The organism is Stenotrophomonas sp. 93052_Sma, assembly GCF_056481145.1.
The window spans coordinates 3,702,430-3,757,974 of record NZ_CM151134.1 but is presented as its reverse complement, the minus strand read 5'-3'; the positions used below and the strand labels follow the sequence as shown (position 1 = coordinate 3,757,974).

The following is a 55,545-nucleotide window of genomic DNA, read 5'->3' as shown; positions in this document are numbered from 1 at the left end:
ATGCCGAGGATTCCCCTATGAGCCACGACACCACGAACCGTCCGCGCATGGCCGCGACCTATGCCCCCGGCACGGTACGCGCCCGCCGCTGGCATGGCGATAGCGACGTGCGGGGCTACCGTCCGCCTCGCGGCTGGACAGCCCGTGCCGACCTGACCGACCTACACCCCATCACGGGCCGCGCCTTGCCGCGTGCCGTGTGGTGGATCATCGAAACCAAAGAATAGGGAGCAGCTCCGCGCCCAAGCCGTTCCGTCTTGGGCGCGGGGAATGCCAAAAATCCGGGCGCGGCGGTGGCCGCGCCCGGTTTCAAGGCTCAAAGCCAAAACGCCCCTTTACCGCCTTCGGTCAGGCGGCAAAGGGGCCGCGCACAAGTCGCTTTTTGCGCAAAAACCATTGAAGCCATGCAAGTGCAGCGGCGCACGCGCCGCCGACATTCCGACAGCACCTCGCCGCAATGGGCGGCGCTTGTGGGGCTACGCCCCGGCTTGCTGCGGCAGGTTGCACGAAAGCGTGCCGTGCTCGACGCTGGCGGTTCGTTGCCTGTACGTCACGAAGGACGGTTCACCGACACACCACCTGGCCTCGATGTGGAGCTTCCACGCCACGCATCAAGCATGTGGCCGCAAGTTGTGGCAGGAGCGCTCGTACCTTGTTGCTGGGGCATTGACCTGGCCGCGTCAGGGAACAAGCCGGTGAGGTTGTCATACGGGGATGCCGAGTCGGTCATGTCTCCATTCGGGAGAGGCGACCCGTGCGTCCTTGGCTTGTCGTGAATCCTGGCGGTGGCGCGGCTGCGCATTGGGCTTTATGACCGCAACATTGCGGCGAAAACAATTTCCCCTACGCTGCGCGCATTCCTCGCGGGACAAATTCTTTTCGCCTCCAGGTTCTCCACGTTGTTGCGACCGCTCCGCGGTGCGGCCAGCCCATCCCCCGCCGGGCGGATCACAACAAGGACGCACTGGCGCGACCTTGTTCAACCCGAAAGGAGAAATCATCATGGCTAACATTGGCACCTTCACCGCAGAGAAAGACGGCTTCACCGGCACGCTTCGCACCCTGACGCTCAACGTCAAGGTCAAGCTGGTTCCCAACGACAAGGGTGACAACGAAAGCGCACCCGACTACCGCCTGCAAGCGGCTGGCCACGACATCGGCGCAGCGTGGAAAAAGACCAGCGAGGCCGGACGCCCTTATGTGTCCGTGACCCTTGACGATCCATCGTTCCCTGCAACGGTCTATGCCCGCCTGATCGAAGGCGAGGACGGCACGCACGACCTGATCTGGTCGCGCAGCAAGCCCAAGGCCGCCTGATAGTCGCTCACCGCGCCCCGCCCATTACGGCGGGGCACAACTCTATGCACGCATGACCTTATTCCAGTCGATGCTATGACCGGCAGCTTCAAGCTCACGCGCGAGTGCCTGTTTCCAGCCCCCGCCGCTATCCATCGTCTCCCAAACAACACCGGCGAAATCGCTTGGAATTTCCACCGCCCCGCGTTTGAGAGCACATACCTTGTCTCTGCCTAGGCGACCAATGAAGTACCCCAACTCCAAAAGCACATTCTGACGGGCTCTGGGCTCAGGTGTTCCTCCTTTTACGCAGCCCTCATCGTCTGGAGTAAGCAGAACTACTGCGAAACCAACATCACTGTGAGCAACCACTTTTTCGATAATTGTTCGTCCTTGGTTAGCCTGTTCGTGCAAGATGACGGCTTCAAGCCCGATTCGCTCAAGAAATCGTGCCACTGTTTCACGAGCACCATCGTCGTGACCATGAACGATAAAGACTTTGCGCGAAAATTGAGCTTTTAACATGGTATCCGTGCTCCCCTTGGTCTGGATATAACTCTTGTAATCCCGCACAAAGGGAATGATTAGCTGGCCAGTAAGTGCGTGAATTCCAGCAATGACCTTTTTTCCGGAATAGAAAAAATGGTGTCCGAAATTGGTAGCGTAGCCGGGATCTGCCGCCAGCTTCTCGATTAAAAGCAACGTCAACCCCAGCGCCTGCTTGGGGTCGTCTGGCCAAGCAAGCTGGGCGCTTCCAATCATGCTGCCCCCAGACTTTTCACTTTCAGCGATGAACGCCTCAACGTCGAGACCTTCCGTGAGCTCGGCGTTGTATGGCTCAAGGTCGGGATGTCGTAGCAGTTGAGCCAATTTTTTGAGAGGTCTTTCGTAAGTTTGAAGCTGTGAGGACTGCAAATCTAGAACTGCATTGTTTATTTCCGAGAATAAGTCTTTAGCCATCAATCATCCCCATCCGACTTCAATCTAGCTTCTGCCGCTTTTTCAAGAATACTCTCCCGATACTTTTCCTTCATTTGTTCTGCGAGAGGGCCAACGATAGGGTTCGAAGAATATTCTCCTAAGCGGTCGTCGATCATTCGATTGACCGATTGAATTGCGCCCTCAATGCTGGCGGGATCATTTGGATCAAAGTTTACGACCCCCAGTTCGCCGTCTAACTCACTCAAGGCGCGCTGCGCATCTTTCAGGTTTTTCTGAAGCTTATCCAGTCCGGTAATTTTGAACACGACTCACCTCCTTTTATTTATTCAGATGCTCGGAAAATGATGAAACTTCCCGAGCAATGTGATCCATCAGTTCGTGGGCGTTTTTGGGATCACTGCCTGCATACGCAAGGACCAGCAGCGTGAGTGGGTGAACATCCAGCACGGCACAAACATCTTCAATTTTATTCAATGTTGGGCTTTTCAGCCCTCGCTCCAAAGAGCTGAGGTAAGTTCGGCTGGACACATCCGAGAACGCCTCCTGGCTCAGGCCACGCGCCTTTCTGATCCGCCGTAGTGCATCGGGCAACGATGGCTTGAATGCTGTCATTCTGAACTTTCCCCAAAATCCAGAATGACAACCTGTTGCGCCCTATAGGGCTACAATCTATAGTGTTCATTTTTCCGTTTGTGCCTTTACTGAAATCCGCATTGGCGGCTTTCAGCAAAAGCGGAGAGCCTGATCCGTGTCTTTCCTGACTTCCGTGCATGTGCCTTCGTGCTTCTACGCTTTTGCGGATGCGTGGGCTTGCGCATCTGCGCTTTCGAGGGAATGCGGTAAAGCGTCCCTGATGTTTCGTGCATGCGTGGGAGTGCAGCCATGACCCCGCTCATCACCGCCGACGAGCGCACGCGCCTGCTGGCCAACGGCCAGGCCCGCGCTGCCGGGCAGGACACCGACCCGCAGCCCGTGGTGCGCCTGTTCACCCCGGATGCGCATGCCACCTGGCTGCTGGCTTCGCTCGACCCAGCCGATGGCGATACTGCCCACGGCCTGATCGGCTTGGGGATTGGCATGCCTGCACTGGGAACGGTGAAGCTGTCCGACCTGGCCGCCATCGTCGGGCCGCGGCAGCAGTCCGTGATGCGGGATCGCTATTTCCAGCCGGTGCGGCGGCTGTCGGAATACCTGCGGCTGGCCGAAGACAACGGCTCGATCACCGATTGAGGGCCACCGCGAAGCGGTGGCGCACTGTGTCTATTTCGGTCTGGTCTGTGACCCGTTCGGTCTGAATTGGCAGTGTTGCACCGAAGCGGTGCGTGCCAGATCGAAACGGTCATGATGCCTGGCGCGGGCTGCGGCAAGCTGACCGACGCGGCATGCCATTGGAGTGCGTTGCCGCCGTCGCACTCGGACGATTTCAGCAACGTATCGGAGTTCATCGGTCTTGACACTGCCAGTTTACGCTTCACCCATGACGTTTTGACGATGGCCTCGTAGCACGCCGTTTCGCCGTGGCGACGCATCCCCAGCACAGGGAGGTTGCCGTATGGCTGATCGCAGTGCCGAGCCGTGGTATGCCACGGCGGCCTATCTCTACGTTCTGCACTTGGATGGCCCGGCGCTGGCCTGGGAGTACCTGCGCCGTCATCCAGACTACCAGCGCGACTGGCTGCGCCGTCGTCGCCAACCGGATGCCGCCGGGCATTGGGGGCTGCGCCTGCTGGAAGATCCCGCCCTGGATGCGCGGGATGCACACCCGGCCTGGTTCCCCGATCACGATGCCGTGGTGCAGCTCTACCCGGATGCCGATCCGCCGCCCGATGCCTTGTGCTTTGCGTTCTGGAAGCTGCCGGGCCACAAACACCTGATCCATGACGGCAAGCGCCTGGTGCTGGTGGCACGCTGGCCCGGCTGCTGCCTGCGTTTCGTGCTCGCGCCAGGCTTGGCCGACGGCATGGCTTACGCCTATGCCATCCGGGCCTGCGTCGCACCTTGCGAACGCTATGCAGCCCTGGTGAGCGAATTGAACAAGATCGCCGTAGCCGCAGGTGCCGTACCTGCGGCGACCGTCCGGCCACGTCCGCCGCTGTCCGCATTGTTGGAACTGCACACGCTTCAGGCGCTGGACGCGACCCTGGCGGGTGCGTCCTTGCGGGAGGTGGCCGAAGGGCTGTTTGGTGTGGATGCCGTTGCCGCCGACTGGCACGCCGACAGCGCTTTGCGCGCCCGCGTGCGGCGGCTGGTGCGCCGGGCCAATGGGCTGATGCGCGGTGGCTATCGCCGTCTGGCGCAACTTCCCCCCGTTCCGCCGCATGAGGGGGGACGTTTCGCATCCCCTGCAGAACGTCCCTGAGCAAGAACCCCAAGTTTCTTGAGACTGCCTCCATCCGGTCGCGCTGTGTGGCCGGGCTTTACCTACCGATGGAGGTACATCCCATGCGACCCGCTCCCTTGCGGCCTGCCGCCGTTCCCGCTGCCACACCCGCACACCCCCAACGCTATCTCACCAACGATGAAGCTGCCGATTACCTGCGCCTGTCACCGCGCACGCTGGAGAAACAGCGCGTGATCGGCGGCGGCCCGAAGTTCCGCAAGTTCGGCCGCCGTGTGATGTACGCCGTGGCCGACCTTGATGCCTGGGCGGAAACGCGCAGCTTCGAGACCACTTCCGACCCCGAATATGCCGAGCACCACTCGGCTGACAGCCGTGCGCGCTGATCGGCGCATCGTCGGTGGCCATCGCCATGTTCCGCCCACCAGGGCACGCCTTGCCGCAGCGCGAACAGCTCGACCTGTTCCGCGCGCTGCCGGGCGACATGGCGCCGCGCGACAGCCAGGACTTGATGGCCTTTCCGTTCTTCTCGCTGGCGAAGTCGCGGCGCACCGCGCCGATCGATTTCCGCAGCGGGAGCATCACCATCCGCGTGGAAGGCACACAGGAACATGGCATCGCCACGATATGGGATGCCGACATCCTGATCTGGGCCGCCAGCCAGATCGTGGAAGCCCGCGACGCGGGCATCCCGACCTCGCGGCTGATGCAGGTGCGTCCCTACGAGATCCTGCGCTTCATCGGGCGCGGTACGTCGCTGCGCGACTACCAGCGCCTCAAGGCCGCGCTCGACCGGCTGCAATCGACCACGGTGGCCACGTCCATTCGAGAAACCACGGGAAGGCGATTGCATCGCTTCTCGTGGATCAACGAGTGGAAGGAGCTGGCCGACGCCAGCGGCACGCCGCTGGGCATCGAGCTGATCCTGCCGGACTGGTTCTATGCGGGCGTGGTGGACGCGGCCCTGGTGCTAACCATCCACCCGACGTATTTCCGGCTCACGGGCGGCATCGAGCGGTGGCTGTATCGCCTGGTGCGCAAGCATGGCGGCCGGCAGGAACATGGCTGGCAATTCGATTTCCAGCACCTGTACCGCAAGTCGGGCAGCGTGGCGCGCTTCTACGACTTCGCCGCCGACCTGCGCGCGCTGGTGGCGCGGCAATCGCTGCCCGGCTACGTCCTGGGCATCGAGCGGATGCCTGGCGAGAAAACCGAACTGCTGACATTCCGGCCCGTGCCGCCCACGGCACGGGGATAACTGCGGGAAAACCTGTTAATTCACTCGTGCTATCAGGCAACAGAGGACTCGTGCTATCAGGCAACAAATCGTCGTGCTATCAGGCAAAAAAATCGGCTGCAAACCCGCGCCGTTGCTGGGTTTTCTCGCCCCTTAACTTCCCTAACAGTAAATACATAACTTTTAGTAGAAGCGCGCCGTTTCGGTGGACAACCGCCAAACGGCACGGCGAACCCCGTTTCGCAGGACAGGCAAAGCCCGGCTTTCCAGCAGGGAGGGCCGCGCCATGATCTTCGCGTTTCTCAACCAGAAAGGCGGTGTCGGCAAGACCACGCTCGCCACGCACATCGCCGGCGAGCTGGCGATGCGCGGCCTACACGTCATCCTGCTGGATGCCGACCCGCAGGGTTCCTCACTGGACTGGACACAGCGCAGAAGCCAGCAGGGCTTGCCACGGTTGTTCAGCGCCGTGGGCCTCGCCTGTGAAACACTGCACCAGGAAGCGCCAGAACTCGCCAGGCGGGCCGATCACGTCATTATCGACGGGCCACCCAGGATCGCCGCCTTGGCGCGCTCCGCGCTGCTGGCGGCCGAGCGCGTGCTAATCCCGGTGCAGCCCAGCCCCTACGACCTGTGGGCCAGCTCAGAAATGGTTTCGCTGATCCGCGAGGCACAGGTGTTCCGGCCGCAGCTAGCAGCGGCCTTCGTCATCAATCGGCGCGTCAGCACCACCATCATCGGCAGGGAAGCACGGCAATCGCTGGCCGAACAGCCGCTGCCCGCGCTGCGCTCGGAGATCCACCAACGCATCGTCTTCGCCGACAGCGTGGCCGCTGGCCGGCTCGCCCGCGAAACAGCGCCCGACAGCGCCGCCGCCCGCGAAATCACCGCCCTGGTGGACGAACTGCTGCAGTGGCCGTCATGAGCGACAACAGCAACCCACCCAACGGCAAACGCCCAGCCAAGCGGGTCGGCATCGGTGCGCGTCCGCCCGCCAATCCGCACGCCGAGGCGTGGATTCGCCAGGGTGACGCGGATGCGCTCAACAAGGGCGACCTTTACACCGCTCGCCTGACCCTCGACATCACGCCTGCCATGCGGGCACGCATCAAGGTGTCGGCCTTCACGCGGGGCGTGACCGTGGCCGACCTGCTGCGCGGCCTGCTGGAGCGCGAGTTTCCAGAACACCGCAGGGAGAACACACCATGACCGCATCCGCTTTGCCTGCCGCGAACGCGGCACCGGTTACGCCGTTGCCTGCGCTTTCGACACTCGCCGGACAGGCCGGCAACGTGCCGCTGACGCGCGTTTCGCTGGCCTACATCGAGGCCCGTTTTAAGCTCTACCTGCGCTTCGGAGAACCGGCGCGCACACTCCAGCTCGACCGTTGGCGGCGCTGCGCAGTGTTCCTGCCGGGCACGATGCTATGCCGCATCCGCTGGGAGGCAAACGACTACGGCACGATCCGCTGGCAGCTCATGATGATGCAAGCCGCCACGCCGCTCGATGCCGTACAGCGCATCCCAGGTGTGCAGCCAGGCGCGCGCCTGCTGCTGCACGCAGAAGGCGATGCCAACGTGCGCGCCGTGCTGGAACGCATCGACGCTATCGAAGCGCTGGGCATCGCCGCCATCGACGTGTCGCCCGCGTACTGGCGTACGCTGGGCAACCGTCTGGCGGCTCGCCTTGCGCTGCCCGAATACACTGCCGAGCGGCACGCCGCTTGGTTGGCCGGGAAGGTGCTGCCATGACGGCCCCGACCAACACGGGCAGCACGTCGGCCGTTGCGCCGCGTCCCCGCTTGCACCCACGTTCACGTATGCGCGCTCGCGTCGTCGTGGCGACACTGGCCGCCATCGGCCTCGCGGCGCTGGCCTGGGCGGCTTTCGTATCGCCGCTGCCGCGCCTGGCCTACAACCCGTCCGACAGTGTGGCGGTTGGCTGGTATCGCATCGAACCGTTCGACCCGCGCACCGCCTCGCTGCCACGTCCGCTGTCAGTGGACAGCATCGTGCTGGTGCCGCTGCCCAACAGGGCCGCCATGCTGGCCGCGCAGCGCGGCTATCTGCCAACGCGCGTGCCGCTGCTCAAACGTGTGGGCGCGGTCGCGCCACAACACGTTTGCATCGTCGCCGGCCAGGTTCGCATCGACGGCGTGCCTGCGGCCGCCGCGCTGCCTGCCGACCGGCTGGGCCGACCGCTGCCATCCTTGCAGCTTTGCCGCCGTCTCGAACCGGGCGAACTGTTCCTGTTGAGCGTGACCAATCCGGCATCGTTCGACAGCCGGTATTTCGGCCCGGTCAGCGCATCCACCGTGATCGGCGTTGCGCATCCGGTGTGGCTGGAGTCCCGCCCATGATGGCCGCCGACTCGCTGCACGTTGCCGTGCATCTTGTCGTGCCATCGGGCATGTCGTTCTCGCTGCTGTTGCCGTGTCGTCGCGCCTGCCGTACCGGTGCATCCGCACCGCACGTCGCGCTGCCTTCGACGCAGCCTTCCAACGTGCAGGCGTCTTGCTTCGAACGCGCCCGGCCTGCTGTCTTCATGGCGTCAGTCCGCGCGTTCGCCGGCGCGCTGGCTGCTCCCGCAGCAGCGCCGCCGGGCCGACGATGCCCGGAGCGACAGCGAAGGGCAAAGGCGGAAGGCAAGACAAAAGGACGCGGCACCAGGCCGCGTAGAAAGCCTGTCTGCACATGGGGGTGGCGCGGCACGGAGCGGCTTCGCCACCGTGCCGCTTGGGGCGCGAGGCCCGCGCCAATGCAGGCATGTCCCCGTGCTTCGCACGACAGGACACGCCAGAGCTTGCAGGGAGCGCAGCCATGACCGCCCGCCGCGACGACGATTTCCGGGTGCGTCCGAGCGCCCCGAAGAACCGGGGCAAAGGCCAGGGCCAGAGCTTCGTTTCCAAGGTACTCAAGCAGGCGGGCAAGGCCAGCGGCGGCAAGTCCTCGATGCGCCATTCCGCAGCCGGCGGCAGCGGCGCACGCGCCGGCCAGCGGCCCGGCTCGCGCCTGGGGCGCGGCCATACGGCGGCGCGCTTCGCCGGGGCGAAGCTGACGTCCATGTCGCGGCGCGTGACCATCAAGACCCTACTGGTCAATCAACGCAACGCCAGCCCGCAGTCGCTCGCCAAGCACCTGCGCTACATCGAGCGCGACGGCGCCGGCCGCGATGGCGAACCGGGCCGGGCCTACGGGCCGCAGATTGACGATGCCGACCTCGATGCCTTCAAGGAGCGGGCCAACGACGACCGGCACCATTTCCGCTTCATCGTCTCGCCCGAGGACGGGGCCGAGCTGGACGACCTGCGCACCTACACCCGGCATCTTGTGAACCGCATGGAAGCCGATCTGGGGACGCGGCTGGATTGGGTGGCAGTCGATCACTGGAACACCGACAACCCGCACACCCACCTGATCGTGCGCGGGCGCGACGACACCGGCAAAGACCTCATCATCGCGGGCGACTACATCGCCCACGGCTTCCGCCATCGCGCCGCCGAACTGGCGACGGAATGGCTGGGGCCGCGCACCGAACTGGAGATCCAGCAGACCTTGCAGCGCGAGGTGGAACAGGAGCGGTGGACGAGCCTCGACCGCACATTGCAGCGTGAGGCCGGCGAGGATGGCCGGGTGCAGATCGAGCGCTTCAATGAGCCCCGCCTGCAACGCCAGCGGCTGCTGCTGATCGGCCGACTCCAACGCTTGCAGCGCCTGGGCCTGGCTGACGAGACGCAGCCCGGCACCTGGGCCGTGCATGCCGACGCGGAGAAGACCTTGCGCGCCTTGGGCGAGCGTGGTGACATCATCCGCACCATGCAGCGCGCCATGAGCGGCCAGCCGCGCGAGCAGGCGGTGTTTGAGCCCGGCGACGACGGCCGCACCATCGTCGGCCGCGTGGCCGGCAAGGGGCTGGCCGACGAGCTGCACGACCGCGGCTATCTGGTCATCGACGGCGTGGACGGCAAGGCCCACTACGTCGCTTTGAACGCCCGCGACGAGCTGGCGAACTATCCCACCGGAGCCGTGGTGGAGGTACGCGGTTCCAACGAGGTGCGGGCGGCCGACAAGAACATCGCCGCGCTGGCGAGCGATGGCCTGTACCGCGCCGATCATCACCTGGCGATCGAGCAAGGCCGAGCCAAGCCCGGCCGCGACCCGCAGGAGGTCGTCGCGGCCCATGTCCGCCGACTGGAAGCCCTGCGCCGGGCCGGCATCGTGGAACGTGTGGCTGATGGACTATGGAAGGTGCCGGACGACCTGGCCGAACGTGGCCGCCAGAACGACGCACAGCGCCTGGGCGGCGTGGCGGTGGAGCTGAAATCGCACTTGCCCATCGAGCGGCAGGCCCGCGTGATCGGCGCGACCTGGCTGGACCAGCAGTTGATCGGTGGCGGCAAGGGGCTGGGCGATCTGGGCTTTGGCGGCGAGACGAAGGAAGCCTTGCAGCAGCGCGCCGACTTCCTTGAAGAACAGGGGCTGGCCCAGCGGCGTGGGCAGCGGGTGATCCTCGCCCGGAACTTGCTGGGGACGCTGCGGAATCGGGAACTGGCAAAGGCCGCCAAGGATATTGCCGCCGAAATCGGCCTAGCGCATCGGCCCGTCACCGACGGGCAGCGCGTGGCTGGCATCTACCGGCGCAGCCTCATGCTCGCCAGCGGGCGCTACGCGATGCTAGACGACGGCATGGGGTTCAGTCTGGTGCCGTGGAAGCCGGTGATTGAACAGCGACTGGGGCAGCAACTTGCCGCGACGGTGAGCGGTGGCGGCGTGGCGTGGGAAATCGGACGGCAGCGGGGAATGGGCATTGGCTAATGCTCGAAGAGTCTCAGCCACATAACCCGGCAGGCTGTCTAGAGATATGCCGAGGCAGTTGTGAAATTCTTCGCTGCATATCTTCAACGGGTTGGATCTATGGCCCGGAAGCGGCCATCCAGATAGACGAGTGGATCGGCATATGCAGATGTGAGCACACGCTCGACACTGGCCAGCATTACCGAGTGGGTGCCGACTGCATGGTGTTCAATCAGCTCACAGAACAGCGAAGCCTGCGCCCCTTGCAGATAGGGCAACCCATTGACTTCATCAAATCGCCAGGCTTCATGATCGAAACGGTCGGTCCCCGTGGCGCTACGGCAGTGCACCGCAAGTACCTCCTGTTCTGCGCGGAGTACATTGATGCAGAATCGTCGAGCAGCCAGCAGCGGCCCATGGATACGGGTTTGCTGACCAATGCACACTAGAACCGTGGGCGGCTCCAGTGAGACTGATGTGAATGAACTGGCGATCATTACGTGTCCGTGGCCATCGGGAGCGATCGACGTGATTAGCGTCACCGTGGAGGCCACGCCGCGCATCGCCTGCCTCAATTGGGCAGCAATCAAAGGGTGTTGGGACATGTAGGTGTGCTCAATCATAGGTTACGGGTGCGTTTCACGCTTGGCCCAACCAGGGTGCTTTGTCAGCAAACCCAACATCTCGTCCATCGCGTCATAGGAGCGTTTGAGCGTGCTGTATGGATTCCCCCCGACCAATGTGCCGTCATAGCCGACGGGGCCGGTATAACCGAACGACTTGGCAAGTCCAAGAAGTGCGAAGTTGTCGAGTTCTCCTGCATCGAGCGCCTCGAAAGTGGCAATACGACTCCAGCCAAGTGGGCTGCGGGTTGCGCCGCTGAGAGTCAATTCCCGCATGAAGGGTGTTGACGCCATTAACGCTGGCGTCGGGTCTACTGCCTGATAGCCCTCCGTCGGGCTGCCTGCATTGGTTTCGTAGCCATACCAGTGATAGCTTGGAAACACGATGCCGAGATTCGGATGGTTCACGACCGAGCAGATCTGTGCCGCAATGGAGTAATGATCCATCCAGAAGCCCAGATGAAAATACAGCAGGATGTCAATTCCGCGCCGTGCGCAAATCTCAAGTGCCCGACCAAGGAAGTCCTGCAATACCTTGTCGTCCGGTGCCTTTCGATGATTTGAACCGTGGCCTGCCGTCCTGATTCCAAGATTGACAGCCTTCACGCCTTCCATCTCCTCAAGCATCCGCAAGAGTCCTGCGTTGATGGGATGCTGTGGGCCCTGATCCAGGTCGATCACCACATACACGCTAAAGACCTCCAAACCGAAACGATCTTTCACGGTGGATAGACGCTTTGCGGTTTCCCATCGGCTCCCTGACCAGACGGCATAGGTCAGGCCGTCATAACCGATGTCAGCCAGCATTTCGCATTGGACATCGAAGGCATAGGTACCAGCCGAAGAAGTAAAAGCGAGATCCCAGGCAAAAATTTTATGACCGTGCAGCATCCTGCGCCTCCTCCAAATGGGCAGTAGCGTGCGCCGGAAAGTGCGGTACGACATGCTCGCCAAGTTCCTGAACAATCTCATGCGCCGGACGTGTCGCGTATTTCAGGTTGAGGCCAATATGATTAACCCCAATATCGCGCAAGCGGCTGAAGTAGTCAGTAAAGAATCGGTGACCAGCCCGAAACCCGAGGAAGATGGGCGACGGGGGTTCATCGGGATTCTCCGACAGGTCAATATAGAAGGATTGCGTGAAGGGTTTGAATCTTGGTGTCAGCGACCGCCAATTCTTGATTGTCATGGCTTGCTGCGCGATATTTTGGGGATAGTAAAGCCAGCCATCCCCATGCTCGGCAATCCATTCGACCGACTGGCGTGAATGACCAGTCACCATCACGGGAATGTCTCTCAACGCCGGTTTCGGCAGCGTATCTGCACCCGACAAGTTCACTCGGGGCGTGGAGATTTCCGGGAAGTCCTCACGCCAGGCTTGACGCAACACAGTCAATGCTTCTTGGAACAACGTGGCTCGCGCATCCATTGTCTGACCGAAGGCCGGGAACTCTGTTGGCCGATCACCCGTGGCGATACCTAGCACCAGGCGCTGATTTGACAAGCGGTCGATCGAGGCTGCTGCTTTGGCCACAAGCAAGGGATGACGCAGAGTGGTGATGACGCTGCCAGTTGCGAGCGCGATGCGCGACGTCTGTGCCGTGACGTAGCCCATGAATGGCCACAGGTCATGGATGTGACCCACGTCGCCAAAAAACGGGACATTGAGAAATACGGGTATACGGATTTAATGGTTGGGGTATACGGATTTAATGGTTGATGGGGCACCTTCACCCCATCAATCTGATACCACCCTCAGATGGTTGATAGATCGACTCCGTAGTTGAGTTCCTCTGCGAAGTCCGGCAGTCCGTAACCGATGGTTTTCTTGTAGAAAGGAGAGACCTTCGCAGTCGGTGCCTTCTTCTTGTGCTTCGTGGTGTAGAGCATTCGTGCCCGCATCACCTCGAAGGAGTAACCGCGCCCTTCACGGTTCTTGTCCTTGGCCAGTCGGTTGATGGACTCCGTGTAAGCGTTGGTGACGGGCATGTCCGTCTCGAAGTAGGTCATGGTCTCTTCGCGCCAGTTTCCCACTGCCCTGACCAGATCGCTCCAGACTTCCTTTTGGCCCTTCGGGATGGTGGCTATCCACTCGTCCAGGGCGGCTTCTGCCTGGAGCCGTGTGGTGGCGTCCCAGATGCCGTAGAAGCGCTCCTTGTGCTCGTAGGCGGCCAGCAGTTGCGGGAACGCGCCTGTCCAGGTCTCCATGATGAGGCGCTCCCGGTCTGAGACTTCGTGAGCGCGTTTCAGCAGGATTTTCCGGTCTCCCTTGAGAGTCCGGCTCTGGGACGGTTTCGGCTCCTTTCTGAGGCCCTTGCGCACTCTCTCTAGGGCATCGTTGGCCATGCGCACCACATGGAACTTATCGACCACGATACGGGCCTGGGGCAGCACAGCCTTGACCGCTGCCCGGTAGGGGTTCCACATGTCCATGCTGACGATCTCGACCTTCTGCCGGTCTTTCAGCTTCATCAGGTAGTTGGTCACCACGTCCTGGCGGCGGGTGGCCAGCAGGTCGAGCAGGGTTCGCTCCTCAATGTTGGTCAGAATGCAGCGGTAGCGCTTGTTCAGGTATAGCTCGTCAATGCCCAGGATGCGGGGCGTCTCGAAGCGGTGCCAGCGCCCCAGGAACTCGGCGCGGGCGTTGAAGATGTCGCGCACCGTCTTCTCGTCCAGGCCGGTCTGTGCCGCCACAAAGGTGTAGGGGTGGTTGAAGGATTCCTTCTCCACGTACTCATGCAGCCGCAGTGTCATACGGAATCCGTCCACCATCTCCGGTAGCTGGGGCCTGAATGTTGTCTTGCAGGCCCGGCAGGTGTATCGGCGGCGGACCACCCAGAGAGTGACCCGCTTGCCGTGGATGGGCAGATCACGATAGGGAACGTCACGCTTGCCGAACCGCACGAACTCACCCTGCACGCCGCACCCCTCGCAGGCTACTGGTGTAGGTGCTTCAAGCCGAAAATGTATGTCTTCATTCTGCTCATCAGAATCCACCAACTGGTACCCAGGAAGGCTTAACGAATTAATCATCTCCCGCCTTGATCAGAAAAACAGGTAGGTGGCGTAACCGGCAATCATCGCCATAGCAAAAATGACTGCTAAAAACGCCGCTAAAAGCTTCAGCGTGAACAAAGAGCGCAACAGAATGAGCTCAGTCAGGCTGGCTCCGGCACTGCCGATGATAAACGCTAGCACCGTCCCGGCACCCACGCCTTTGGCCATCAGAGCCGCTGCCAGAGGTATGACGGCTTCAGCGCGAATATACAACGGCACGCCGATGACAGCGGCAACTGGAATGGCAAAGGGATTATCTGGGCCTGCATACTGCTCCAATAAGTCAGTGGGCATGAAACCATAGATCACGCTGCCAATCGCAATACCGATGAGCAGGTAAGGCAACACATCGATAAAGTCCGACCAAGCTTCCCGCCACACACCACTGTACTTCCCTTCTTTCTTAACCGTGACAGTGGGTTGACTGTCACAGCATTCGCTAGACGTAGAGACTGTTGTCTTCCTATCAGCCCCGCAAGAAGCCGTCTTCGGAGTGGTGTCGCAGCTGTTGGTGCCGCAACTCGATGCGGTCGATGTAGCACTGCACGGGCTTGCTGATGAACTACATCCACTGCTCTCTTGTGTCGCCGTCCGGCGCACATAACGCTCGAAGCCAAGCGTGTGAAGCAGCCATCCGGCACCTACCGCGACCACCAAAGCGGCGAGCACATAGATAGCAGTAAGTGTCCATCCAAACGTGGCAACCAGCAGGCCGACGACGATAGGATTCAGCAACGGAGATGAGAAAAGAAACACCATCATCGGCCCAAAACCGGCCCGTGCCCGAATCAACCCTTTCAACATGGGGATAGTCGAGCAACTACAGAAGGGCGTTATAGCTCCTAAACCAGCAGCAAGAAAATAGCCTCGCTTCCCACTGGAAGTCAGTAACGCTTCCACCTTGGATGGTGGGATGTGACGTTGAAGAACTCCGACCAGCAAGCTAATGCCAATGAATAAAACCGATAGCTCGATAGCGAGAAAGGCGAACATGCCTAGAGCGTCTTGGAGTTGAGATGACATTCAATATTACTCCTATATTTCTGGGTCAAAGAGTCCGGCCTGCCGGTCGGCACCTTTGGGTTGTTACGGCTGCGCGGGAGAGGTGTCCCGCCGCAAGCCCGCCACCAGTACAAGAAATCCCTGCACGGCTTTTTCGGAAGCGGCGCGTGGGTCGTCTGCGCTGGCGATCCACAGCGATGCGCCCAGCAGCGCCCCGTTTATCAGGCGGGCCGTCGCCAGGGGATCGACGGGGCGTATGACTGCCTCCTCGATCAACTTCTGGAGGCTGCGGCGCGTGTTCACGATGCACACGTTCTGGCAGAGCCACTGGGAGGGATCGCCCAGAACCGCTGGCCCGTCCAGCAGGACGATCCGCTGGACTTCGGGCTCGACGGCCATCTTGATGTAGCCAATGCACTCCTGAACGAAGCCGTCCCAGGTGGACTCCGCCTCCTCGACGATGACGGCCAGTCGGCCAGATATCTCTGCATCAATCTGGGCGATGACCGCCTCCAGCAGCCCTTTCTTTCCACCGAAGTGGTGATAGAGCGCTCCGCGCGTCAGTCCGGCTTGGGCCGTCAGCTCATCCATTGAACTGTCCGCATATCCCACGGTTGCGAACGCAGCGCGGGCGGCACTGATGAGCTTGGCCCGCGTTTCCTCAATCATCTCTGCACGCTTTTGTGCCATTAGGTCGTCCTCCGATTTTTCACATAAGAAGTGTATGTAAATGATTGACATACGTTGCGTATGAGTGGATGATAAATGGCATACGTCACGTATGTCAAATTTTATCAACCGGGTTTCGCCATCCCTTCGAGACTGAAAACAATGAGCACATTGCCTTACCTTGCGGTCCTGCCTTCCTGGCGCCGCGCCTTGCCGTTAGCTGCGGCGAGCTTGCTGGCGCTGTCCCTAGCTGGCTGCAATAGCGACGCCGCCGACGCGGTCGCCGCCCCTCCACCCACGGTCAGCGTGGCACCTGTGTCGGTGCGCAAGATCGTCCTATGGGATGAGTTCAATGGCCGCGTCGAGGCGGTGGAAAGCGTTGCGCTGCGGCCACGTGTGAGTGGCTACATCGACAGGGTCAATTACGAAGAGGGCCAGATCGTCAAACGTGGCGACGTGCTGTTCGAGATTGACGCTCGCAGTTACCGTGCTGCTCTGGCTCGCGCGGAAGCAGACTTGGCCCGCGCCCGCACGCAGGCCGCACTGGCACGTAGCGAAGCGGCCCGTGCTCAAAAGCTGGCTTCGTTGCAAGCAGCCTCCACCGAGGAGTTGGAGCAGCGCCACGCCGCCGCCGATCAGGCCCAAGCCAACGTGCAGTTCGCCCAAGCCGCAGTCGAGACCGCCAAGTTGGATCTGTCGTTCACCCAGGTACGTTCGCCCATCACAGGCCGCGCCGGACGTGCACTGGTCACGGCAGGCAACTTGGTGAGTGCTGACGGCCAGGCCAGCATCCTGACCACCGTAGTCTCGCTGAACCCGGTGCACGTGCATTTTGATAGCGACGAGCGTACCTATCTGCGCTACGCCCACATGGCTCGCAACGGAGAGCGCCCCGACCAGCGCAGCGAAAGTATCCCGGTGCAGGTGGGCCTGGTCGGCGAGAACGGCTATCCACACGCCGGAAACGTGGACTTCGTGGACAACCGTGTCGATGCGGCCACCGGCACCATCCGCGCACGCGCCACCCTGGTCAATCCCGACGGCCTGCTTACGCCGGGCCTCTATGCCCGAGTGCGCCTGCCGGGTAGCGGCAGTTTCGAGGCCATGCTGATCGACGACAAGGCCATCCTGACCGACCAGAGCCGCAAGTACGTGTATGTGATCGATGAGAACAACACCGCCCAGCGCCGCGACATCACGCTGGGACGCAAGGCCGAAGGCCTGCGCATCGTCGAGGAAGGTCTAAATCCCGGCGACCGCGTGATCGTCAACGGCATCCAGAAGGTTTCTGTCGGCATGCCAGTGACGGCCCAGGACATTGAAATGGCGCCTGCAGGCCGACAAATCGCCCAGGCGAGCGAATGAGCGCGGAGAGCCAGCCATCATGAACTTTGCCCGCTTTTTCGTGGACAGGCCGATTTTTGCGGCCGTGCTGTCCATCATCATTTTCGTGGTTGGGTTGATCGCGATCCCGCTCTTGCCCGTCAGCGAGTACCCGGAAGTCGTGCCACCCAGCGTACAGGTTCGCGCCACGTATCCTGGCGCAAATCCGCGCGAAATCGCCGACACGGTAGCCGCACCACTGGAGGCATCCATCACCGGCGTGGAAAACATGCTCTACATGAAGTCCGTGGCCGGTAGTGATGGCGTGTTGGTGCTGACCGTCACCTTCCGTCCTGGCACCGATCCCGACGACGCCCAGGTCAAGGTACAGAACCGTGTCGCCCAGGCAGAGCCGCGTCTTCCCGAAGCGGTGCGCCAGCAAGGTGTGGTGACCGTCAAACAGTCCCACAACGAAACGCTGGTCGTGCAGTTGCGCTCGCCGGGCGATCGCTATGACGCGCTGTACCTGCGCAACTATGCCGTGCTCCATGTACGCGACGAGTTGGCACGCATCCAGGGGGTGGGCGATGCCAAGATCTACGGCTCTGGCGACTACGCCATGCGCTTATGGCTGGACCCCGACAAAATTGCGGCGCTGGGTATGACCGCCGGCGATGTGGTCGAAGCCGTGCGCGAACAGAACGTCCAGGTCTCGGCCGGTCAACCTAGGTGCGCCGCCCAACCCCTCGGGAAGCGACTTCCTCCTGTCCATCAATGCGCAGGGCCGGCTGGTGACGGAAGAAGAGTTCGGCGACGTCATCGTCAAGACCGGATCGCAGGGTCAGGTCACCCGGCTGCGAGATGTGGCGCGCGTGGAAATGGACGCATCCAGCTACTCGCTGATGTCGTTGCTCAACAACAAGCCTGCTGTCGCGATCTCTGTCCTTGAAGCCCCGGGCGCCAATGCCATCGAAATCTCGGATCAAGTCCGCGCGAAGATGGACGAGTTGGCCAAGCGCTTTCCCGAGGGAGTGGAATGGTCGGTGGAGTATGACTCAACTGTCTTCGTGCGTCAGTCGATCAAGGCGGTCGTCAACACTCTGCTGGAAGCCATCGGACTGGTGGTGCTGGTGGTGATCTTGTTCCTTCAGACTTGGCGTGCCTCCATCATCCCACTGCTAGCCGTGCCGGTGTCGGTGGTAGGCACCTTCGCCGTGCTGCTGATGCTGGGCTTTTCCATCAATACGCTCACGCTTTTTGGACTCGTGCTTGCCATCGGGATCGTGGTGGACGACGCGATCGTGGTGGTGGAAAACGTCGAGCGCAACATCGCCGAAGGGCTGGCGCCGCTGGCTGCGGCCCATCAGGCCATGCGCGAAGTCAGTGGCCCCATCGTCGCCATCTCGCTGGTGCTGTGCTCGGTATTCGTGCCTATGGCATTCCTGTCCGGCGTGACAGGGCAGTTCTACAAACAGTTCGCCGTCACCATTGCGATCTCCACGGTAATTTCGGCCATCAACTCGCTGACGCTGTCGCCTGCGCTGGCCGCGCGCCTGCTTCGCCCGCATGGTGCCGCGCCAGACCTGCCCACGCGGGTGCTGGATCGCAGTCTGGGCTGGATATTCCGGCCGTTCAACCGTTTCTTCCTGCGCAGCGCGGATGGCTATGGAAACAGCGTGTCGCGCATCCTCGGGCGGCGTGGTGCGGTGTTTCTCGTCTACATCGCGCTACTGGTGGCGACGGGAGCTGTGTTCAAGGCCGTCCCTGGCGGATTCATCCCCATGCAGGACAAGCTGTATCTCATCGGTGTCATCCAGCTACCCGAGGGTGCATCCCTGGAGCGCACGGAAGCGCTGGTCCGCCGTGTGAGCGACATCGCGCTCAAGACCGATGGCGTCTACAACGCCGTGCAGTTCCCGGGCATGAACGGCTTGCAGTCGACCAACACGTCCAATAGCGGCCTAGTGTATTTCGTACTCAAGCCCATCAATGAGCGCAAGCACACTGCAACCGAGATTGCGGAACAGTTGAACGAGCGCTTCGCTCAGGAGCAGGACGGTCTGGCCTTTGCCATCATGCCGCCCCCTGTCATGGGGCTGGGCGCGGGTTCCGGGTTCTCTCTTTACGTGCAGGATCGCAACCGTGAGGGCTATGCCGCATTGCAGACGGCGACCACCGAGCTGGCGACGGCCATCTCGCAAGAACCGGGATTCCAATATCCGATCAGTTCCTATCAGGCCAATGTGCCGCAGCTTGACGCCGTAGTGGACCGCACCAAGGCGAAGGCACAGGGCGTGGCCGTGACCGATCTTTTCGATACGCTGCAAGTGTACCTGGGTTCGGCGTATGTCAACGACTTCACGCGCTTTGGCCGCACCTTCCGGGTGATGGCTCAGGCGGACGCACCGTTCCGCAGTTCTGTCGAGGACGTGGTCAAACTGCGCACCCGCAACGCCAATGGCGACATGGTGCCCATCGGCAGCATGGTGGACGTGCGCAAGACATTCGGCCCCGATCCCGTCATCCGCTTCAACGGCTATCCATCTGCCGACCTGATTGGTGAGTCAGATCCGCGTCTGGTGTCGTCATCGCAGGCATTGCAGCAAGTGCAATCCATTGCAGACAAGGTGCTGCCGCCAGGCATGCAACTGGAGTGGACCGACCTCAGCTACCAGCAGGTCACGCAAAGCAATACCGCGCTGGTGGTGTTCCCGCTGGCGGTACTGTTGGTCTTCCTGGTGCTGGCGGCACTGTACGAAAGCTGGACGTTGCCGCTGGCCGTCATCCTGATCGTGCCCATGAGCCTGTTGTCGGCCATGACGGGCGTGTGGCTCGCGGGTGGTGACAGCAACATTTTCGTGCAGATTGGCTTGATAGTGCTGATTGGTCTGGCCTCCAAGAATGCCATTCTGATCGTGGAGTTCGCCCGTGAACTTGAGCGCAAGGGGCACAGCATCCTCGATGCCGCGCTGGAGGCATCACGCCTTCGTCTGCGCCCGATCATCATGACTTCCATCGCCTTCATCGCTGGCGTGGTGCCGCTGATGGTCGGTTCCGGCGCAGGCGCGGAGATTCGCCAGGTTATGGGAGTGACTGTGTTCGCCGGCATGCTCGGCGTGACCTTGTTCGGTTTATTCCTGACTCCTGTTTTCTACGTCGCGTTACGCAGGCTCGCGACGCGCAAGCCACGTCGCCAGGCAAATGTCGCCATGGAGGCCACCCATGTCTGACTCCACAAGGACTGATTCCGTCATGCTTCAAACGCCATCCCGCATCCGACCATGCCTACGTCGGATGCCACATCTGGTACTGCTCCCTTTGGTGGCGTTGACGCTGGCAGCTTGCGCAGTAGGGCCGAATTACAAGGCACCTGCCGCGCCCCAGGCAGTGACGTATGCCCGCCAAGACCCCGTTGCCGTGTCCCAGCTTGTACCGGAGGCCGATGCGCAATTCTGGCGGGAACTGGATGACCCGGTGCTGCACTCTTTGGTGGAGAATGCTCTTCACGCCAATCACGACATCCGCATAGCACTGTCGCGCTACGAGCAAGCCAGCGCACTGTCGCGCGAACGTCGCCAAGACTACTATCCGACGCTGGGCGCGTCCGGTGAAATCAGTACCCAGCGCGCCAGTGCTGCACAAGCACCGGATGCGTCCCGCTCCGACCGGGATAACGATCTGCATTCGGCTGGCCTATCCGTGATCTGGGAATTGGACTTCTTTGGCCGAGTGCGGCGCAGCGTGGAATCGCAGCGCGCCGAGACCGAGGCCAGCGCAGCCGACCTGGCGGGCGTACAAGTGGCTATGGTGGCCGAGTTGACCGACGCCTATTTCCGCTTGCGCGGCTTGCAAGTGCAATTACAGGTCGCGCGGGACAACGAAATCAACCAAGCCGATACGCTGCGGCTGATCGAGGTCTTGTTCGAGAACGGCCGGGGCACGTCGTTCGATGCCGACCGCGCCCGCACGCAATTGGCGCTGACACGCTCGCGCATTCCGCCGCTTGAAGCTGAGGCTGCTGTGGCCGCCCACCGCATTGCCGTGCTCACTGGCCGCACGCCTGCGGCGATGGCCGAAGTGCTGGATCACCCCGCAGCCTTGCCTGAGCTGCCCGCCCAGATCAACGCCGGTGCACCGGGCGATCTACTGCGTCGCCGTCCCGATGTGGCTGCGGCAGAACGTAGGCTGGCTGCGGCCACTGCGCGTATCGGCGTAGCCATGGCAGACCTGTTCCCTCGCTTTACGTTGGGAGGGCTGATCGGCACGCAGGCGTTGGGCTTTGGTTCGTTGTTCGAGCGTGATAGTGAAACGCGAATGATCTCGCTCGGTGTGGGTGGTTCCTTCCTAGACGTGGGCCGGGTGCGGTCGCGCATCGCGGCGGCCAATTCAGCCACTGCCGAAAACTTGGCGGTATACGAGCGCACGGTGCTGCGCGCCATGGAAGAAACCGAGAACGCGCTGGTACGCCTATCGCGCGCGCAGACCGAGTACGCCATGCTGGTACAGGCGACCGAGGCCAGCCGCCGGGCAGCCAAGACGGCTCGCCTGCAATTTGAGGGCGGCGCCATCCATGTTTTGGATGTGCTGGAGGCCGAACGTTCACGCTTGGAGTCCGAAGACTTGCTGGCACAAAGCGCCACCCGCAGGGCGACGGCGTTGGTGGCGGTCTACAAGACGCTGGCCGGCGGCTGGTCACACGCCTTGCCCGGACCGCAGGGCGAGGCAGTCGCGCAGCGCCACAAAAGCGGCGACAGGCCTGAACTGGATGAACTCGGTGAGATGAGCGGCTACAACGCTGCGACTCTCAAACGGCCTTTGTACTGACAACAGGAGGCGAAATGGAGATTCGACACTTACGCTGCTTTCTCGCTGTCGCCGAAGAACTACATTTCGCCCGCGCGGCGGAGAGGCTGCACATCGAGCAGTCACCGCTGTCGCGCACTATCAAGGAGCTGGAGGAGAGCCTGGGCGAACAGTTGTTCATTCGTACCAGCCGCAGCACGCGGCTGACACGGGCGGGCAAGCTGTTTCTGGAGCATGTGCCGCGCATCTTCACCGCCTTGCAGCAGGCGCGCGATAGCGTGAATGCAGCCACCAACGGCTTCCACGGTCAGTTGCGTATCGCACTGTCCGACGGCATCACGCCCTCGCGCCTGCCGTCCTTGCTGGCGCTGTGTCGGCAGGAAGAACCCGAAGTCGAGATTCGCCTGTTCGAGGTACCCTTGTCGCAGCAGATCAAGGGACTGCATGACGACCTTTACGACGTGGGCTTTGCCCAGTCCGATGAAGTTGGAGAAGGCATCACTGCCGAAGCCGTTTGGAGCGATGCGCTGATGGTGGCGGTTCCTGCACGTCATCCGCTTTTGAAGCACAAGCGCATCCCGCTGGAAGAAGTGCTGCGCTATCCGCTGGTGTTGTGCGATCCGCACGTATGCGAAGGCCATGCTCGCCAAGTCGAGCGCGTACTGCGCCGGATAGATATGGAGCCGCTGATTGCCGAACGTGTGGCTTCGTGCGATTTGATGATGGCGTTAGTGTCGGCGGGCTTTGCGCTGGGCCTAGCCGGAGCGCCGCATATCGCAGGCAGCCGTGAGCCTGGGATTGTGGCTCGGCCGCTGGCGGGTCGCTCACCCATGCTGACCACTTATGTGCTGCACCGGGAAGGTGGATCCTCGGACGTGCTGTCACGCTTTATCGAGCGTGTGCAGGCCATCGAATCGCCGGACGGCATCAGAGCCACGCCCCCCCTTGAACCCGATTCCCAAGAGGAAGTCGAGTCATGACCATGAAGCAGATCGCCCCATTCCTGTTGGTCGCCGCGCTGTCCGCTTGCGGCCAGTCCGAAACACCGAAACAGGCAACCAATGTACCGACCGTGGAAGAGCTGGTCGCAGATCCTGCGCGCCTGAGGGAGCTGCGCCGCCAGTGCAAGACCGAACGCCCGACGATGGGAGACGTGCTGTGCAACCGGGTGGCCGAGGCGACGAACAAGCGCTTCTTTGGCTATGGAAACACGCCCTACACGCCGCCGAAGTTCTGATTGTTGGCTTTCTGCCGCGAATCTTGATTTTTCTTTCTCGACACGCCGCCGCGCGCTCACGCCTGCGGCGTTTTTACTGGTTTCGCCTCTGCATGACACCATGCTTTTTGCATCACCTTGCTGCCGATAACGGTCTTTGACCGGCACTGAACCGGCACCGATCCTGACGCCTGCGGCACGCCTTTGTGCCGCGTTTTCCACGGGGAATCAGCGCAGGAGAAATCGGAGGCCAGGGTATGCAAGCTCAGGGCGTGTTGTTCGGGCAGATCGCCGCCGTCTTCGGCATCGTGATCGCCGGTGTGTGGGGTGCCACGCAATGGACCGCCGCCGCCTTGGGCTACCAGCTACGCCTGGGCGCGCCCTGGTTCGACTTCCACGGCACGCCGGTCTATTACCCGTGGAAGCTGTTCGAGTGGTGGTTCTTCTTCGACGCCTACGCGCCGCAGGTGTTCGACACCGGCGGCATGATCGCGGCGAGCAGCGGCCTGCTGGCCGTGGTGGTCGCCATCGCCATGTCGGTGTGGCGCTCGCGCCAGGCGCGCAAAGTGACGACCTATGGCTCGGCCCGCTGGGCCGATGTCGCCGACATTCGCAAGGCCGGGCTGACGCAGCCCGCCGGCGTCTTTCTCGGCCAGCATGACGGCCACTACCTGCGGCACGAAGGGCCGGAACACGTCCTGACCTTTGCGCCCACGCGCTCGGGCAAGGGTGTGGGCCTGGTGGTGCCGACGCTGCTGTCCTGGCCGGCATCCGCCGTCATCCACGACATCAAGGGCGAGAACTGGCAGATCACCGCTGGCTGGCGCAGTCGATTTAGCCACTGCCTGCTGTTCAACCCGACCGATGCCAGTTCGGCGGCCTACAACCCGTTGCTGGAAGTGAGGCGCGGCGCGCACGAGGTGCGCGACGTGCAGAACATCGCCGATATCCTGGTCGATCCCGAAGGGGCGCTGGAGAAGCGCAACCACTGGGAGAAGACCAGTCATGCGCTGCTGGTCGGCGCGATCCTGCATGTGCTCTACGCGGGAGAGGACAAGACGCTGCGCGGCGTGGCGAACTTCCTCAGTGACCCGGCTTGCCCGTTCGAGCTGACGCTGCATCGGATGATGACCACGCGGCATCTTGGAGATGTACCGCATCCCGTTGTCGCGTCCGCCGCCCGCGAAGTGCTCAACAAGTCGGACAACGAGCGTTCCGGCGTGTTGAGCACCGCCATGTCGTTCCTCGGCCTGTACCGTGATCCGACCGTGGCCGCAGTCACGTCGCGCTGCGACTGGCGCATCGCCGATCTGATCGCGTCTGCATCCCCTGTGTCGTTGTATCTGGTGGTGCCGCCTTCGGACATCAGCCGCACCAAGCCGCTGATCCGGTTGATCCTCAACCAGATCGGGCGACGGCTCACCGAGTCGCTCGATGGCAGCGACGGCATTGAGCGCCGCCACAAGCTGTTGCTGATGCTCGACGAGTTCTCGGCTCTGGGGCGCCTGGACTTCTTCGAGACGGCGCTGGCCTTCATGGCCGGCTACGGCATCCGCAGTTTCCTGATCGCGCAGTCGCTCAACCAGATCGACAAGGCGTATGGGCAGAACCATTCGATTCTGGACAACTGCCATGTGCGCGTGACCTTCGCCACGAATGACGAACGCACGGCGAAACGGATCTCCGAAACGCTGGGCACGGCTACCGAACTGCGTGCGCAGCGGAACTACGCAGGCCATCGACTTGCGCCGTGGCTCGGCCACCTGATGGTGTCCCGCCAAGAGACGGCGCGGCCGCTACTGACGCCCGGCGAAGTCATGCAGCTTGCGCCAGACGAATCAGTGGTGATGGTGTCCAGCGTCGCGCCGATCAAGGCCAAGAAGTTGCGCTACTACGCTGATGCCAATTTCAAGCAGCGGGTACTGCCGCCGCCTGCGCTAACGGCAGGCCGCTATGCCGATGTGCCGCCTGCACGTCCCGATGACTGGAGCGGTTTGGCGATCCCGGCCGTGCCTGCGGCACAGGCCACGGCATCTGCCGATGACCTGGGTGGCTCCGACGACGGCGGCCCCCGCCGTCAGCCCGAGCTGTCCGAAACCGTCGCCTACGACCCCGAACCCGATTACACGCCCAGCGACTTGGCGCTGCTCGATGACGACGACATGCCCCCGCTGCTTCCCGACCAGTTCGACCCCGCCCTGCAACGCACGGCGCGGCTGGCATCTCTCGACCCCAACGACGGAATCGACATATGAGCCAATACCGATTGAACCTGTTCATCCAGCACGAGCACGCCAAGCGTCTGGACGAGCTGGCCGCGAAGAAAGGCGTGTCAAAGTCCAGCATCGTCGCCGCTGCCTTGGCGTCCTGGCTGTCACCCGATGCCGGCGACCAGCGTGAGGCCGCCATCGCCAAACGACTGGATCGCCTGTCGCGGCAGGCCGAGCGCCTGGAGCGTGACCAGAACATCCAGATCGAGACGCTGGCGCTATTCGTCCGCTACTACCTGACCGTCAGCACGCCGGTGCCGGAGGCCCATCAGGATGCGGCTCGCGCGCAGGGCAAGGCGCGCTTCGAGCAGTTCGTCGAACAGTTAGGCCGCCACCTGCTGCGTGGCCGCAGCCTGGTACGGGACGTGGTGGAAGAACTGCATCCCCAGGATCGTGAGTTCGAGATGCGCATGGATGACGCGGCCGCGATGGCCGCCGCCCATGAACGCACTGCGGAGCGTGCGTCATGAGTGCCGTTCCTCAAATCCCGCCCGAACCGCGCTCATCCGCTGCAGCATCCCAGGATCGCCGCATCCAGATGCTGCGCACGGCGATGGGGCCGGTGATCGCCGCTGCGCTGGAAGACCCGGACGTGGTGGAAGTGATGCTCAACCCCGACCGGACATTGTGGGTGGATCGGCTGTCGTCTGGCCGTGCGCCGCTCGGCGTCGAACTGCCCGAAGCCGATGGCGAACGCATCATCCGCCTGGTCGCCGCCCATGTCGGTGCGGAGGTGCATCGCGGCCAACCGCTCTTGACCGCCGAACTGCCTGAAACCGGCGAACGCTTCGAGGGCATCCTGCCGCCCGCCGCACCCGGCCCGGCCTTTGCGCTGCGCAAGCGTGCCGTGAGCATCATCGGTCTGGATCGCTATGTGGCTGATGGCATCCTGACCACTGGGCAGGCCGAGTTTCTGCGTCATGCCGTGCGCGAGCGGCACAACATCCTGATCGCCGGAGGCACCAGCACCGGCAAGACCACGCTGGCCAATGCCTTGCTGGCCGAGATCGCCGCCACCGGCGACCGCGTGCTGGTGCTCGAAGACACCATCGAACTGCAATGCGCGGCCCGCGACCATGTGCCGCTGCGCACCCGCGCCGGCGTCGTGTCCATGACCGAGCTGGTGCGGGCCACGATGCGCCTGCGGCCCGACCGCGTGATCGTCGGCGAAGTGCGCGGCGGCGAAGCGCTGGATCTGGTGAAGGTCTGGGGCACCGGCCACCCCGGCGGCATCGCCACCATTCATGCCGGCTCCGCGTTGGGCGCGCTGCTGCGCCTGGAGCAACTGATCCTCGAAGTGGCGGTGAATCCGCCCCGCGCCCTGATCGCCGAGGCGGTCAATGTCGTGATCCACATCGCAGGCCGCGGCCGCAAGCGCCACGTCGAAACCATTTCCCGCGTCGTCGGTTTCGACGGCGCGGGCTACCGCCTGGCGGATGCGCTGGAAGCGACGCTTCCCGAGCTGCCGCCGGTTCCTCTTACAGCCGCTGCCGCTACGCCTTCCTCGATCCCTGAACAACCTGGAGAACTGCCATGACGCACGTTGATGCTTTCCGTCTTTCTGTAAACCCGCTTTCCCCGCTGCCCATGCTGGCGCGTTTGCATCGCCTGGCCCGACCCGCAGGACAAGGGTTGCTGCTCGCGGTGTTGATGCTGTTGCTGGCGGGCACGGCGCAGGCCGCCGGTTCCTCAATGCCGTGGGAAGGCCCGCTGCAATCCATTCTCGAATCCATCCAGGGGCCGGTAGCCCGCATCGTCGCGGTGATCATCATCATCGCCACCGGCCTGGCGTTGGCCTTCGGCGATACCAGTGGCGGCTTTCGCAAGCTGATCCAGATCGTCTTCGGCCTGTCCATCGCCTTCGCGGCTTCGAGCTTCTTCCTGTCGTTCTTCAGCTTCTCCGGCGGGGCCGTCGTATGAGCACGGCCACCGATCTTCCGGGCTTTGAAGTGCCGCTGCATCGCTCGCTGACCGAGCCGATCCTGCTGGGCGGTGCGCCGCGCACCGTGGCGATTGCCAACGGCACGCTGGCCGCCGCCGTCGGGCTGGGCCTGCAACTGTGGATTCCCGGCGTGGTGCTCTGGATCGCCGGCCATTCGCTGGCGGTCTGGGGCGCGCGTCGATCCGCAGTTCATGCAGGTCTTCGCCCGGCACATCAAGCACAAGCCGCTGCTGGACGCATAGGGGAGTGCCGACATGCTGAACCTTGCCGAATACCGCCAGCGGCCCGCACTGCTGGCCGACTGGCTGCCCTGGGCCGGGCTGATCGGGCCGGGCGTCGTCTTGAACAAGGATGGCTCGTTCCAGCGCACGGCACATTTTCGCGGGCCGGATCTGAACAGCGCCACGCAAGGCGAGCTGATCGCCACGTCGGCACGCTTGAACAACGCACTGCGCCGCCTGGGGTCGGGCTGGGCCTTGTTCATCGAAGCCGAGCGCTGCGCAGCGGCGGGCTATCCACGTTCCGATTTCCCCGAGCCGTTGTCCTGGCTGGTGGAGGAAGAACGCCGTGCAGCCTTCGAGGAATCCGGCCACCACTACGAGAGCGCCTATCACCTGACGCTGGCCTACCTGCCACCAGAAGAATCCCGCGCCCGTGCCGCCAAGATGCTCTATGAGAATGCGCCGGGCGATGGCGTGGACTGGCAGGGTCGGCTGGAAGCCTTCGTGGCGGAAACGGATCGCGTGTTCGACCTGCTCGACGGCGTGATGCCGGAGATTGCCTGGCTCGATGACAGCCAGACACTGACTTACCTGCACGCCACGGTGTCCACGCGGCGCTACCGCGTCGGCGTACCCGAGGTGCCATTCCACATCGACGCATTGCTGGCCGACTCCGCGCTGGTCGGTGGTCTGGCACCCATGCTGGGCGATCAGCACCTGCGCGTGGTGTCGGTGCGAGGCTTTCCGACCTCGACTTGGCCGGGGATTTTGGACGACCTCAACCGCTTGGGCTTCGGCTATCGTTGGGCAACCCGGTTCCTTTGCCTCGACAAAGCCGAAGCGGAAAAAGAGCTTGGACGCCTGCGTCGCCAGTGGTTCGCCAAGCGCAAGAATGTCGTCGCGCTGTTGCGTGAAACGATCTTCCAGCAGGAAAGCCCGCTGGTCGATACCGACGCCAACAACAAGGCCGCCGATGCAGACGCCGCCTTGCAAGAACTGGGCAGCGATCAGGTGGCCTTCGGCTACCTGACGGCTACCGTGACAGTGCTCGACACCGACCCTGCCGTGGCCGACGAGAAGCTGCGCATGGTAGAGCGCGTCATTCAGGGGCGCGGCTTCGTCACCATCCCCGAAACCTTGAACGCGGTGGATGCCTGGCTGTCGTCCATTCCCGGTAACGCCTACGCGAATGTGCGCCAGCCCATCGTCTCGACGCTGAACCTGACGCACATGATGCCGCTGTCCGCCGTGTGGGCCGGGCCGGAGAAGAACGCGCATCTGGATGGCCCGCCGCTGATCGTCACCCGCACCGATGGCGCGACGCCGTTCCGGCTGGTGACGCACATCGGCGATGTGGGCCACACGCTGGTCGCCGGGCCAACCGGCATGGGCAAGTCGGTGCTGCTCGCCACGCTGGCAATGCAGTTTCGCCGCTATCCCGGCTCGCGCATCTTCGCCTTCGACATGGGCCGCTCGATGCGCGCCACCATCCTCGGGCTGGGCGGCGAGCATTACGACCTCGGCAATGACGGGGCGATTGCTTTTCAGCCATTGGCCCGCATCGACCAGGAGGGCTACCGCACCTGGGCCGCCGAATGGGTGGAAGGCCGCCTGTTGCATGAAGGTGTCGTCATTGGCCCGGACGAGAAGGCTGCGATCTGGTCGGCACTAGGCAGCTTGGCCGGTGCGCCAGCGGAGCAACGCACGCTGACGGGCCTGTCGGTACTGCTGCAATCGAACGCACTGCGCCAGGCGCTTGCGCCCTATGTGCTGGGCGGTGCCCACGGCAAGCTGCTGGATGCCGATGCCGACCGCCTGGGTTCCGGCGGCGTGCAGTGCTTCGAGATGGAAGAACTGATGCACAGCAAGGCGGCGGTGCTGGCCGTGCTGGGCTACCTGTTCGCCCGCTTCGATGAACGCTTCGACGGCGCGCCCACGCTGCTGATCCTCGATGAAGCCTGGCTGTTCCTCGATGACCCTGTGTTCGCCGCCCGCATTCGCCAGTGGCTCAAGACGCTGCGCAAGAAGAATGTCAGCGTCATGTTCGCCACGCAGTCGCTGGCCGACATCAAGGATTCGAGCATTGCACCGGCGGTGATTGAAAGCTGCGCCAGTCGGATCTTTCTCCCTAATCCGCAGGCCACCGAGCCGCAGATTCGCACGATCTACGAAGGCTTTGGGCTGAACTCTCGCCAGATCGAGATCGTGGCGACCGCGCAGCCCAAGCGGGACTACTACTACCAATCGCGTCTGGGCAATCGCCTGTTCGACCTCGACCTGGGGCCAACCACGCTGGCCTTCGCCGGGGCATCCACCCCACAAGACCAACGCGACATGGATCGCATGCTGCTGGACGCAGGCACACCTGGCTTTGCCGGTGCCTGGCTACGTCATCGCGGCCTCGATTGGGCGGCCGACCTGTTGCCGTCCGCACCGGCGGCCACTTCCTTTCTTTCCCAACCACAGGAGAACTTGCCATGAAGACCAAGCCCCGTCTGCTGTCTGTCTCGCTTGCCGCCGTGCTGTCGGTGTCGCTGCTAATCGTTCAGCCCGCATCCGCGCTGACGGTGTTCGACCCGTCCAACTTCGTGCAGAACACGCTGACCGCCGTGCGCACGTTGGAGCAGATCAACAACCAGATCAACCAACTCCAGAACGAAGCACAGATGCTGATGAACCAGGCGCGCAATCTGGCGAATCTGGACTTCAACATCGTCAATCGCCTGCGCTCGACGCTCGCCACGACCGAACGCCTGATCGCCGAGGCACGCGGCCTGGCCTACGACGTGCAGAGCATGGATGCGACCTTCGCCCGGCTGTACCCGGAGCAGTACGCCGCGACTGTCAGCGGCGACCAGATGGTGCGCGACGCGCAGGAGCGCTGGAAGAACACCTTGAATGGCCTGCATACCGCGATGCGGATGCAGGCGCAGGTGTCGCAGAACCTGGCAAAAGACGAAAGCGCACTGTCCGATCTGGTCAGCCAAAGTCAGTCCGCCACCGGCGCGCTGCAAGCCATGCAGGCGACCAACCAGCTTCTGGCCTTGCAGGCCAAGCAGTCCATCCAGGCGCAGCAACTCCAGATCACGCAGGAACGCGCCGCCGCGCTGGAACTGGCACGCCAAGCAGCGGCTGTCGAGCGTGGCCGTGAAGTGACGCGCCGCTTCCTGGGTGATGGCACGCCGTACACGCCGCAGCGCGTGGATTTCTACGGCAACTGACGGGAGACGGCCATGCGATGCGTTTCCTTGCTGCTTCCCGTGCTGCTGGTCGCTTGCAGCCAGCAGCCGACCGAAGACCTGGTCGCTGATCCCGTGCGGCTCAAGGCTTTGCGTGTGCAGTGTGCCGCCGACAGGACGGCCGCAGGCGAAGACGCCTGCCTGCCCGCGGCCGACGCTTTCCGGCGGCGCTTCGTCGCCGGTGAAACCGGGCCTGACGAGTTCCGCACGTTGGCCGATCTGCCGCCGATCCCGCCGAGCTTCGACTCGCCCATCAGTGACCAGGGCGCCATGCCCTTCGAGGGGGACGTGCCATGAATGACGTGACCGTGATCGACCGATTTCTCGCTACCTTCTCGCGCTACATCGACTCGGGCTTTGGGCTGCTGCAGGGCGAAGTCGCGTTCCTCACCGCCACGCTGATCGTCATCGACATGACGATTGCCGGGCTGTACTGGGCGATGAGCCACGCCACCGATCAGGGCGATGATGTGATCGCCAAACTGCTGCGCAAGGTGCTTTACGTCGGTGCCTTCGCCTACATCATCAACAACTTCAACTGGCTGGCCAGCATTGTCTTCCGCTCGTTCGCGGGCCTCGGCCTGACGGCCAGCGGCTCGACGATGAGCATGGGCGAATTCCTGCAACCGGGACGCTTGGCCAAGACCGGCATCGACGCGGCGGCCCCCATTCTTGAGCAGATCAGCGACATGGCGGGCTTCCCCGAAGTGTTCGTGAACATGACGCCCATCGTGGTCATGTTCCTGGCCTGGGCGGTGGTGATCCTGTGTTTCTTCGTGCTGGCGATCCAGCTTTTCATCACGCTGATCGAGTTCAAACTGACCACGCTCGCGGGCTTCGTGCTGGTGCCGTTCGCGCTGTGGAACAAGACCAGCTTCCTCGCCGAGAAGGTGCTGGGCAACGTGGTGTCCTCGGGCATCAAGGTGCTGGTGCTGGCCGTCATCGTCGGCATCGGCTCGGGCCTGTTTGCCGAGTTCCAGGTGCATCCGGCCGAGCCGTCCATCGACCATGCAGTGGTCATCATGCTGGCCTCGCTCACGCTGCTGGCGTTGGGGATCTTCGGGCCGGGCATTGCCACCGGGCTGGTATCCGGTGCACCGCAGCTTGGCGCAGGCGCGATGGCCGGTGCTGCGATTGGTGCCGCAGGCGCGGCGGTTGCCGTAGGTGCCGCCGCCACCGGCGTGGGCGGTGCCGTGATGGCCGGAGCGCGCATGGCACCGGCTGCCGCCAAGCTCGCCGGGGCTGGCGCGCGGGCCGCGACTTCGGCGGCTGGCAGCGCGAAGTCGGCTTTCCAGGCCGGTTCTGCCGCTGCGGGCGGCGGAGCCAAAGGCGCGATGGCTGGACTGGGCAGTGTCGCCAAGGGCGGCGCACAGGCCGCTGGCCAGCGCGCCGGTGCAGGCATCAAAGCGGCGGCAGCCAAGGCGGCCGCGCCATTCAAAGCAGGCTGGCAAGGCTCCGGCACCGATGGTGGCTCAGGCGGTGGCGCTGCCAGTTCCGGGCAGGCCACCGCAGGCGATGCCGCTGGCGACACGGCCAACGCGCAGAAGCAGGAAAAACCGGGCTGGGCCAAGCGCCTGCAACGCCGCCAACGACTCACCCAGGCCACCACCACGGCCGCGCACACGCTGCGCGGTGGCGACGGCGGCGGTTCGGGCCAAGGCCCGAGTCTGCGAGATTCCGATAGCTGACTTTCAAGGAGAACGCCATGCGATTCAAACGACCGCAGGTGCGCTATGCCGATACGCCGCAGCCTGCCACCCCGTATCAAGCCGCTGCCCAGGTGTGGGACGAGCGCATCGGCTCGGCCCGCGTGCAGGCCAAGAACTGGCGATTGATGGCCTTCGGCTGCCTGGTGCTCGCGCTGCTGATGGCCGGTGGCCTGGTGTGGCGCTCGGCCCAATCCATCGTCACGCCCTATGTCATCGAAGTCGATCAGTCCGGCCAGGTGCGCACCGTGGGCGAAGCGGCCACGCCGTACCGGCCCACCGATGCGCAGACGGCACACCATATCGCGCGGTTCGTGACGCTGGTGCGCTCACTGTCCATCGACCCCATCGTCGTGCGCCAGAACTGGCTCGATGCCTACGACTACACCACCGACCGAGGCGCGGCGGTGCTTAACGACTATGCGCGGGTGAATGACCCGTTCGCCCGCATCGGCAAAGAGTCGGTAACGGTACAGATCACCAGCGTGGTTCGCGCCAGCGATGCGTCGTTCAACGTGCGCTGGATGGAACGCCGCTACGTCAATGGCGCGGCGGCCGGGCTGGAGCGATGGACGGCGGTGGTGTCCATCGTGCAGCAGACCCCGCGCACCGAAGAACGCCTGCGCCGCAACCCGCTGGGCATCTACGTCAATGGCCTGTCGTGGAGCCGTGAACTGGATTCGTCTGAAGGAGTGAAGCCATGAATGTGCCTTTCCGTTTTTACGCTTTGCCGCTTGTCGTGCTGGCCTTGGCCGGCTGCGCCACGCAGGGCAAACCCCCGCCAGTGATTTCCTTGGATGAGCCGGTACAGGCGGAGCCTTTGCCGGAAATGCCTGTGCCGATCGAGGTGGTCACTATTGCAGAGCCACTGCCATTGCCTGAGCAGTTGAAGCCAGTGCCGGAGGAAAAGGATGCGAAGCCTGCGCCTGAACCGGCTGATGAGACGGTACGTGTCTCGAAAGCCAATGCCGAGGCACGGGTGGCTCCGACGCGCGAAGGCTATGTCAATGCGATCCAGGTCTGGCCGTATAGCGATGGCGCGCTGTACCAGGTCTATGCGTCAGTAGGTCGCGTGACGGTGATCGCGCTCCAGCCTGGCGAGGAACTGGTGACGGTCGCTGCGGGCGATACCGTGCGCTGGATCGTCGGTGACACCTCCAGCGGCAGCGGGGCCGATCTGCGCGTCAATGTGCTGGTCAAGCCTATCCGTTCCAGCTTGAAGACCAATCTGGTCATTACCACCAGCCGCAGGACGTACCTGCTGGAACTGACTTCGACCGACAAGGCATGGATGGCGTCGGTGTCCTGGGACTACCCGAAAGACCGAATGCTGGCCTTGCGGCGCCAAGCCCAAGCCGCCAACGCTGCCGCGCCGGTCGATGCAGGCTTGTCGCTGGATAACATCCGCTTTCGCTATGCAATCAGCGGCAGCAATCCATCGTGGAAACCGCTGCGCGCTTTTGATGATGGCGAGAAGGTCTATATCCAGTTCCCGGCAGGCATCGCCCAGGGCGAGCTGCCGCCGCTGTTCGTCATCGGCGCACAGGGCGACGGGCAACTGGTGAACTATCGCTTCCGCTCGCCGTACTACATCGTGGATCGCCTGTTCGGTGCAGCAGAACTGCGCCTGGGGGCCGACAAGGGCGATATGGTGCGCATCGAGCGCGCGGATGGCATCGTCGGGAGGAACTGAGCATGAGCCAGGACGACACTCCCGACCTTGCCACGCCGCAGGCGGACAAGATGGCACCCGAGGCGGTGGCGCTGCGCGCCCAACCGCGCCCGGTCACGCGTCTGAACCGACGCACGCTGGCCATCCTCGCTGGCGGCCTGTCGGTTGGCGTGATGGGCGCGCTGATCTGGTCACTGCAACCGCAGCAACGCGGCGCGGGCGAATCCACCGAACTGTACAACGTGGATCGTGTATCGCGCTCGGAAGGCCTCGACCAACTTCCTGCCGACTATTCCAAGTTGCCAGCGCTGCCGCCCGACGTGCCGGAGCTGGGGCCACCGCTACCGGGTGATCTGGGGCCGGCCATCGTCAATTCGCAGCAGCCGGTCGCCGCCACCTATGCCGCGCCCGGCTACGACCCCAACGATGCGCTGCACAAGGAAGCAGAAGCGGCGGCAGCTTCAACGGTGTTCTTCCGCACCGGCTCCCCGCAGGCCGCGCCCGTGGCGCAGTCGCAAGTCGCTGCCGCGCCGGGCTTCGCCGCCAATGCCGCTTTCGATCCACTGGCCGCTGGCCCGGCCTCGACGGCGGCCCAGCCTGCTGATCCGACTGCCGTGCAGAACCGGCAAGACCAGAAAGAGGCGTTCCTGACAGGCGGTTCTACGGAAACCCGTAACTCCGGCAACCTGCAAATGCCCACCTCGCCGTATCAGGTGATGGCCGGAACGGTCATTGCCGGGGCACTGGTCACGGGCATCAAGTCCGACTTGCCGGGCGACGTGATCGCCACGGTGACGGAACCGATCTACGACACGGCCACTGGCAAGTTCCTGCTGATCCCGCAGGGATCTCGCATACTGGGCAAGTACAACAGCCAGGTCAGCTACGGCCAGAGCCGCGTGCAGGTGGTGTGGAATCGCATCATCCTGCCCGACACGTCATCACTCACGCTCGACAACCTGATCGGCACCGACCCGGCAGGCTATGCCGGTCTGGAGGACAACGTGGACTGGCATTGGGATCGGATCTTTGCAGGTGCCGTGCTGACCACGCTGCTGGGTGTCGGTGCCGAACTGGCTGCACCTGAGAACCGCCAGGACGGCGATCGCGTCATCATCGCCGGGCGCGACAGCCTGCAGGACACCGTGAACCAGGTCGGCCAGGAAGTGACCCGGCGCAATCTCAACATCCAACCCACGCTGACCAGCCGCCCCGGCTTGCCGGTGCGCATCATCGTCAACCGCGATCTGGTGCTACGGCCTTATCAGCCGCTGTTCTTCAACAAGGGGACTTCTCGATGAGCACGACCAAGAAACTGCGGCTGGGGCCGCTACCCAAGACCGAAAGCGTCAAGCTGACCTTCGCTTGCCCGGCCAGCTTGAAAGCCGATCTCGACCGCTACGCCGCGCTGCATGCGCAGGCGTATGGCGAGGCGGTCGATGCCTCGACGCTGATCCCGCACATGCTGGAGGCGTTCATGGCGGGGGATCGGGGATTCAGGAAAGGAAACGGCAGCAAGGCCGTGCCACCGAAGCCAAGCTGAAGATGCACTGGAACCAGACTGACCATCCCTCGAACGCGCAGCCCAACGCTGCGCGTTCTTCGTTCTGGATAGGCTGCGAGGGAATCGGCTAAGATGACTGAACAAGCCTGCCAGCCATTGGCAATCTCCATCGCTGCAACGCGACTCGACTCTCTTTCTCCAGGCTCTTATGTGGCTCCCAGCCCACAATGCCGCATCCTCTGCGAACGGCATGAAACAGAGCTAACCTATTGCCCCGTATATGGTTTCAAGCTTCGCGTGATTTCAACAAAATGCTTGACGCCAGCAATTTTTTATGGGCCGTTTGCAGGGTCGAGCCGTGCTCGACTGCTTTTCTGACGGTCGACGCTAGCGGTACGGCGCCGGTGGAAAGCGCTCGACCAGGAAGTCCAGGAAGCTGCGCAGGCGGGTCGAGTGGTAGCGATCGTGGGCGTAGACCACGTGCATCGGCCGACCGGTCTGGCCGAACTCAGGGAACAGCTGCACCAGGCGTCCGGTGTCGATGTCGGCAGCCAGCAGCAGTGCCGACTGCAGCACGATGCCCAGCCCGTGCAGCGCTGCCGTGCGCAGCGCGTCGCCGTTGTTGATCTGCAGCCGGCCGCCGGGCACACGCTCGAGTTCGCCAGCATTGGCCTGCAGCCACTGTGCGAGTGCGCTCGGTTCGAAGGACAGGCACTGATGCAGGGCGAGGTCCTGCAGGCTGCGAGGCGTGCCATGCCTGGCCAGGTACGCCGGTGATGCGCACATCATCAAGCGATACGGTGCCAGCGCACGCGCCACCAGCATGCTGCTGTCGGCCAGCGTGCCGATGCGCAGCGCCGCTTCGAAACCCTCCTCGGCGAGGTCGACCACGCGGTCGCTCAGCGTGACTTCGACCCGGACATCCGGATGGCGTGCCATGTATTCGGCCAGTGCCGGTACCAGTGCGTGCGTGCCGAAGATCACCGGCGCACTGATGCGCAACGTGCCCGCCGGTGCCAGCTGCTGGTGCTGCGCCTGTGCGTCCGTTTCTTCCACCAGCCGCAGGATCTCCCGGCAGCGCGTGTAGTAGTCCTCGCCGAAGGGCGTCATGTGCTGGCGCCGGGTGGTACGGCTCAACAGCTGCATCCCCAGCCGTGCTTCCAGCGCACGCAGGTGCTTGCCGGCCATCGTCGCCGAGATATCCATCGCCGCCGCAGCAGCGCTGAGGCTGCCCTTGTCCACGATCAGCACGTAGACCTGCATGCTCTCCAGCAGATTCATCTGACACCCCGGGTGTTGAATGCTGAAACCTGCGCGGAGTTTATCAATCAGGGGTGATCAAACAGCATGTACTGCACGGGCCGGATGTACCGGCTGGCGGATTGGGAGAACATCATGGATCTGGGGCTTGAAGGGCGTACCGCGCTGGTCACCGGGGCGGGCAGTGGCATCGGTGCCGGTGTGGCCAGGCTGCTGGCGGCCCAGGGAGTACGCATTGCGATCAGCGCACGGCGTGCCGAGCCGCTGCATGCACTGGCGGCAGAGATCGAATCTGCAGGCGCGCCGGCACCGATCGTCCTGCTGGGCGACCTCACCGATGCGGAGCAGGTACGCCACATTGCGGATGCAGCCTCGGCGGCACTGACGCGTGTCGACATCCTCGTCAATGCGGCTGGAGGAGGCCGGCCGACCACGGTGGATGCGGGGGACGATGTCTGGGAGGAAGCCATGGCCTTGAACTTCTCTTCGGCACGACGCCTGACCCAGGCACTGCTGCCGGTGATGCAGGCACAGGGCTGGGGGCGGGTGATCAACCTCAGCGGTTCAATGGAACCGCGCGCGGTGAATGCTGCCACGGCGGCGAAGGCGGCGTTGCATCTGTGGAGCAAAGGGCTGTCGTCGGCGCTGGCCTCACAGGGCATCACGGTCAATGCAATCGCGCCGGGACGCATCAACAGTGCTCAGATCCGGGACCGGCTGCATCCCACCGAGGAAAGCCGGCGTGAGTTCATCGAACGCAACATTCCGATCGGGCGTTTTGGTGATCCGGAGGAGGTGGCGCCGCTGGTGGCCTTTCTGGCCTCGCCCTTGGCCGGCTACATCACCGGCGCGGTGATTCCGGTGGATGGCGGCATGCACTACTTCGCGCATTAGCCTTCCGTTTGTAGAGTCGAGCGGTGCTCGACTGCTTTGCTCGAACAGTCGAGCACGGCTCGACTCTACGACTGCCAACGAAAGGGGCGACCCGCAGGCCGCCCTTCGCACACACGGTGAAGCCCGCCAACTCAGCGCGGCGAGGCCACCGCACGGTTGCTCGAAGCACCCTTGCCCTTGCGCTTGTCCTGCTGCGCCGGGCTCGCGCCTTCGGCCATCAGGTTGTCGCTGCCGAAGTCGGTGTCCACGTCCAGCCAGCGCTGCGTCGGCAGGCCGAGCGCGGAATCGAGCACCGTCGGCAGCAGGCCGCTGGGCAGGCCGCTTTCGCCGTTCCACATGATGGCGATGCCGAGATCGCGTTCCGGCACCAGCGCAACCAGGCCGCGATAGCCCTGCACGGCACCGGCATGGAACACCACATCGTGGCCGGCGTAGTCGAAGGTGCGCCAGCCCAGTGCGTAGCCGGCCGAATGCAGGCGCTCGCGGCGCCAGCCCGAACGCATTTCGCCCGGGGTGTTGATCAGGCTCGAATGCAGAGTGGCCAGCAGCGGTGCCGGCAGCACGTCCGGGCGATGGCCGGTGTGTGCCAGCAGCCACTGCGCCATGTCGCTGGCGCTGGCGTTGACGCCGGCGGCCGGGGCGACGCGGTAGTAGGTCGGCTTCGGTGTCAGCGACACCCAGCCATTGCGGCTGCGCACGTGCGGACGCGCCCAGCGCGAGCTGGCCTGGATACCGGCCAGGCCGAGGCTGGCATCGTTCATGCCCAGCGGCTTGAAGATGCGGCGCTCGACCGACTGCTCGTAGAAGCTCCCCGAGGCGGCATAGACGACGTCGCCGATCAGGCTGAAGGCCACGTTCTGGTAGGCGTAGCAGTCGCCCGGCAGGCACTTCAGGCTGGTTTTGGCCAGCTTCTGGGTGAGTGCGTAGTACTCGGCGTTGCCTTCGATGTCGCGGTCGTAGGCGTTGTACGGCAGGCCGACGCGGTGGCTGAGCACGTCGGCCACGGTCAGGCGATCGGTCGCTTCCGGAGAGTTCAGGCGGAAGCCCGGCACGTAGTCGGTGACCTTGCTGTCCCAGCGCAGCGTGCCATCGTTGACCAGCAGTCCGGCCATGGTGCCGGCGAAGGCCTTGGACAGCGATGCCAGGCGGAACACGGTGTGGGCGTCGACCGGCAGCGGGTTGTTGACATCGGTAACGCCATAACCACGCGCGCTGAGTACGCGGCCACCCTGCACGATGGCCACGGCCATGCCGGGCACACGCTCGCCATAGGTGAGTTGCTGCGCCATCGATTCGATGTTGGCCACGTTGAAGCCGGCCGCCGGCAGCTGCACCTGCGGCACCAGGCCGGTGCGGTAAGCGGCGGGCTGGGTGTGGGCGACGGCGGTGGCGGCGGATTCGATGTTGGCCGGCATCGGCGGCAATGGCGGCGGGGTCTGCGCGGTGGTGGACAAGGCAACGGGCATCAACATGCCCAGCAAACCGGTGGCCGCCGAACGGATCGGACGACGCAGGCTGTTCTTTTTCATCGTGGAGACCCGTGCGCGACTGCTGATGGCGATTCTAGCGCCGCTTTTCCCTTGTGCACAAACAAAGCGAAGATGAATGCGCATCTCGTTGAAAAAGTTGGAATTTTGACGCCCCGAAAGCATGTGTCGGAACGTGTCGTCCGGGCGGGGCCGTGACACTGCGTTGCGGCCTTCTGCGTGGCTGCTGCTGGCGATGTTGCAGTGCATTGGCTAACGTACGCGCTTCACTGCCCCCGGAGCCTGCCATGCCGCTGTCCAACCGCCGTCTTCTGGCGAGGGACGCCGCGTGAGCGCGGTGAAGGGCAAGGGGCCGTTGCGTGGGCTGGCGGCGGCACTGCGTGAGTCGCCGGCGCTGTGGTGGTCGTTCCTGTACTTCTTCTGCCTGCTCAGCGGCTACTACGTGCTGCGCCCGGTGCGTGAGGCGATGGCTGCCTCGGCCGATCTGGAGACCGTGTTTCCGCCGATGCTGATCGCCTGGTTCGCCAGCCACGGCATCGCGCTGAAGGATTTCGTCCTGCAGTTCCTGTTCTCCTGCGTGTTCGTGATCATGCTGGTGCTGCAGCCGGTGTACGGCTGGCTGGTCAGCCGCTTCCCACGGCGGGTGTTCCTGCCGGCGGTGTATGGGTTCTTCATCGTCACCTTGCTGGGCTTCTACGCGCTGTTCGACAGCAACGTGCCGGGGCGCGGCATGGCCTTCTTCCTCTGGGTGATGGTGTTCAACCTGTTCGCGGTGGCGGTGTTCTGGAGCTTCATGGCCGACGTGTTCTCCAACGCGCAGGCGCGGGCGTATTACGGCTACATCGGCGCGGCTGGCACCATCGGCGCGTTCCTGGGCCCGCTCATTACCAGCGCGCTGGCACAGCGTCTGGGCATCGCCAACCTGATGCTGGTGTCTGCGGGTTTCCTGATTGTCTGCTTGTTATGCATCTGGCGGTTGCGGCACTGGGCGGTGCTGCGCGAACGCGAGCAGCAGCTGGTCTCGGGCGAGAAGCCGATGGGCGGCAGCGTGCTTGACGGCCTGAAGCTGATCGCACGCGAGCCGCTGCTGCGCTGGCTGGCGGTGCTGGTGGTGTTCGGCGTGGGCGTGGGCACCCTGTTGTACAACCAGCAGGCCAGCATCGTGCGCGCGGCCTTCAACGACCCGGCTGCCAGCACCGCGTTCTTCTCGCGCATCGACCTGGCGGTGAACGCGCTGACGCTTCTGTTGCAGTTGAGTCTGACTCGCTGGCTGTTGTCGCGCCACGGCATAGCCCCGGCCCTGCTGATTCCCGCGTTCGCCATCCTGATCGGCTTCTCGGTGCTGGCCGCATCGCCGCTGCCGATGATGGTGGCGGTGGTGCAGGTGCTGACCCGCGCCAGTGAATTCTCGCTCTTCAAGCCGGCACGCGAAACCATCTACACCCGGGTGGACCGCCAATGGCGCTACAAGGCCGGTGCGGCCATCGACACGGTGGTCTACCGTGGTGCCGACCTGAGCTTCACCTGGGTGCACAAGTGCTTGTCGCTGTTTGGTTCACATGTGGTGTTCATCGGTGGCGTGGTGGCTGCCGCGTGCATGACCGCTGCCGCATTCGGTGTGCTGCGCGAAGAAAAGAAGCTGCCGCGCGACCGCTGATCCCGTCCAGTCTTTTTGAGGAGAGAAACGATGTCGCTGATCGCGCTGCTGCTGACCGTGCTGGTCGCGGTGCTGCACCTGTATTTCCTGGCGCTGGAAATGTTCCTGTGGACCCGCCCGCTGGGCCTGAAGACCTTCCGCAACACGCCCGAGAAGGCAGAGACCACGCGCGTGCTGGCGGCCAACCAGGGCCTGTACAACGGCTTCCTGGCGGCGGGCATCGTGGTGGGGCTGGTGATCGATCAGCCGGTGCTGGTGACGTTCTCGCTGGCCTGCGTGGTGGTGGCCGGGTGCTATGGCGCGTACAGCGTGAGCCGGCGCATTTTCATGATCCAGGCCATACCGGCCATTCTGGCGCTGGTGTCGCGAGCGCTCTGACGTGGGCGCGTGCTGGCAGGCGCCGCCGCTCAGCGGCTGATGGCGCGCATGAAGCCCAGCCACATTGGCACGGCATGCAGCGCCGCACCCAGCACGAACAGGCCCGTCAGCAGGTGTACGCGCCAGTCGTTGATACGCAGGAAGACGAATTGTTCAAGCGCGCGGCCCACCCAGAACACCGCCATGAAACCCAGCAGGACCAACCCCAGACGAGTGCCGACCAGGTCCGGGGCAAAGATCAGCGCGATCAGCCCCATTCCCAGGAACACATAGATCACGCGCAGATTGAGGATCTGCATGATCGCGCGGTTGACCGTGCCGAGCTGGGCGAGCTCGCGTTTCCAGCCGAACAGCCGCCAGAACGCCAGATGGAAGGCGGCAAACCCCAGGCTGTGAATGCCTGCCAGGCGCACAAGCAGTTCAGCGGTCGTCATGGTTGATCAGCCTGTGCGCGGAGGGCGCGGCGATACCCACATTGCGATGGTCGCATGGAACACCTCGGTCCCTGCCGCATCGGTCACGCTGACCTTCACGGGCAGGTCGTAGCCGTCCGCAGCACTGACGATGGACAACACTGGCGTCGCCACGGCCTTCAACGTGCCCAAGGCCTTGGCCTGGTATTTCACTTCCATGCCCTTGGGGATCCAGCGCATGTCTGCCGGCAGGCTGGCGTCCACCATCACCCCGCCGACCAGCTCGGCCAGGTTGCACATCGCGATCGCATGTACCGTGCCGATGTGGTTGTTGATGCGGCGGTGCTGGCGGATCACGCCTTCGCAGCGGCCTGGCTCCAGTGCGGTGATGGTGGGTGCGATGCTGGCGAAGTAGGGCGCCTTGAAGCACACCGCGCGCGAGAACAGCCAGTTGCCGGCAGGCCAGCGCTGCAGGCGGTGGTAAAGCGAGAGCAGGGGCGTGGACATGGTTGATGTTCCGGTCGGCGGATAAAGCGACGGCGGGCCGAGGCCCGCCGTCGTGGCAACGCGTGTCGCGGGCGATCAGGCCGCCTGCGAATGCGGGTCCTTGTGCTGGCGGTCGTAGTAGCTGGCCGCGCGCAGTTCGTGGGTGTCGAAGTCGTCCACGGTGATGGTGTCCAGGGTCAGCGTACGCAGTTCTTCCAGCAGGCTGCGCTCGTCCTGGGTGATCACGCCTTCGGCCACGGCCTCGTCCAGCTGGCTCTTGAAGTCCAGCGCTTCGATGCCCTTGCTCTTCAGCGCCTTCAGGAACTTGCGCTCCACCGGCTCGGCCATGATCGCCTTGCTCAGGTAGCTGTTGATGCGGCCACCCGGGTTGTTCTCGCACGGGGTCAGGAACACGCCACTGGCCAGACGGTCGCGGGCTTCATTCGGTGCCATCAGCAGGGCGGCCACGCGGCGGCTCAGGCGATCGCCCGGTGCCTCGGCGCGACGGCCCAGCGGGAAGATCAGTGCCCACATCAGCCAGCCGATCGGTCGGATCGGGAAGTTGCGCAGGGCCGCCGACAGCGATTCCTCGATCTTGTGCACGCTGTCATGGAAGGCCCAGGCCAGCAGCGGCTGGTCGGCCTGCGGTGCGCCTTCGTCGTGGTAGCGCTTGAGCATGGCGCTGGTCATGTAGACGTGGCTCAGCACATCGCCCAGGCGGCCGGACAGCGATTCCTTGAACTTCAGCTTGCCGCCGAGGGTCATCATCGAGATGTCGGCCATCAGCGCCAGGTTGGCCGAGTAACGGTCCAGCTTGCGGAAGTAGCGGCGGGTGTAGGCGTCACCCGGGGCAGCACCGAAGCGTGCACCGGTCAGGCCGAACCAGAACGAACGCACGGCATTGGAGAGGCCATAGCGGATGTGGCCGAACAGGCTGCGATCGAACTCCTGCAGACCGGCACGGGTATCCGGATCCTGCGCAGCCTTCATTTCCTTCAGCACCCACGGGTGGCAGAGGATCGCACCCTGGCCGAAGATCAGCAGGCTGCGGGTCATGATGTTGGCGCCTTCCACGGTGATCGCGATCGGCGCGGCCTGCCAGCTGCGGCCGGCGAAGTTGCGCGGCCCCAGGATGATGCCCTTGCCGCCGATCACGTCCATCATGTCCGAGATCACTTCGCGGCTCATGTTGGTGCAGTGGTACTTGGCGATGGCCGACGGCACCGACGGCACGTCACCACGGTCAACCGCCGCGGCCGTGGCCTGCGACAGCGCACTGATCTTGTAGGCCTTGCCGCCGATGCGGGCCAGCGCTTCTTCCACGCCTTCGAAGCGGCCGACCGACAGGCCGAACTGCTTGCGGATGCGCGCATAGGCGCCGGTCACCGCGGCACCGGCCTTGGCACCACCACTGGCGGTGGACGGCAGGGTGATCGAGCGGCCCACGGCCAGGCACTCGTTGAGCATGTTCCAGCCCTTGCCGGCCATGGCAGCGCCACCGATCAGTTGGGTCAGCGGAATGAACACGTCCTTGCCGCGGATCGGACCGTTCTGGAACGTCGAGTTCAGCGGGAAGTGGCGACGGCCGATTTCAACGCCGGCGGTGTCGCGCGGCAGCAGGCCCAGGGTGATGCCGATGTCGCGGGTATCGCCGATCAGGCCATCCGGATCGTACATGCGGAAGGCCAGGCCGATCAGCGAAGCGACCGGGGCCAGGGTGATGTAGCGCTTGTCGAAGGTCAGCTTGACGCCGAGCACCTGATCGCCGTTCCACTCGCCCTTGCAGACGATGCCGTAGTCCGGAATCGAGGTGGCGTCGGAGCCGGCGAACGGACCGGTCAGGCCGAAGCACGGCACTTCGCGGCCATCGGCCAGGCGCGGCAGATACTGGTCCTTCTGTTCCTGGGTGCCGTAATGCACCAGCAGTTCACCCGGGCCCAGCGAGTTGGGCACGCCGACGGTGGAGCTGACCACCGAAGACACCGACGCCAGCTTCTGGATCACCTTGTGGTGGGCCAGCGCGGAGAAGCCCAGGCCGCCGTATTCCTTCGGGATGATCATGCCGAAGAACTTGTTCTTCTTGATGAAGGCCCACAGTTCCGGCGGCAGGTCAGCGTGGACGTGGGTGATTTCCCAGTCGTTGACCATGGTGCACAGCTCTTCCACCGGGCCATCGAGGAAGGCCTGTTCTTCGGCGGTCAGCTGCGGCTTGGGATAGTTGAGCAGGATGTTCCAGTCCGGATCACCGGTGAACAGTTCTCCCTCGAAACCGACCGAGCCGGTTTCCAGCGCGATGCGCTCGGTCTGCGACAGTGGTGGCAGCACCTTGCGGAACACCTTCATCATCGGGCCGGTCAGCAGCGGCTTGCGGATGAACGGCAGCAGCAGCGGCACGGCGATGACAGCCAATACAGCGGCTGCGACGATCGTGGCGGTCTGGTTGACGTAGGGAATGAACCAGCAGGCGGCCAGCAGGGCCACGCTGATCAGCGTCCAGGTAACCAGCCGCATGCGGTGGTAGGCGACGAACGCGCCTGCCAGCAGCAGGGCGAGGAAGGGAAGAACGATGCTCATGAGCGTGCTCCGGTGACGTGCTCGTTTGTGGCGGACGAAGCCGCAGCGTCTGCTGCGGGCAACACGTCCAGATAGTCCAACACAGTAGCGGTAAAGGCGTCGTTGTCATCGCCGGCGACCATGTGCGTGGCCTGCGGCAGCTGTACATGGCGCGCGTGCGGCGCCAACGCCAGGAATTCGGCCACGGTCTGCGGCGTGACCAGGTCGCTGCGACCGCCACTCACCAGCAGCAGCGGGCACTTCACCTGGCGCGCGGCCTCGGCCAGTGCGTCCTGGTGCTGTTCGCTGTCGCGGGCCAGTTCGGCCACCAGGCGCGGATCCCAGTGCCAGCGCCAGCGCCCGTGACCGTCTTCGCGCAGCAGCGCGCAGCGACTGCTCGGATTTGCGCGGACGGTGCGGCATGTAGGCCGAGATCACGTCGGCGGCCTGGCTCAGCGAGGCGAATCCGTCGGGATGGGCGGTCATGAAGGCGAGGATGCGCTCGACACCGGCGGTATCCCAGCGCGGGGTGATGTCGACCAGCACCATCGCCGAGAACAGGCCCGGCCAGCGCGACTCGGCCAGCAGGCCGAACAGGCCCCCCATCGAGGCTGCAACCAGCACCGGCGGGCGCGGCTGTTCACCGGCCAGCACGATCAGGTCATCGGCGAACTGTTCGCCGTGATAGGGCAGGTCGGCGGCATTCCAGTCCGAATCGCCGTGACCACGTGCGTCATAAGCCAGTGTCTGCAGGCCGGCTGCAGACAGGGCACGCGCGGTGGCATTCCAGGCGTGACGGGTCTGGCCAAAACCGTGCGCGAACAGCGCCCGGCCACGACGACCGTGGTCGCTGGCAGTGGCGGCGAGGCGAGCACCATGGGCCGCCTCCAGGTGCAGGTCATGGAACGCAGCGGGAGTAGGGGACGTAACCATACTTGCTAGTATGGATCGCTTGTGGGGGAAGTCAATACTGCATCGTATGGTGCGGTGCGGCAGCCCTGCAGGAGAGCCCTTTGACGGTTTCGCCCGCAACGGCGTACTGCAACGAACCCCGGCGTATGGTTAAATCAGCCCATGAATCAACCTGACGCTTCCGCCGGCGAACCGCGCGCCGGCCGCAACAGCCGCCTGAGTGCCGAAGACTGGGCCCAGGCGGCCCTCGACCTGATTGCTGAACAAGGCGTAGGCGCCGTTGCGGTGGAACCGCTGGCGCGGCGCCTCGGCGTGACCAAGGGCAGTTTCTATTGGCATTTCCCCTCGCGTGACGCCTTGCTGCAGGCCGCGCTGGAACGCTGGGAACTGTTCGAACAGGAACAGGTGTTCGGCAGCCTGGAAGACGTACCGGACCCGCGCGTGCGCCTGCGCCAGCTGTTCCAGATGGTGGCGCATGAAGTGCAGCCGCACATCATCTACAGCGAGCTGCTGAAGGCACTGGACCATCCGATGGTGCGTCCGGTGATCGACCGCGTGTCGCAGCGCCGCCTCGACTATCTGATCGCCTCGTTCCGCCAGGCTGGGCTCAGCTCGACCGATGCGCGCCACCGCGCACGTCTGGCCTACGCCGCCTATGTCGGCTTCCTCCAGCTGTCGCTGCAGCTGCAGCAGCCCAAGCAGGCGCGCGAGGATTTCGAGGCCTATGTCGAGCATCTCATCGAGACGCTGATTCCGAACGGTTGAAGATCGCCGTACTGGTCACGAGAAAGCCGCGGCATTGCCGCGGCTTTTTTCTTGCGTGCCATCCTTGCGTGCCATCCACGTATTGCCGGAGGCACAAAGAACAACGGCCCCTTGCGGGGCCGTTGCTGCATCAGCTGATCAGTGGATCGATCAGAACTTCTGCTTGTACTGCATGTACATGTAGCGGCCCGGCAGGTCGTACTGCGGGTCGAACATGTTGTACGAGGTGTAGTACGAAACCGGCGGGCTCTTGTCCCACGCGTTGTTCAGGCCGACCATGATGGTGCCCTTCCACGGCGTGTTGTAGCGGAACTGGATGTCGTGGTAGGTCGTGGCACCAATGTGGTTCGTTCCCTTCGCGCCATCAGAGCAGTATGCGAAGGTTTCCGGTTCCTTGACTGGATCAAACGGGCACGGTTCGGTCATGCCGGACTTGTAACGAATGCCGTAGTTGACCCCGAAGTCCCCGTAGGACCAGTCGACATACAGATTGGAACGGATGCGCCAGTAAGGGTCCTGATCGCGGTACCGACCCTGACGACCATCAACCGGGGAATCCGGGGTCGATTTGGTGTCCCACTTGGACAGGTAGGTGCCGTCCAGAGTGATGGTGAACTGGCCGATCGAAGTTTCCGGCAACTTGTACAGGATGCCCAGATCCCAACCTTCCACCTTGTACGACGCCAGGTTCTGCAGCGGCATGTTGACGTTGGTGATGGTGTAACGCTGGTTGGTGCTGCCGTAGTTTGGATCGCGGGTGATCAGGCCGCAGTAGGCCGCCTGCTGCTGAGGTGTGCCGCCGTAGCAGTTGCTCATGATGTCCTGGATCGCCGGACGGGTGATGGCGTCTTCAACCTCGATCTGCCACCAGTCCAGAGTGACGTTCAGGCCGGTGACGAAGCTCGGGCTCCATACCAGGCCCAGCGTCTTGCTGGTCGACGTCTCAGGCTTCAGGTTCGGATTGGCCTGCCAGGTGAACGGCACAACCGTCTGCTTGCGGCCCGCACCGGCGCCAGGCTGCACGAAGCCAGCTGGAACACCCTGCGCGGCACATTGCGCAGCAACCGCACCGGTACGCAGGCCTGCGTTGGAGGAGCAGGGATCGATGTAGCTCTCGAACGAGTCAGCATCGCCGCGATACAGGTTGTTGATGCTCGGGGCGCGGAAGCCTTCCGAGTAGTTACCGCGGATCATCAGGTCGTCGATCGGCTTCCAGCGGAAGCCGAACTTGTTGTTGGTGGTGTTGCCGAAGTTGCTGTAGTCGGAGTAGCGCGATGCCACGCTGAAGTCCAGCAGCTTCGCGCCCGGCAGATCGGCCAGCACCGGGATCGACAGTTCCACGAAGAACTCGTTCAGGTCGTAGGCACCCTTGGTCGGTGCAGCACCGTTGCCGGTGCTCAGGCCCGAGGCAATGAAGGCGTCCGGATCAAACTGACCGGTTTCCTTGCGGTACTCGTAGCCGGCAGCGAAGCCCAGCGCACCGGCCGGTAGCTGCACGATCTCACCGGAGATGTTGGCGTAGTAACCCTTCGACACAAGGCTCGCTGAGTCATGTGCGGTGAAGGACACGTAGTCCAGCGCTTCCTGCGAGACCGAACCCAGACCACCCAGCGCATTGATCGGCACGCACCCGGCGATGACGGCACCCGCCGAGTTCAAGCATGCGGGCTTGCCATCGCGCAGTGCCGACGGACCGTAGGCTTCTTCCAGGCGCTGCACATTGAACAGACCGTAGGTCAGATCGTTCTGGTCGGTCTTGTCGTAGCGGTAGCCAACATCCCAGTCGAAGTTGCGGCCGGCGAACTCGAAGAAGCCTTCGAAACCACCGTAGAAGTGCCAGTTCTTGACGTTCTGGTTGAACGAACGGCCACCGGATTCATTGAAGCGACGATTGACGCCCTCCAGTTCGACGCCATACGGGTTGTACATGCTGTCCGCGCTCAGGTCCATGCCAGTGACCGGCATGGCGGCCAGCAGCTGCTCGGACTTGCGCTCGTTGTACATCGCCTCGGTGCGGAAGGTGATGTTGTCAGTCAGGTTGTACGAACCCAGCACGAACAGCGAGGTGCGCTCATTCGGGGTCAGCAGGTAGTTGTCCGGCGCGGTGTTGTAGCCATGGATGTTCGGATCAAACGGGGTTTCAACACCGTTGAGGATGATGTACTGCTCGTCGTTGCGCGTGTAGTTGCCGGGGATGCCGGTCGCGCTCTGACCGCTGTAGAACGGCGGGCCGCCGGCGGAGATCTTGCGGTCACCGGCCATCACGGACTTTTCGTTGACGTAGGACGCACCGACGGTAATCGAAGCGCGGTCGGTGACGGTACCCAGAGTGAAGTCGTACGCTTCACGCTCACCGTCGCCGGCGCTGTACTGGCCCTTATAGGCATTGACTTCAGCGCCGTCGAAGTTCTGCTTGGTGATGATGTTCACCACGCCGGCGATCGCGTCCGAACCGTAGATGGTCGATGCGCCGTCCTTCAGGACGTCGATGCGCTCGATCATCGCGGTAGGAATGGTGTTCAGGTCGACGCTGCCATCCAGGCCGGTGGTCCAGCGACGGCCATTGACCAGTACCAGGGTGCGCTCGGAACCCAGGTTGCGCAGGCTGACGCCGGCCGAACCGTCACCGCCGTTGTTGTAGGTACGGTTCAGGGCGGCGCCGTTGGCGGCAACGCGCTGCAGGATGTCGGCGACCGAAGTCACGCCCTGCTTGTCGATGTCGGCGCGGGTCAGGCTCAGGACCGGCTGCGAGGTTTCGATGTCGGTGCTCTTGATGCGCGAACCGGTGACCGAGATGCGGTCAAGGTTGGTCGCTTCCTGGGCCTGGGCGGTGGCAGTGGACGCCACACCGGCAACGAGCGCGACCAGAACGGCATCGCGCAGCTTGTTGGACTGGAAATTCATTGGCTCTCTCTCTCCAAGAAATCTTGGCTGGGTTAATGCCCGGCGGGGGAGCGAAAAGCGCTCCCAAATCGCGAGGCTGAGCCGATAGTAGCGGGCGTTCGCCAAGAATTAAAGCTGCGTTAATCAAGTCTATGATTTTGGTAAAAATGAAAATTGATGCACGAAATCAAGGGGTTGAATCGCAGGTGACATCACTCTGTCTCGTTTGTTAGCGCAAAGTGACGAAAAAAGTTTCCGTTGATGTGTATCACAGTATGTCGACGTGAATTGCGCGGTATCCAATTCGTCGAAAAGCGCTCTGCGTGTATCACGAACGCGCATACGCAACGGGCGCCTTTCGGCGCCCGGGAGAAGTCACTGCAGGAAGACCCAGGAGGTGGGGTCAGAGATCCTGTTCGTAACGCACGTACGGCACGGTGCCGTCGTCATTGCTTTCATTGCGCGGGGAGAACGGATTCTTGCCGCGGCTGATCACGTTCTCGGCGCCAACGGTAAGTTGGCCAGACCACGGGGTACGCCAGGTCAGGCCGATGCCCAGGCCCTCCCACTTGCCGGGCTTGCCCGGCACGTCGATCACGCGGCCGATGATGCTGCCGGTGAAGTTGCCGTAGCCGGCGCCGATGCTCAGGCTCTTGCTGTCCCAGCGGTCGACGATGGACGGTGCGGCATCGGCCAGCGGTACCAGGCGGGCCTTGGCGTAGGTACCGGCGATCGAGACAAAACCCTCGCGGCCGATGTTCTTCTGCGCGAATACGGTCAGATCGTTCTGCTCGGCACGCAGCGAGGGTGTCTTGTTCGGGCCGGACAGCCACGCCGGAAGTGTTTCACGACCGGTGCCGGCGGTGATGCCGAGACGGCTGCTGCCGCGGTTCAGCGCGGCGGTACCGGTGAAGCGGCGGCTGTTGAGGTCGTCGTCGTCACCCAGGCTGGCCAGCATGCAGTGACTGGCCAGGCCGCTCATGCTGGTCCCGCTGCTGCTGTTGCAGAGCAGGCCCAGCGAATCGCCGGAGGACAGGCCGAAGGCTGCATCCAGCGAGTTGCGGCCGAAGTGCCAGCGGGCGCCGGCGGCCTGTTCACCGGTGGGCTCCAGGTACAGCAGGGCCTCGACCTTGCCGCTGCCCTTGTTCCATACCGGCAGCACGGTCCGGGTGTCCTTGCTCTGCGCGTGCACGCCCGTGATCGCGCCAAGGGCGATCAGCAGGGCCAGCGGTAGACGCAGGAAGGTACGCATCGGACCAGTTCAGACAGGGACGGACAACGGAAGTTCCCGCGGAGACGGGAACTTGATCCTAGGGTGTTTATGAATTCTTAACAAGCCTTGATCCCCCCCAGATGCAAGACAAGCCGTTTACTGAAGCCGTTCAGGCGCCGGTACAGTCCCCTCGGCACCGTGGAACAGTATGCCGAACTCCGTCAAAGGAAAGTGATACTCCCGCCCGCAGAATTCGCAACGGACCTCGACGGCGCCGGTGTCTGCGGCTGCGGCACGGGCCTCGTCCTCGCCCAGCGACTGCAGCATCGACGCGACCCGCTCGCGGGAACAGGAGCAGGCGAAGGACAGCGGCTTGCCGCCCATCAGTTCCGGCTTCTCTTCGTGGAACAGGCGGTGCAGCAGCTGCTCGGCCGGGGTCGCCAGCAGCTCGGCTTTGCCCAGGGTCTCGAACAGGGCGCTGGCACGCGCCCAGCCGTCCTCGTCACCCTCGTCGCCCGGCAGCTTCTGCAGCAGCAGGCCGGCGGCGCCGTTGCGGTCGGCGGCCAGCAGCAGGCGGGTCGGCAGCTGTTCGGACTGGCGGAAGTAGTCCTCGAAGGCCTCGTCCAGCTCCGGTGCGGTCAGCGCGACCAGGCTCTGGTAGCGCTGCGGCTCGCGCGGGTCCAGGCCCGGGTTCTCGATGGTGATCGCGAGCACGGCGTCATCACCCAGGCTGGACAGGTCGCGCGGCGCATCGGCGCCCTCGCTGAGCTGGGCGATGCCGCGCAGGGTACCGGCGGCGGTGCACTCGGCAAACAGGGTGCGCAGCGCGGTGCTGCTGCGCAGCTGGATCGAGAGGCGGCCATCGATCTTGGTGTGGCCGGTGAACAGCGCCGAGGCCACGCAGGCCTCGCCGAGCAGTTCGGCGGCGGTATCCGGGTACTCGGCGTGGGACAGGATCTCCTGCCAGGTAGCCTGCAGGCGCACGTGGACGCCACGGACGCCAGCGTCGGGAAGCAGGAAGCGGATCAGGGAATCGGGGTTGGCGGTCATCGGCTCACATCGCGCGTAAACGAGGGCGGTTGCCGGATAATGCGCCGACAACCGGATAGAAGAAGGATGCACCAGTAATGGGGGCAGGGGGAGAGCAGCACAAGGTGGAGGCCATCGCGGAAGTCCCGCGCCGTAGGCGCTGGCGCTGGAAACGGCTGCTCTGGCTGCCGCTGCTGCTGGCCGCTTTCAGCTGCCTGCAGGTACTGGTGCTGCGGTTCATCGACCCGCCGGTATCCACGGTCATGCTGTGGCGCTATGGCGAGGCATTGGGGGAGGCCGACTGGTCCTATCGCCTGCATTACCAGTGGCGCGACCTGGACCAGATGGCAGCGAGCCTGCCGATCTCGCTGGTGGCCGCGGAGGACCAGCGCTTCCCCGACCACAATGGCTTCGACCTGCAGGCCATCGAGAAGGCCCGCGACCACAACGCCAAGGGCGGACGCCTGCGGGGGGCCAGCACGATCAGCCAGCAGGTCGCCAAGAATCTGTTCCTCTGGCAGGGCCGCAGCTGGATCCGCAAAGGCCTGGAAGTCTGGTACACGGTGCTGATCGAAGCACTGTGGCCGAAGGAACGGATCCTGGAGATGTACGCCAACATCGCCGAGTTCGGCGACGGCGTCTATGGCGCGCAGGCGGCGGCGCAGACGTTCTGGGGCAAGGATGCGTCCCGGTTGAGTCCGGCCGAGAGTGCACGGCTGGCGGCGGTGTTGCCGGCACCGCGGCGCTACAACGCGGCTAAGCCAGGGCCGTACGTGCAGCGGCGCGCGGCATGGATCCAGCGCCAGGCACGGCAGCTGGGCGGCGCGGCTTACCTGTCGGAAGACTGAGGACACCTGCCCTCGGGGCGGCAGGCCATGCACCTGCAGGCAACGTACAATCCGGGCATGAACCGCGAACGCCTTACTTTCGTCATCGCCGCCTACAACGAGGAGCAGGCGCTGCCGTGCCTGCATCCCCGCCTGTGTGCGGTGCTGGACGGAATGCCCGACATCGATGGCCACATCCTGTATGTGGACGATGGCAGCCACGATGGTACCTGGCAGGTGATCGCAGGATTGGCGCAGGACGACGCGCGCGTATCGGCGTTGAAGCTGTCGCGCAATTTCGGCAAGGAGGCTGCGCTGACTGCCGGCCTGGACCTGGTGCGCGACGGCGCGGCGATGATCCTGGATGCCGATGGCCAGGACCCGCCGGAACTGGTACCGCAGTTCGTTGCGCGCTGGCGCGAGGGCCATGACAACGTCTATGGCACGCGCATGGCCCGCGATGGCGAAGCCTGGATCAAGCGCGCCACGGCGGCGGCGTTCTATCGGGTGATCGGTCGCCTGTCACGCACGCCGATCCCTGCCGACACCGGTGACTTCCGCCTGTTGTCGCCACGCGCGCTGAGTGCGCTGCGCGAGATGCGTGAACGCCACCGCTTCATGAAGGGCCTTTTCAGCTGGGTCGGATTCAAGCGGATCGCCGTGCCCTACCACCGTCACGCGCGGGTGGCCGGCTCCAGCAAGTTCAGCCTGTGGCGGCTGTGGAACTTCGCGCTGGAGGGCATCACCGGGTTCTCGACCGTTCCCCTGCGGGCGGCGACCTACATGGGCCTGGCAACGGCGGCGGTGGCTTTCGTATTCGGCGTGTGGGTGATTGCCAAGGCGGCCCTGTACGGTGACCGGGTGGCGGGTTGGCCGACGATGATGGCGGTGATCCTGTTCCTGGGCGGGGTGCAGTTGATCGCGCTGGGCCTGATCGGCGAGTACCTGGGACGGCTGTACGAGGAATCCAAGCAGCGCCCGTTGTACCTGGTTGACGCCTGGCTAGCATCCGCCGTGGCAGACTCGGCCCTGCAACCCACCCTCGGAGGGCAGGCAGATGACCACGGTACGGCAACTGTTGGACGGCAAGTCTCCTGAAGTACATGCGGTCGCGCCGGATGCGGCGGTGATCGATGCGATCCGGTTGATGGCGGAAAAGGGCATTGGCGCGGTGCTGGTGATGGATGGTCCGCGGCTGGTCGGGATCCTTTCGGAGCGCGATTACGCGCGCAAGATCGTGCTGCGTGATCGTTCGTCGCGGGATACGGCGGTGGCCGAGATCATGACGGCGAAGGTGGTGACGGTCTCGCCGGGCGAGCAGGTGGAGCACTGCCTGCAGCTGGTGACCGACTACCGCATCCGCCACCTGCCGGTGGTGGAGGGCGCACAGGTGCTGGGGGTGATTTCCATCGGCGACCTGGTGAAGTCGGTGATCGATGCGCAGCGGCGCGAGCTGGATCAGCTGCAGCAGTACATCGTGGCGGGGTGAGTTGTTCGCTGGCGGGCCTGCGGCCCGCCGGCCCGCTTTTCGAAGCCAGAGCCAGAGCTGAGGGCAGCGCCTTCCTGGTACGCCGGGAGGCTGAGGGCATGGGCGTGCAGGACACGCCGTAAACCCCGCTCCGCGGTCCGGCCCAGCCGCTGGCGGCTGTGCGTTCGGGCGCTTGCGAAGCAGTGCTTCGCAAGCAAAGCGTCCTCACCCATGGGGGGCTCGATGGCGCCATCCATGGCGCCAACGGTCCTGCACGCCCATGCCCTCCGCCCTTGGACACGTTCCTGCGAGCGCGGTGCATACATGCGCGGTGGCTCGCCTTTGGTAGCTGCCAACCTTGGTTGGCAACAGCTTTTGACTTTGCTTTCTTCTTTTGACTTTGAATTTCGCTCTCGTTCCGCGCGCGCAGGAACCTGTCCGGAGCCGGAGCAAGGCGGCAGGCAGGACCGTGAGGCGCATGGATGCGCCGACCGAGCCTACAGGGACGTATTTACGGCGTGTCCTGCCTGTCGCCTTGCTCCGGCTCTACGCGCGGGAAAAGAGGCGCCGCGAACAACGCTGTAACCCTACTTCGCATACTGCCCCCCGCAGTCGGCATCCTTCCCCGGCCCCAGTTCGATGGTCGCCAGCAATGCCGCTGGCGGCGCGATGCTGCCCAGCGCCAGGGCTACCGCGCCACGAATCCCCAACGCCTTGAAGTCCGGGCGGAACGACGGGTCCTTGAACGTGCCACTGATGTGCAGTGGAGAGCGCAGTACCAGGATGCTCTTGTCCTTCGGGCGCGGTTTCAGCAGCAGGTCCAGGGTCTCGTCGCGCAGGCTGACCGTGCCTTCGCCGATGAGGATCGTATCGGTGGTGTCCACCGCCAGCGCCTGGCTGGTCATCAGGCCGTCGCGCACGCCGAAGTCGGCGAAGGCGCAGCGCAGGGGAATCTGTTTGTCGCCGGTCACCAGGAATTTCAGTGATTCGGTGATGTCCAGCCCTGCCAGTTCCATCACCAGGTTGCCGACATGGCCGCGGCCCATCGCCAGGCCGACCTTGCCGTCGCTGCTGCCGAGCATTGCGGCGATCGAGTTGCCGCGGCCGCTCAGGTCCACCTCGCCGCCGATGCCGCCCTTGGCCTGCTCGGCCAGTTTCGCGTCCGGAAACAGCTGGCCGAGCTGCACGCCGCGCACACTGGCCTTCAGGGCGGTGCTGATCTGCGGACGGCGCGCGTCCATGCGGATCGTGCTGCGGATATCGCCTCCGGCCACGCCGAAGTTCAGCGGGTCCAGCCGCAGTACGCCGTCATCCAGCAACAGGTGCGCGTCCATGTCGTCCAGCGGCAGTGATGGCGCGTTGATGCGGTGGGCCTTCCAGCGCACGTCGGCATCCATCGCGCGCAGCTTGCCGAGGTTGTAGGGCGTGTCGGGCAGCACGCGTGCGCGGGCGGCAACCCGTGCGGCC

General features: G+C 63.8%; 53 protein-coding genes and 2 pseudogenes (1 of these 55 only partly in view). 36 read left to right on the top strand and 19 right to left on the bottom strand.

Going from position 1 to position 55,545, the window contains the following annotated elements; all coding sequences use genetic code 11:
• Window positions 1–17 precede the first annotated feature (17 nt).
• Both ACZK2V_RS17670 and ACZK2V_RS17665 read left to right on the top strand, forming a co-directional pair.
• Window positions 18–227 (top strand): hypothetical protein, encoded by a 210-nt coding sequence (locus tag ACZK2V_RS17670; RefSeq protein ID WP_028624810.1) that lies wholly within the window; start codon window positions 18–20, stop codon window positions 225–227.
• Between the two features lie 775 nt (window positions 228–1,002).
• Entirely contained in the window at window positions 1,003–1,317 is a 315-nt protein-coding gene (locus tag ACZK2V_RS17665) for a DUF736 domain-containing protein (protein WP_028624809.1), read from the top strand.
• A 42-nt stretch (window positions 1,318–1,359) separates the two neighbouring features.
• Here the strand turns inward: ACZK2V_RS17665 and ACZK2V_RS17660 are convergent, their stop codons facing one another.
• Genes ACZK2V_RS17660 through ACZK2V_RS17650 form a run of 3 tightly spaced genes read right to left on the bottom strand, consistent with a single transcriptional unit; the run spans window position 1,360 to window position 2,850 of the window.
• Window positions 1,360–2,256, bottom strand: coding sequence for a TIR domain-containing protein (locus tag ACZK2V_RS17660; RefSeq protein WP_028624773.1), 897 nt, complete (start codon window positions 2,254–2,256; stop codon window positions 1,360–1,362).
• Window positions 2,256–2,543 (bottom strand): hypothetical protein, encoded by a 288-nt coding sequence (locus ACZK2V_RS17655; RefSeq protein WP_028624774.1) that lies wholly within the window; start codon window positions 2,541–2,543, stop codon window positions 2,256–2,258. Before ACZK2V_RS17655 ends, ACZK2V_RS17660 begins: the two co-directional genes overlap by 1 nt.
• A gap of 13 nt (window positions 2,544–2,556) precedes the next feature.
• Window positions 2,557–2,850 (bottom strand): helix-turn-helix domain-containing protein, encoded by a 294-nt coding sequence (locus ACZK2V_RS17650; RefSeq protein ID WP_028624775.1) that lies wholly within the window; start codon window positions 2,848–2,850, stop codon window positions 2,557–2,559.
• Window positions 2,851–3,120: 270 nt separating this feature from the next.
• Here ACZK2V_RS17650 and ACZK2V_RS17645 point away from each other — a divergent pair, with 270 nt between their 5' ends.
• From ACZK2V_RS17645 to ACZK2V_RS17605, 9 genes are all read left to right on the top strand, one after another.
• Complete coding sequence (locus ACZK2V_RS17645; RefSeq protein ID WP_028624776.1) at window positions 3,121–3,468, top strand: DUF2958 domain-containing protein; 348 nt, start codon at window positions 3,121–3,123, stop codon at window positions 3,466–3,468.
• Window positions 3,469–3,790: 322 nt separating this feature from the next.
• Complete coding sequence (locus tag ACZK2V_RS17640) at window positions 3,791–4,597, top strand: DUF2285 domain-containing protein (protein WP_028624777.1); 807 nt, start codon at window positions 3,791–3,793, stop codon at window positions 4,595–4,597.
• A gap of 83 nt (window positions 4,598–4,680) precedes the next feature.
• Entirely contained in the window at window positions 4,681–4,962 is a 282-nt protein-coding gene (locus ACZK2V_RS17635; RefSeq protein WP_028624778.1) for a helix-turn-helix domain-containing protein, read from the top strand.
• Window positions 4,963–4,976: 14 nt separating this feature from the next.
• On the top strand, window positions 4,977–5,834 hold the full coding sequence (locus ACZK2V_RS17630; RefSeq protein WP_028624779.1) for a replication initiator protein A: 858 nt from the start codon (window positions 4,977–4,979) through the stop codon (window positions 5,832–5,834).
• A 265-nt stretch (window positions 5,835–6,099) separates the two neighbouring features.
• Window positions 6,100–6,738, top strand: a complete 639-nt coding sequence (gene parA / locus ACZK2V_RS17625; protein WP_028624780.1) for a ParA family partition ATPase — start codon at window positions 6,100–6,102, stop codon at window positions 6,736–6,738.
• Window positions 6,735–7,022 carry a hypothetical protein gene (locus ACZK2V_RS17620; RefSeq protein WP_028624781.1) on the top strand — a complete coding sequence of 96 codons (288 nt, stop codon included), beginning with the start codon at window positions 6,735–6,737 and terminating at the stop codon, window positions 7,020–7,022. The genes parA and ACZK2V_RS17620 overlap by 4 nt, the downstream gene beginning before the upstream one ends.
• Window positions 7,019–7,564 (top strand): DUF2840 domain-containing protein, encoded by a 546-nt coding sequence (locus ACZK2V_RS17615; protein ID WP_009405767.1) that lies wholly within the window; start codon window positions 7,019–7,021, stop codon window positions 7,562–7,564. Before ACZK2V_RS17620 ends, ACZK2V_RS17615 begins: the two co-directional genes overlap by 4 nt.
• The gene (locus ACZK2V_RS17610; RefSeq protein ID WP_009405769.1) at window positions 7,561–8,172 is read left to right on the top strand and encodes a S26 family signal peptidase; all 612 of its coding nucleotides are present in this window, start codon (window positions 7,561–7,563) and stop codon (window positions 8,170–8,172) included. The genes ACZK2V_RS17615 and ACZK2V_RS17610 overlap by 4 nt, the downstream gene beginning before the upstream one ends.
• A 460-nt stretch (window positions 8,173–8,632) precedes the next feature.
• The gene (locus tag ACZK2V_RS17605) at window positions 8,633–10,627 is read left to right on the top strand and encodes a relaxase/mobilization nuclease domain-containing protein (RefSeq protein ID WP_022960609.1); all 1,995 of its coding nucleotides are present in this window, start codon (window positions 8,633–8,635) and stop codon (window positions 10,625–10,627) included.
• Between the two features lie 83 nt (window positions 10,628–10,710).
• Here the strand turns inward: ACZK2V_RS17605 and ACZK2V_RS17600 are convergent, their stop codons facing one another.
• From ACZK2V_RS17600 to ACZK2V_RS17575, 6 genes are all read right to left on the bottom strand, one after another.
• Window positions 10,711–11,229, bottom strand: a complete 519-nt coding sequence (locus tag ACZK2V_RS17600; RefSeq protein WP_004350836.1) for a flavin reductase family protein — start codon at window positions 11,227–11,229, stop codon at window positions 10,711–10,713.
• A gap of 3 nt (window positions 11,230–11,232) precedes the next feature.
• A complete protein-coding gene (locus ACZK2V_RS17595; protein WP_004350834.1) occupies window positions 11,233–12,120 on the bottom strand; it encodes a sugar phosphate isomerase/epimerase family protein in 888 nt (295 codons plus the stop codon).
• The gene (locus ACZK2V_RS17590) at window positions 12,104–12,844 is read right to left on the bottom strand and encodes an LLM class flavin-dependent oxidoreductase (protein WP_021204041.1); all 741 of its coding nucleotides are present in this window, start codon (window positions 12,842–12,844) and stop codon (window positions 12,104–12,106) included. The genes ACZK2V_RS17595 and ACZK2V_RS17590 overlap by 17 nt, the downstream gene beginning before the upstream one ends.
• Before the next feature lie 140 nt (window positions 12,845–12,984).
• A complete protein-coding gene (locus ACZK2V_RS17585; protein ID WP_022960607.1) occupies window positions 12,985–14,262 on the bottom strand; it encodes an ISL3 family transposase in 1,278 nt (425 codons plus the stop codon).
• Window positions 14,263–14,274: 12 nt separating this feature from the next.
• On the bottom strand, window positions 14,275–15,309 hold the full coding sequence (locus tag ACZK2V_RS17580; protein ID WP_009586987.1) for a permease: 1,035 nt from the start codon (window positions 15,307–15,309) through the stop codon (window positions 14,275–14,277).
• 63 nt (window positions 15,310–15,372) lie between these two features.
• Window positions 15,373–15,978, bottom strand: a complete 606-nt coding sequence (locus ACZK2V_RS17575; RefSeq protein ID WP_023047514.1) for a TetR/AcrR family transcriptional regulator — start codon at window positions 15,976–15,978, stop codon at window positions 15,373–15,375.
• Between the two features lie 141 nt (window positions 15,979–16,119).
• Between ACZK2V_RS17575 and ACZK2V_RS17570 the strand changes: the two genes are divergently transcribed.
• The 18 genes and pseudogenes from ACZK2V_RS17570 (at window position 16,120) to ACZK2V_RS17485 (ending at window position 35,892) form a co-directional block, all read left to right on the top strand.
• The gene (locus tag ACZK2V_RS17570; RefSeq protein ID WP_008294933.1) at window positions 16,120–17,322 is read left to right on the top strand and encodes an efflux RND transporter periplasmic adaptor subunit; all 1,203 of its coding nucleotides are present in this window, start codon (window positions 16,120–16,122) and stop codon (window positions 17,320–17,322) included.
• A 19-nt stretch (window positions 17,323–17,341) separates the two neighbouring features.
• Window positions 17,342–20,510 (top strand): annotated as a pseudogene (locus tag ACZK2V_RS17565) (efflux RND transporter permease subunit).
• Window positions 20,482–22,104, top strand: a complete 1,623-nt coding sequence (locus tag ACZK2V_RS17560; RefSeq protein ID WP_230965739.1) for an efflux transporter outer membrane subunit — start codon at window positions 20,482–20,484, stop codon at window positions 22,102–22,104. Before ACZK2V_RS17565 ends, ACZK2V_RS17560 begins: the two are co-directional and overlap by 29 nt.
• Window positions 22,105–22,118: 14 nt before the next feature.
• On the top strand, window positions 22,119–23,063 hold the full coding sequence (locus ACZK2V_RS17555) for a LysR family transcriptional regulator (RefSeq protein WP_004350822.1): 945 nt from the start codon (window positions 22,119–22,121) through the stop codon (window positions 23,061–23,063).
• Window positions 23,064–23,065: 2 nt separating this feature from the next.
• Window positions 23,066–23,320 (top strand): EexN family lipoprotein, encoded by a 255-nt coding sequence (locus ACZK2V_RS17550; RefSeq protein ID WP_024718240.1) that lies wholly within the window; start codon window positions 23,066–23,068, stop codon window positions 23,318–23,320.
• A gap of 236 nt (window positions 23,321–23,556) precedes the next feature.
• Window positions 23,557–25,554: a conjugal transfer protein TraG gene (locus ACZK2V_RS17545; RefSeq protein WP_022960602.1), complete on the top strand. Its 1,998-nt coding sequence runs from the start codon at window positions 23,557–23,559 to the stop codon at window positions 25,552–25,554.
• On the top strand, window positions 25,551–26,039 hold the full coding sequence (locus ACZK2V_RS17540; RefSeq protein WP_008294937.1) for a ribbon-helix-helix protein, CopG family: 489 nt from the start codon (window positions 25,551–25,553) through the stop codon (window positions 26,037–26,039). Before ACZK2V_RS17545 ends, ACZK2V_RS17540 begins: the two co-directional genes overlap by 4 nt.
• Before the next feature lie 68 nt (window positions 26,040–26,107).
• Window positions 26,108–27,106 (top strand): P-type conjugative transfer ATPase TrbB, encoded by a 999-nt coding sequence (trbB, locus tag ACZK2V_RS17535; RefSeq protein ID WP_009398091.1) that lies wholly within the window; start codon window positions 26,108–26,110, stop codon window positions 27,104–27,106.
• The gene (locus ACZK2V_RS17530) at window positions 27,103–27,489 is read left to right on the top strand and encodes a TrbC/VirB2 family type IV secretion system protein (RefSeq protein WP_022960600.1); all 387 of its coding nucleotides are present in this window, start codon (window positions 27,103–27,105) and stop codon (window positions 27,487–27,489) included. Before trbB ends, ACZK2V_RS17530 begins: the two co-directional genes overlap by 4 nt.
• Window positions 27,486–27,753 (top strand): annotated as a pseudogene (locus ACZK2V_RS17525) (VirB3 family type IV secretion system protein). Before ACZK2V_RS17530 ends, ACZK2V_RS17525 begins: the two are co-directional and overlap by 4 nt.
• Window positions 27,754–27,765: 12 nt before the next feature.
• Window positions 27,766–30,213, top strand: coding sequence for a conjugal transfer protein TrbE (trbE, locus tag ACZK2V_RS17520; protein ID WP_022960599.1), 2,448 nt, complete (start codon window positions 27,766–27,768; stop codon window positions 30,211–30,213).
• Entirely contained in the window at window positions 30,210–30,953 is a 744-nt protein-coding gene (gene trbJ / locus ACZK2V_RS17515) for a P-type conjugative transfer protein TrbJ (RefSeq protein ID WP_004350802.1), read from the top strand. Before trbE ends, trbJ begins: the two co-directional genes overlap by 4 nt.
• Before the next feature lie 12 nt (window positions 30,954–30,965).
• Window positions 30,966–31,268: a hypothetical protein gene (locus ACZK2V_RS17510; protein ID WP_004350800.1), complete on the top strand. Its 303-nt coding sequence runs from the start codon at window positions 30,966–30,968 to the stop codon at window positions 31,266–31,268.
• Window positions 31,265–32,659: a P-type conjugative transfer protein TrbL gene (trbL, locus tag ACZK2V_RS17505; RefSeq protein ID WP_004350798.1), complete on the top strand. Its 1,395-nt coding sequence runs from the start codon at window positions 31,265–31,267 to the stop codon at window positions 32,657–32,659. The genes ACZK2V_RS17510 and trbL overlap by 4 nt, the downstream gene beginning before the upstream one ends.
• Window positions 32,660–32,676: 17 nt before the next feature.
• The gene (trbF, locus tag ACZK2V_RS17500) at window positions 32,677–33,381 is read left to right on the top strand and encodes a conjugal transfer protein TrbF (protein WP_022960598.1); all 705 of its coding nucleotides are present in this window, start codon (window positions 32,677–32,679) and stop codon (window positions 33,379–33,381) included.
• Entirely contained in the window at window positions 33,378–34,370 is a 993-nt protein-coding gene (trbG, locus tag ACZK2V_RS17495; protein ID WP_009398076.1) for a P-type conjugative transfer protein TrbG, read from the top strand. The genes trbF and trbG overlap by 4 nt, the downstream gene beginning before the upstream one ends.
• A gap of 2 nt (window positions 34,371–34,372) precedes the next feature.
• Entirely contained in the window at window positions 34,373–35,650 is a 1,278-nt protein-coding gene (locus ACZK2V_RS17490) for a TraB/TrbI/VirB10 family type IV secretion system protein (RefSeq protein ID WP_009398074.1), read from the top strand.
• Complete coding sequence (locus ACZK2V_RS17485; RefSeq protein WP_009398072.1) at window positions 35,647–35,892, top strand: DUF2274 domain-containing protein; 246 nt, start codon at window positions 35,647–35,649, stop codon at window positions 35,890–35,892. The genes ACZK2V_RS17490 and ACZK2V_RS17485 overlap by 4 nt, the downstream gene beginning before the upstream one ends.
• 348 nt (window positions 35,893–36,240) lie before the next feature.
• Here the strand turns inward: ACZK2V_RS17485 and ACZK2V_RS17480 are convergent, their stop codons facing one another.
• Window positions 36,241–37,134, bottom strand: coding sequence for a LysR family transcriptional regulator (locus ACZK2V_RS17480; protein WP_486322633.1), 894 nt, complete (start codon window positions 37,132–37,134; stop codon window positions 36,241–36,243).
• Window positions 37,135–37,248: 114 nt separating this feature from the next.
• Here ACZK2V_RS17480 and ACZK2V_RS17475 point away from each other — a divergent pair, with 114 nt between their 5' ends.
• On the top strand, window positions 37,249–38,007 hold the full coding sequence (locus ACZK2V_RS17475) for an SDR family NAD(P)-dependent oxidoreductase (RefSeq protein WP_486322632.1): 759 nt from the start codon (window positions 37,249–37,251) through the stop codon (window positions 38,005–38,007).
• 131 nt (window positions 38,008–38,138) lie between these two features.
• On the opposite strand, the gene ACZK2V_RS17470 is transcribed toward ACZK2V_RS17475, so the two are convergent.
• Window positions 38,139–39,536, bottom strand: coding sequence for a serine hydrolase domain-containing protein (locus ACZK2V_RS17470; protein WP_486322631.1), 1,398 nt, complete (start codon window positions 39,534–39,536; stop codon window positions 38,139–38,141).
• A 286-nt stretch (window positions 39,537–39,822) separates the two neighbouring features.
• Here ACZK2V_RS17470 and ACZK2V_RS17465 point away from each other — a divergent pair, with 286 nt between their 5' ends.
• Window positions 39,823–41,151 (top strand): NTP/NDP exchange transporter, encoded by a 1,329-nt coding sequence (locus ACZK2V_RS17465; protein ID WP_486322630.1) that lies wholly within the window; start codon window positions 39,823–39,825, stop codon window positions 41,149–41,151.
• Window positions 41,152–41,181: 30 nt separating this feature from the next.
• Window positions 41,182–41,529, top strand: a complete 348-nt coding sequence (locus tag ACZK2V_RS17460; protein WP_486322629.1) for a DUF1304 domain-containing protein — start codon at window positions 41,182–41,184, stop codon at window positions 41,527–41,529.
• Window positions 41,530–41,558: 29 nt separating this feature from the next.
• On the opposite strand, the gene ACZK2V_RS17455 is transcribed toward ACZK2V_RS17460, so the two are convergent.
• The 4 genes from ACZK2V_RS17455 to ACZK2V_RS17440 form a co-directional block, all read right to left on the bottom strand.
• Window positions 41,559–41,963: a hypothetical protein gene (locus tag ACZK2V_RS17455; RefSeq protein ID WP_032130062.1), complete on the bottom strand. Its 405-nt coding sequence runs from the start codon at window positions 41,961–41,963 to the stop codon at window positions 41,559–41,561.
• A 6-nt stretch (window positions 41,964–41,969) separates the two neighbouring features.
• Window positions 41,970–42,449 carry a hotdog fold domain-containing protein gene (locus ACZK2V_RS17450; RefSeq protein ID WP_180845387.1) on the bottom strand — a complete coding sequence of 160 codons (480 nt, stop codon included), beginning with the start codon at window positions 42,447–42,449 and terminating at the stop codon, window positions 41,970–41,972.
• A 75-nt stretch (window positions 42,450–42,524) separates the two neighbouring features.
• Entirely contained in the window at window positions 42,525–45,002 is a 2,478-nt protein-coding gene (locus tag ACZK2V_RS17445; protein ID WP_486322628.1) for an acyl-CoA dehydrogenase, read from the bottom strand.
• Window positions 45,003–45,107: 105 nt separating this feature from the next.
• Entirely contained in the window at window positions 45,108–45,914 is an 807-nt protein-coding gene (locus ACZK2V_RS17440) for an alpha/beta fold hydrolase (RefSeq protein ID WP_486322627.1), read from the bottom strand.
• A gap of 141 nt (window positions 45,915–46,055) precedes the next feature.
• On the opposite strand from ACZK2V_RS17440, the gene ACZK2V_RS17435 reads away from it, so the two are divergent.
• Window positions 46,056–46,658 carry a TetR/AcrR family transcriptional regulator gene (locus ACZK2V_RS17435; RefSeq protein ID WP_006464233.1) on the top strand — a complete coding sequence of 201 codons (603 nt, stop codon included), beginning with the start codon at window positions 46,056–46,058 and terminating at the stop codon, window positions 46,656–46,658.
• 150 nt (window positions 46,659–46,808) lie between these two features.
• On the opposite strand, the gene ACZK2V_RS17430 is transcribed toward ACZK2V_RS17435, so the two are convergent.
• From ACZK2V_RS17430 to hslO, 3 genes are all read right to left on the bottom strand, one after another.
• Window positions 46,809–49,562 (bottom strand): TonB-dependent receptor plug domain-containing protein, encoded by a 2,754-nt coding sequence (locus tag ACZK2V_RS17430; protein WP_486322626.1) that lies wholly within the window; start codon window positions 49,560–49,562, stop codon window positions 46,809–46,811.
• 382 nt (window positions 49,563–49,944) lie between these two features.
• Entirely contained in the window at window positions 49,945–50,793 is an 849-nt protein-coding gene (locus ACZK2V_RS17425; RefSeq protein WP_049420960.1) for an XOO1806 family protein, read from the bottom strand.
• 117 nt (window positions 50,794–50,910) lie between these two features.
• Window positions 50,911–51,804: an Hsp33 family molecular chaperone HslO gene (gene hslO / locus ACZK2V_RS17420; protein ID WP_486322625.1), complete on the bottom strand. Its 894-nt coding sequence runs from the start codon at window positions 51,802–51,804 to the stop codon at window positions 50,911–50,913.
• A gap of 77 nt (window positions 51,805–51,881) precedes the next feature.
• Here hslO and mtgA point away from each other — a divergent pair, with 77 nt between their 5' ends.
• Genes mtgA through ACZK2V_RS17405 form a run of 3 tightly spaced genes read left to right on the top strand, consistent with a single transcriptional unit; the run spans window position 51,882 to window position 54,099 of the window.
• On the top strand, window positions 51,882–52,631 hold the full coding sequence (mtgA, locus tag ACZK2V_RS17415; protein ID WP_032130069.1) for a monofunctional biosynthetic peptidoglycan transglycosylase: 750 nt from the start codon (window positions 51,882–51,884) through the stop codon (window positions 52,629–52,631).
• Window positions 52,632–52,688: 57 nt separating this feature from the next.
• Window positions 52,689–53,708: a glycosyltransferase family 2 protein gene (locus ACZK2V_RS17410; protein ID WP_049401430.1), complete on the top strand. Its 1,020-nt coding sequence runs from the start codon at window positions 52,689–52,691 to the stop codon at window positions 53,706–53,708.
• Complete coding sequence (locus ACZK2V_RS17405; RefSeq protein ID WP_019336409.1) at window positions 53,668–54,099, top strand: CBS domain-containing protein; 432 nt, start codon at window positions 53,668–53,670, stop codon at window positions 54,097–54,099. The genes ACZK2V_RS17410 and ACZK2V_RS17405 overlap by 41 nt, the downstream gene beginning before the upstream one ends.
• Before the next feature lie 566 nt (window positions 54,100–54,665).
• On the opposite strand, the gene ACZK2V_RS17400 is transcribed toward ACZK2V_RS17405, so the two are convergent.
• On the bottom strand, window positions 54,666–55,545 hold the 3' portion of the coding sequence (locus ACZK2V_RS17400; protein WP_329811040.1) for an AsmA family protein. It continues 1,094 nt past the right edge of the window; 880 of the gene's 1,974 nt are visible here — the last part of the coding sequence; the start codon falls outside the window, past its right edge; its stop codon occupies window positions 54,666–54,668.

What these genes read in the sequence shown, in the direction of transcription:
- ACZK2V_RS17665 (WP_028624809.1), top strand. Translation starts at nt 1,003, where the DNA reads ATGGCTAACATTGGCACCTTCACCGCAGAGAAAGACGGCTTCACCGGC.
- ACZK2V_RS17600 (WP_004350836.1), bottom strand. Translation starts at nt 11,229, where the DNA reads ATGATTGAGCACACCTACATGTCCCAACACCCTTTGATTGCTGCCCAA.
- hslO (WP_486322625.1), bottom strand. Translation starts at nt 51,804, where the DNA reads ATGACCGCCAACCCCGATTCCCTGATCCGCTTCCTGCTTCCCGACGCT.
- ACZK2V_RS17545 (WP_022960602.1), top strand. Translation starts at nt 23,557, where the DNA reads ATGCAAGCTCAGGGCGTGTTGTTCGGGCAGATCGCCGCCGTCTTCGGC.
- ACZK2V_RS17645 (WP_028624776.1), top strand. Translation starts at nt 3,121, where the DNA reads ATGACCCCGCTCATCACCGCCGACGAGCGCACGCGCCTGCTGGCCAAC.
- trbG (WP_009398076.1), top strand. Translation starts at nt 33,378, where the DNA reads ATGAATGTGCCTTTCCGTTTTTACGCTTTGCCGCTTGTCGTGCTGGCC.
- ACZK2V_RS17510 (WP_004350800.1), top strand. Translation starts at nt 30,966, where the DNA reads ATGCGATGCGTTTCCTTGCTGCTTCCCGTGCTGCTGGTCGCTTGCAGC.
- ACZK2V_RS17585 (WP_022960607.1), bottom strand. Translation starts at nt 14,262, where the DNA reads ATGATTAATTCGTTAAGCCTTCCTGGGTACCAGTTGGTGGATTCTGAT.
- trbF (WP_022960598.1), top strand. Translation starts at nt 32,677, where the DNA reads ATGCGATTCAAACGACCGCAGGTGCGCTATGCCGATACGCCGCAGCCT.
- ACZK2V_RS17605 (WP_022960609.1), top strand. Translation starts at nt 8,633, where the DNA reads ATGACCGCCCGCCGCGACGACGATTTCCGGGTGCGTCCGAGCGCCCCG.
- ACZK2V_RS17620 (WP_028624781.1), top strand. Translation starts at nt 6,735, where the DNA reads ATGAGCGACAACAGCAACCCACCCAACGGCAAACGCCCAGCCAAGCGG.
- ACZK2V_RS17660 (WP_028624773.1), bottom strand. Translation starts at nt 2,256, where the DNA reads ATGGCTAAAGACTTATTCTCGGAAATAAACAATGCAGTTCTAGATTTG.
- trbB (WP_009398091.1), top strand. Translation starts at nt 26,108, where the DNA reads ATGCTGCGCACGGCGATGGGGCCGGTGATCGCCGCTGCGCTGGAAGAC.
- ACZK2V_RS17570 (WP_008294933.1), top strand. Translation starts at nt 16,120, where the DNA reads ATGAGCACATTGCCTTACCTTGCGGTCCTGCCTTCCTGGCGCCGCGCC.
- ACZK2V_RS17435 (WP_006464233.1), top strand. Translation starts at nt 46,056, where the DNA reads ATGAATCAACCTGACGCTTCCGCCGGCGAACCGCGCGCCGGCCGCAAC.
- ACZK2V_RS17445 (WP_486322628.1), bottom strand. Translation starts at nt 45,002, where the DNA reads ATGAGCATCGTTCTTCCCTTCCTCGCCCTGCTGCTGGCAGGCGCGTTC.
- ACZK2V_RS17670 (WP_028624810.1), top strand. Translation starts at nt 18, where the DNA reads ATGAGCCACGACACCACGAACCGTCCGCGCATGGCCGCGACCTATGCC.
- ACZK2V_RS17590 (WP_021204041.1), bottom strand. Translation starts at nt 12,844, where the DNA reads ATGGGCTACGTCACGGCACAGACGTCGCGCATCGCGCTCGCAACTGGC.
- ACZK2V_RS17470 (WP_486322631.1), bottom strand. Translation starts at nt 39,536, where the DNA reads ATGAAAAAGAACAGCCTGCGTCGTCCGATCCGTTCGGCGGCCACCGGT.
- ACZK2V_RS17490 (WP_009398074.1), top strand. Translation starts at nt 34,373, where the DNA reads ATGAGCCAGGACGACACTCCCGACCTTGCCACGCCGCAGGCGGACAAG.
- ACZK2V_RS17475 (WP_486322632.1), top strand. Translation starts at nt 37,249, where the DNA reads ATGGATCTGGGGCTTGAAGGGCGTACCGCGCTGGTCACCGGGGCGGGC.
- ACZK2V_RS17555 (WP_004350822.1), top strand. Translation starts at nt 22,119, where the DNA reads ATGGAGATTCGACACTTACGCTGCTTTCTCGCTGTCGCCGAAGAACTA.
- trbJ (WP_004350802.1), top strand. Translation starts at nt 30,210, where the DNA reads ATGAAGACCAAGCCCCGTCTGCTGTCTGTCTCGCTTGCCGCCGTGCTG.
- ACZK2V_RS17410 (WP_049401430.1), top strand. Translation starts at nt 52,689, where the DNA reads ATGAACCGCGAACGCCTTACTTTCGTCATCGCCGCCTACAACGAGGAG.
- ACZK2V_RS17405 (WP_019336409.1), top strand. Translation starts at nt 53,668, where the DNA reads ATGACCACGGTACGGCAACTGTTGGACGGCAAGTCTCCTGAAGTACAT.
- ACZK2V_RS17615 (WP_009405767.1), top strand. Translation starts at nt 7,019, where the DNA reads ATGACCGCATCCGCTTTGCCTGCCGCGAACGCGGCACCGGTTACGCCG.
- parA (WP_028624780.1), top strand. Translation starts at nt 6,100, where the DNA reads ATGATCTTCGCGTTTCTCAACCAGAAAGGCGGTGTCGGCAAGACCACG.
- ACZK2V_RS17580 (WP_009586987.1), bottom strand. Translation starts at nt 15,309, where the DNA reads ATGTCATCTCAACTCCAAGACGCTCTAGGCATGTTCGCCTTTCTCGCT.
- ACZK2V_RS17440 (WP_486322627.1), bottom strand. Translation starts at nt 45,914, where the DNA reads ATGGTTACGTCCCCTACTCCCGCTGCGTTCCATGACCTGCACCTGGAG.
- ACZK2V_RS17450 (WP_180845387.1), bottom strand. Translation starts at nt 42,449, where the DNA reads ATGTCCACGCCCCTGCTCTCGCTTTACCACCGCCTGCAGCGCTGGCCT.
- ACZK2V_RS17635 (WP_028624778.1), top strand. Translation starts at nt 4,681, where the DNA reads ATGCGACCCGCTCCCTTGCGGCCTGCCGCCGTTCCCGCTGCCACACCC.
- ACZK2V_RS17550 (WP_024718240.1), top strand. Translation starts at nt 23,066, where the DNA reads ATGAAGCAGATCGCCCCATTCCTGTTGGTCGCCGCGCTGTCCGCTTGC.
- trbE (WP_022960599.1), top strand. Translation starts at nt 27,766, where the DNA reads ATGCTGAACCTTGCCGAATACCGCCAGCGGCCCGCACTGCTGGCCGAC.
- trbL (WP_004350798.1), top strand. Translation starts at nt 31,265, where the DNA reads ATGAATGACGTGACCGTGATCGACCGATTTCTCGCTACCTTCTCGCGC.
- ACZK2V_RS17455 (WP_032130062.1), bottom strand. Translation starts at nt 41,963, where the DNA reads ATGACGACCGCTGAACTGCTTGTGCGCCTGGCAGGCATTCACAGCCTG.
- ACZK2V_RS17640 (WP_028624777.1), top strand. Translation starts at nt 3,791, where the DNA reads ATGGCTGATCGCAGTGCCGAGCCGTGGTATGCCACGGCGGCCTATCTC.
- ACZK2V_RS17480 (WP_486322633.1), bottom strand. Translation starts at nt 37,134, where the DNA reads ATGAATCTGCTGGAGAGCATGCAGGTCTACGTGCTGATCGTGGACAAG.
- ACZK2V_RS17650 (WP_028624775.1), bottom strand. Translation starts at nt 2,850, where the DNA reads ATGACAGCATTCAAGCCATCGTTGCCCGATGCACTACGGCGGATCAGA.
- ACZK2V_RS17540 (WP_008294937.1), top strand. Translation starts at nt 25,551, where the DNA reads ATGAGCCAATACCGATTGAACCTGTTCATCCAGCACGAGCACGCCAAG.
- ACZK2V_RS17560 (WP_230965739.1), top strand. Translation starts at nt 20,482, where the DNA reads ATGTCGCCATGGAGGCCACCCATGTCTGACTCCACAAGGACTGATTCC.
- ACZK2V_RS17460 (WP_486322629.1), top strand. Translation starts at nt 41,182, where the DNA reads ATGTCGCTGATCGCGCTGCTGCTGACCGTGCTGGTCGCGGTGCTGCAC.
- ACZK2V_RS17430 (WP_486322626.1), bottom strand. Translation starts at nt 49,562, where the DNA reads ATGAATTTCCAGTCCAACAAGCTGCGCGATGCCGTTCTGGTCGCGCTC.
- ACZK2V_RS17610 (WP_009405769.1), top strand. Translation starts at nt 7,561, where the DNA reads ATGACGGCCCCGACCAACACGGGCAGCACGTCGGCCGTTGCGCCGCGT.
- ACZK2V_RS17575 (WP_023047514.1), bottom strand. Translation starts at nt 15,978, where the DNA reads ATGGCACAAAAGCGTGCAGAGATGATTGAGGAAACGCGGGCCAAGCTC.
- ACZK2V_RS17595 (WP_004350834.1), bottom strand. Translation starts at nt 12,120, where the DNA reads ATGCTGCACGGTCATAAAATTTTTGCCTGGGATCTCGCTTTTACTTCT.
- ACZK2V_RS17425 (WP_049420960.1), bottom strand. Translation starts at nt 50,793, where the DNA reads ATGCGTACCTTCCTGCGTCTACCGCTGGCCCTGCTGATCGCCCTTGGC.
- ACZK2V_RS17485 (WP_009398072.1), top strand. Translation starts at nt 35,647, where the DNA reads ATGAGCACGACCAAGAAACTGCGGCTGGGGCCGCTACCCAAGACCGAA.
- ACZK2V_RS17530 (WP_022960600.1), top strand. Translation starts at nt 27,103, where the DNA reads ATGACGCACGTTGATGCTTTCCGTCTTTCTGTAAACCCGCTTTCCCCG.
- mtgA (WP_032130069.1), top strand. Translation starts at nt 51,882, where the DNA reads ATGGGGGCAGGGGGAGAGCAGCACAAGGTGGAGGCCATCGCGGAAGTC.